The 56,808-nt window shown below is 66.9% G+C and carries 48 protein-coding genes (2 of these 48 cut by a window edge); 23 read left to right on the top strand and 25 right to left on the bottom strand.

Features of this window, described 5'->3' with window-relative positions; all coding sequences use genetic code 11:
• On the bottom strand, positions 1-1,164 hold the start of the coding sequence (gene fdhF / locus AC1DYU_RS11440; RefSeq protein WP_476791701.1) for a formate dehydrogenase subunit alpha. The gene continues 1,611 nt to the left of window position 1, outside the view; 1,164 of the gene's 2,775 nt are visible here — the first part of the coding sequence; it begins with the start codon at positions 1,162-1,164; its stop codon lies off the left edge, out of view.
• Positions 1,161-2,879, bottom strand: coding sequence for an NADH-ubiquinone oxidoreductase-F iron-sulfur binding region domain-containing protein (locus AC1DYU_RS11435; protein ID WP_476791700.1), 1,719 nt, complete (start codon positions 2,877-2,879; stop codon positions 1,161-1,163). Before AC1DYU_RS11435 ends, fdhF begins: the two co-directional genes overlap by 4 nt.
• Positions 2,880-3,226: 347 nt before the next feature.
• On the opposite strand from AC1DYU_RS11435, the gene AC1DYU_RS11430 reads away from it, so the two are divergent.
• The 3 genes from AC1DYU_RS11430 to AC1DYU_RS11420 all read left to right on the top strand — a co-directional run bounded on the left by AC1DYU_RS11430 (position 3,227) and on the right by AC1DYU_RS11420 (position 4,284).
• Positions 3,227-3,442: a hypothetical protein gene (locus tag AC1DYU_RS11430; RefSeq protein ID WP_476791699.1), complete on the top strand. Its 216-nt coding sequence runs from the start codon at positions 3,227-3,229 to the stop codon at positions 3,440-3,442.
• A gap of 94 nt (positions 3,443-3,536) precedes the next feature.
• Entirely contained in the window at positions 3,537-3,776 is a 240-nt protein-coding gene (locus AC1DYU_RS11425) for a DUF2171 domain-containing protein (RefSeq protein WP_158486462.1), read from the top strand.
• Between the two features lie 55 nt (positions 3,777-3,831).
• Positions 3,832-4,284, top strand: coding sequence for a DUF1810 domain-containing protein (locus tag AC1DYU_RS11420; RefSeq protein ID WP_476791755.1), 453 nt, complete (start codon positions 3,832-3,834; stop codon positions 4,282-4,284).
• A gap of 22 nt (positions 4,285-4,306) precedes the next feature.
• Here AC1DYU_RS11420 and AC1DYU_RS11415 read toward each other — a convergent pair whose 3' ends face one another.
• From AC1DYU_RS11415 to AC1DYU_RS11390, 6 genes are all read right to left on the bottom strand, one after another.
• Entirely contained in the window at positions 4,307-4,810 is a 504-nt protein-coding gene (locus AC1DYU_RS11415; protein ID WP_476791698.1) for an MgtC/SapB family protein, read from the bottom strand.
• Positions 4,777-6,117: a flavin monoamine oxidase family protein gene (locus AC1DYU_RS11410; RefSeq protein ID WP_476791697.1), complete on the bottom strand. Its 1,341-nt coding sequence runs from the start codon at positions 6,115-6,117 to the stop codon at positions 4,777-4,779. Before AC1DYU_RS11410 ends, AC1DYU_RS11415 begins: the two co-directional genes overlap by 34 nt.
• The gene (locus AC1DYU_RS11405; protein WP_476791696.1) at positions 6,114-7,658 is read right to left on the bottom strand and encodes a cation:proton antiporter; all 1,545 of its coding nucleotides are present in this window, start codon (positions 7,656-7,658) and stop codon (positions 6,114-6,116) included. Before AC1DYU_RS11405 ends, AC1DYU_RS11410 begins: the two co-directional genes overlap by 4 nt.
• Before the next feature lie 74 nt (positions 7,659-7,732).
• A complete protein-coding gene (locus AC1DYU_RS11400; RefSeq protein ID WP_476791695.1) occupies positions 7,733-9,247 on the bottom strand; it encodes a M81 family metallopeptidase in 1,515 nt (504 codons plus the stop codon).
• Positions 9,248-9,258: 11 nt separating this feature from the next.
• Positions 9,259-10,839, bottom strand: coding sequence for an ABC transporter substrate-binding protein (locus AC1DYU_RS11395; protein WP_476791694.1), 1,581 nt, complete (start codon positions 10,837-10,839; stop codon positions 9,259-9,261).
• A 244-nt stretch (positions 10,840-11,083) separates the two neighbouring features.
• Complete coding sequence (locus AC1DYU_RS11390; protein WP_476791693.1) at positions 11,084-13,768, bottom strand: ATP-binding protein; 2,685 nt, start codon at positions 13,766-13,768, stop codon at positions 11,084-11,086.
• A gap of 145 nt (positions 13,769-13,913) precedes the next feature.
• Here AC1DYU_RS11390 and AC1DYU_RS11385 point away from each other — a divergent pair, with 145 nt between their 5' ends.
• Both AC1DYU_RS11385 and AC1DYU_RS11380 read left to right on the top strand, forming a co-directional pair.
• Positions 13,914-14,345 (top strand): response regulator, encoded by a 432-nt coding sequence (locus tag AC1DYU_RS11385; RefSeq protein WP_158486487.1) that lies wholly within the window; start codon positions 13,914-13,916, stop codon positions 14,343-14,345.
• A 31-nt stretch (positions 14,346-14,376) separates the two neighbouring features.
• On the top strand, positions 14,377-15,606 hold the full coding sequence (locus AC1DYU_RS11380) for a pilus assembly protein TadG-related protein (RefSeq protein ID WP_476791692.1): 1,230 nt from the start codon (positions 14,377-14,379) through the stop codon (positions 15,604-15,606).
• A 21-nt stretch (positions 15,607-15,627) separates the two neighbouring features.
• Here AC1DYU_RS11380 and AC1DYU_RS11375 read toward each other — a convergent pair whose 3' ends face one another.
• Together AC1DYU_RS11375 and AC1DYU_RS11370 are read right to left on the bottom strand one after the other, a co-directional pair.
• Entirely contained in the window at positions 15,628-16,377 is a 750-nt protein-coding gene (locus AC1DYU_RS11375; RefSeq protein WP_158486470.1) for an EAL domain-containing protein, read from the bottom strand.
• 180 nt (positions 16,378-16,557) lie between these two features.
• A complete protein-coding gene (locus AC1DYU_RS11370; RefSeq protein ID WP_476791691.1) occupies positions 16,558-17,433 on the bottom strand; it encodes a GntR family transcriptional regulator in 876 nt (291 codons plus the stop codon).
• An 82-nt stretch (positions 17,434-17,515) separates the two neighbouring features.
• On the opposite strand from AC1DYU_RS11370, the gene AC1DYU_RS11365 reads away from it, so the two are divergent.
• Together AC1DYU_RS11365 and AC1DYU_RS11360 are read left to right on the top strand one after the other, a co-directional pair.
• Positions 17,516-18,658, top strand: coding sequence for a C45 family autoproteolytic acyltransferase/hydolase (locus AC1DYU_RS11365; RefSeq protein ID WP_476791690.1), 1,143 nt, complete (start codon positions 17,516-17,518; stop codon positions 18,656-18,658).
• Positions 18,659-18,735: 77 nt separating this feature from the next.
• Positions 18,736-20,268: an ABC transporter substrate-binding protein gene (locus AC1DYU_RS11360; RefSeq protein ID WP_476791689.1), complete on the top strand. Its 1,533-nt coding sequence runs from the start codon at positions 18,736-18,738 to the stop codon at positions 20,266-20,268.
• 22 nt (positions 20,269-20,290) lie between these two features.
• Here the strand turns inward: AC1DYU_RS11360 and AC1DYU_RS11355 are convergent, their stop codons facing one another.
• Positions 20,291-20,923, bottom strand: a complete 633-nt coding sequence (locus AC1DYU_RS11355; protein WP_476791688.1) for a GntR family transcriptional regulator — start codon at positions 20,921-20,923, stop codon at positions 20,291-20,293.
• Between the two features lie 110 nt (positions 20,924-21,033).
• Between AC1DYU_RS11355 and AC1DYU_RS11350 the strand changes: the two genes are divergently transcribed.
• From AC1DYU_RS11350 to ggt, 7 genes are read left to right on the top strand one after another with little or no spacing between them, the layout of a single operon-like run.
• Entirely contained in the window at positions 21,034-21,918 is an 885-nt protein-coding gene (locus AC1DYU_RS11350) for an alpha/beta hydrolase (RefSeq protein WP_476791687.1), read from the top strand.
• Between the two features lie 49 nt (positions 21,919-21,967).
• Complete coding sequence (locus AC1DYU_RS11345; RefSeq protein WP_476791686.1) at positions 21,968-23,512, top strand: ABC transporter substrate-binding protein; 1,545 nt, start codon at positions 21,968-21,970, stop codon at positions 23,510-23,512.
• 42 nt (positions 23,513-23,554) lie between these two features.
• Positions 23,555-24,499: an ABC transporter permease gene (locus AC1DYU_RS11340; RefSeq protein WP_158486477.1), complete on the top strand. Its 945-nt coding sequence runs from the start codon at positions 23,555-23,557 to the stop codon at positions 24,497-24,499.
• Between the two features lie 11 nt (positions 24,500-24,510).
• Positions 24,511-25,329, top strand: a complete 819-nt coding sequence (locus AC1DYU_RS11335) for an ABC transporter permease (protein ID WP_158486478.1) — start codon at positions 24,511-24,513, stop codon at positions 25,327-25,329.
• Entirely contained in the window at positions 25,326-26,993 is a 1,668-nt protein-coding gene (locus tag AC1DYU_RS11330) for an ABC transporter ATP-binding protein (protein WP_476791685.1), read from the top strand. Before AC1DYU_RS11335 ends, AC1DYU_RS11330 begins: the two co-directional genes overlap by 4 nt.
• A 6-nt stretch (positions 26,994-26,999) precedes the next feature.
• Complete coding sequence (locus AC1DYU_RS11325; RefSeq protein WP_476791684.1) at positions 27,000-28,034, top strand: CapA family protein; 1,035 nt, start codon at positions 27,000-27,002, stop codon at positions 28,032-28,034.
• A gap of 30 nt (positions 28,035-28,064) precedes the next feature.
• Entirely contained in the window at positions 28,065-29,678 is a 1,614-nt protein-coding gene (ggt, locus tag AC1DYU_RS11320; protein WP_158486481.1) for a gamma-glutamyltransferase, read from the top strand.
• Positions 29,679-29,699: 21 nt separating this feature from the next.
• On the opposite strand, the gene AC1DYU_RS11315 is transcribed toward ggt, so the two are convergent.
• From AC1DYU_RS11315 to AC1DYU_RS11305, 3 genes are all read right to left on the bottom strand, one after another.
• Positions 29,700-30,467 carry a short-chain dehydrogenase/reductase gene (locus AC1DYU_RS11315; RefSeq protein ID WP_476791683.1) on the bottom strand — a complete coding sequence of 256 codons (768 nt, stop codon included), beginning with the start codon at positions 30,465-30,467 and terminating at the stop codon, positions 29,700-29,702.
• A gap of 360 nt (positions 30,468-30,827) precedes the next feature.
• On the bottom strand, positions 30,828-31,970 hold the full coding sequence (locus AC1DYU_RS11310; RefSeq protein ID WP_476791682.1) for a helix-turn-helix transcriptional regulator: 1,143 nt from the start codon (positions 31,968-31,970) through the stop codon (positions 30,828-30,830).
• A gap of 110 nt (positions 31,971-32,080) precedes the next feature.
• Entirely contained in the window at positions 32,081-33,025 is a 945-nt protein-coding gene (locus AC1DYU_RS11305) for a PfkB family carbohydrate kinase (RefSeq protein ID WP_158487249.1), read from the bottom strand.
• Between the two features lie 53 nt (positions 33,026-33,078).
• Here AC1DYU_RS11305 and AC1DYU_RS11300 point away from each other — a divergent pair, with 53 nt between their 5' ends.
• Positions 33,079-33,861, top strand: coding sequence for a GntR family transcriptional regulator (locus AC1DYU_RS11300; protein WP_158487248.1), 783 nt, complete (start codon positions 33,079-33,081; stop codon positions 33,859-33,861).
• A 238-nt stretch (positions 33,862-34,099) separates the two neighbouring features.
• On the top strand, positions 34,100-34,711 hold the full coding sequence (locus tag AC1DYU_RS11295; protein ID WP_476791681.1) for a helix-turn-helix transcriptional regulator: 612 nt from the start codon (positions 34,100-34,102) through the stop codon (positions 34,709-34,711).
• 19 nt (positions 34,712-34,730) lie between these two features.
• Here the strand turns inward: AC1DYU_RS11295 and AC1DYU_RS11290 are convergent, their stop codons facing one another.
• From AC1DYU_RS11290 to AC1DYU_RS11255, 8 genes are all read right to left on the bottom strand, one after another.
• Positions 34,731-35,753: a 5-oxoprolinase subunit C family protein gene (locus AC1DYU_RS11290; RefSeq protein WP_158487246.1), complete on the bottom strand. Its 1,023-nt coding sequence runs from the start codon at positions 35,751-35,753 to the stop codon at positions 34,731-34,733.
• On the bottom strand, positions 35,750-36,484 hold the full coding sequence (locus AC1DYU_RS11285; protein WP_476791680.1) for a 5-oxoprolinase subunit B family protein: 735 nt from the start codon (positions 36,482-36,484) through the stop codon (positions 35,750-35,752). Before AC1DYU_RS11285 ends, AC1DYU_RS11290 begins: the two co-directional genes overlap by 4 nt.
• Positions 36,481-37,239 carry a LamB/YcsF family protein gene (locus tag AC1DYU_RS11280; protein ID WP_476791679.1) on the bottom strand — a complete coding sequence of 253 codons (759 nt, stop codon included), beginning with the start codon at positions 37,237-37,239 and terminating at the stop codon, positions 36,481-36,483. Before AC1DYU_RS11280 ends, AC1DYU_RS11285 begins: the two co-directional genes overlap by 4 nt.
• Positions 37,240-37,344: 105 nt before the next feature.
• Positions 37,345-39,621, bottom strand: coding sequence for a TIM-barrel domain-containing protein (locus tag AC1DYU_RS11275; protein WP_476791678.1), 2,277 nt, complete (start codon positions 39,619-39,621; stop codon positions 37,345-37,347).
• Between the two features lie 19 nt (positions 39,622-39,640).
• Entirely contained in the window at positions 39,641-40,705 is a 1,065-nt protein-coding gene (locus tag AC1DYU_RS11270; protein WP_476791677.1) for an ABC transporter ATP-binding protein, read from the bottom strand.
• A gap of 28 nt (positions 40,706-40,733) precedes the next feature.
• Positions 40,734-41,786 (bottom strand): carbohydrate ABC transporter permease, encoded by a 1,053-nt coding sequence (locus AC1DYU_RS11265; protein WP_476791676.1) that lies wholly within the window; start codon positions 41,784-41,786, stop codon positions 40,734-40,736.
• Positions 41,783-42,808 carry a carbohydrate ABC transporter permease gene (locus tag AC1DYU_RS11260; RefSeq protein WP_476791675.1) on the bottom strand — a complete coding sequence of 342 codons (1,026 nt, stop codon included), beginning with the start codon at positions 42,806-42,808 and terminating at the stop codon, positions 41,783-41,785. The genes AC1DYU_RS11265 and AC1DYU_RS11260 overlap by 4 nt, the downstream gene beginning before the upstream one ends.
• Positions 42,809-42,812: 4 nt before the next feature.
• Complete coding sequence (locus AC1DYU_RS11255; protein ID WP_476791674.1) at positions 42,813-44,093, bottom strand: ABC transporter substrate-binding protein; 1,281 nt, start codon at positions 44,091-44,093, stop codon at positions 42,813-42,815.
• Positions 44,094-44,255: 162 nt separating this feature from the next.
• Between AC1DYU_RS11255 and AC1DYU_RS11250 the strand changes: the two genes are divergently transcribed.
• The 5 genes from AC1DYU_RS11250 to AC1DYU_RS11230 all read left to right on the top strand — a co-directional run bounded on the left by AC1DYU_RS11250 (position 44,256) and on the right by AC1DYU_RS11230 (position 49,669).
• A complete protein-coding gene (locus AC1DYU_RS11250; RefSeq protein ID WP_476791673.1) occupies positions 44,256-45,374 on the top strand; it encodes a LacI family DNA-binding transcriptional regulator in 1,119 nt (372 codons plus the stop codon).
• Positions 45,375-45,442: 68 nt separating this feature from the next.
• A complete protein-coding gene (locus AC1DYU_RS11245) occupies positions 45,443-46,384 on the top strand; it encodes an ABC transporter permease (protein ID WP_476791672.1) in 942 nt (313 codons plus the stop codon).
• A complete protein-coding gene (locus AC1DYU_RS11240; RefSeq protein WP_476791671.1) occupies positions 46,384-47,265 on the top strand; it encodes an ABC transporter permease in 882 nt (293 codons plus the stop codon). Before AC1DYU_RS11245 ends, AC1DYU_RS11240 begins: the two co-directional genes overlap by 1 nt.
• Positions 47,266-47,269: 4 nt before the next feature.
• Positions 47,270-48,040 carry a glycerophosphodiester phosphodiesterase gene (locus AC1DYU_RS11235; protein WP_476791670.1) on the top strand — a complete coding sequence of 257 codons (771 nt, stop codon included), beginning with the start codon at positions 47,270-47,272 and terminating at the stop codon, positions 48,038-48,040.
• Positions 48,041-48,109: 69 nt separating this feature from the next.
• The gene (locus tag AC1DYU_RS11230; RefSeq protein ID WP_476791669.1) at positions 48,110-49,669 is read left to right on the top strand and encodes an ABC transporter substrate-binding protein; all 1,560 of its coding nucleotides are present in this window, start codon (positions 48,110-48,112) and stop codon (positions 49,667-49,669) included.
• 721 nt (positions 49,670-50,390) lie between these two features.
• Here the strand turns inward: AC1DYU_RS11230 and AC1DYU_RS11225 are convergent.
• The 3 genes from AC1DYU_RS11225 to AC1DYU_RS11215 are packed head-to-tail and all read right to left on the bottom strand — an operon-like array spanning position 50,391 to position 53,938.
• Positions 50,391-51,866, bottom strand: a complete 1,476-nt coding sequence (locus tag AC1DYU_RS11225) for an alkaline phosphatase family protein (RefSeq protein WP_476791668.1) — start codon at positions 51,864-51,866, stop codon at positions 50,391-50,393.
• A gap of 30 nt (positions 51,867-51,896) precedes the next feature.
• Positions 51,897-52,886 (bottom strand): ABC transporter ATP-binding protein, encoded by a 990-nt coding sequence (locus AC1DYU_RS11220; protein WP_476791667.1) that lies wholly within the window; start codon positions 52,884-52,886, stop codon positions 51,897-51,899.
• Positions 52,883-53,938 carry an ABC transporter ATP-binding protein gene (locus AC1DYU_RS11215; protein WP_476791754.1) on the bottom strand — a complete coding sequence of 352 codons (1,056 nt, stop codon included), beginning with the start codon at positions 53,936-53,938 and terminating at the stop codon, positions 52,883-52,885. The genes AC1DYU_RS11220 and AC1DYU_RS11215 overlap by 4 nt, the downstream gene beginning before the upstream one ends.
• A 449-nt stretch (positions 53,939-54,387) precedes the next feature.
• Here AC1DYU_RS11215 and AC1DYU_RS11210 point away from each other — a divergent pair, with 449 nt between their 5' ends.
• On the top strand, positions 54,388-54,855 hold the full coding sequence (locus AC1DYU_RS11210; RefSeq protein ID WP_158485567.1) for a (2Fe-2S)-binding protein: 468 nt from the start codon (positions 54,388-54,390) through the stop codon (positions 54,853-54,855).
• 13 nt (positions 54,856-54,868) lie between these two features.
• On the top strand, positions 54,869-56,808 hold the 5' portion of the coding sequence (locus AC1DYU_RS11205; protein ID WP_476791666.1) for a xanthine dehydrogenase family protein molybdopterin-binding subunit. It continues 259 nt past the right edge of the window; only the first 1,940 of its 2,199 coding nucleotides appear in the window; the start codon lies at positions 54,869-54,871; its stop codon lies beyond the right edge, outside the window.

The following is a 56,808-nucleotide window of genomic DNA, read 5'->3' as shown; positions in this document are numbered from 1 at the left end:
AACAGCACCGGAATTGACGCCCTCCATCAGCGCCGCGACGGAGGAGGCGTGGCAGAGCCTGGTGCAATGGTCGACATTGTTCGAGCCGAAGCCGGTGCGCACCAGCTTCTGGAACAGATAGGCCTCCTCGTTCGAGCCCTTGGCCGAGCCGAAGCCGGCGAGCGCCTTGCGGCCCTTCTCGTCGCGGATCCGGGTCAGGCCCTTCGCTGCGACGTCGAGCGCCTCTTCCCACGAAGCCTCGCGGAAATGCGTCCAGGGGTTGGCGGGATCGACTTGGTCGCGAGCGTCCTTCGGCATGTTCGGCAGACGCACCAGCGGCTTGGTCAGCCGGTGTGGATGGTGGATGTAGTCGAAGCCGAAGCGGCCCTTGACGCAGAGCCGGTTGTGGTTGGCCGGCCCGTCGCGGCCCTCGGCATAGATGATCGCCTCGTCCTTGACGTTGTAGGTGACCTGGCAGCCGACCCCGCAATAGGGGCAGAGCGAATCAACCTTCTTGTCGGCCCAGACCGTGCGGGTCTGGTCGGCATCGAGGAAGGCGGATGGCATCAGGGCTCCGGTCGGGCAGGCCTGGACGCATTCGCCGCAGGCCACGCAACTCGAATTGCCCATCGGATCGTCAAAATCGAACACGACTTTGGAGCCGGCGCTGCGATACGCCATGCCGATGACGTCGTTGACCTGGACCTCGCGGCAGGCGCGAACGCACAGGCCGCACTGGATGCAGGCGTCGAGATTGACGCTCATCGCGGTGTGGCTGACATCGGAATGCCAGCGCTGGGCCGCCGGGAAGCGGCTCTCGCTGATCCCGGATTTTTCGGCCCAACCCCAGAACTTCGATGTCGGATCATGCGATGTCGCGCGCGCCGGCTGGTCGGCGACGAGCAGTTCCATCACCATCTTGCGGGCCTTGTCGGCCCGTTCGGTCTCGGTATGTACCTTCATGCCGACCGTCGGCTTGCGCATGCAGGAGGCGGCGAGAACGCGCTCGCCTTCGATCTCGACCATGCAGGCACGGCAATTGCCGTCGGCGCGATAATCGGGCTCGGGCGAGTAGCACAAATGCGGAATGGTCGTTCCCATCCGCTGCGCCACCTGCCAGATCGTCTCGCCATGGCTGGCTTCAACGCGCTCGCCATTCAGTTCGAAGCTGATGCCCAGGGTCATTCCGCGGCTTCCTTCGTCATGAATTCCTCGGGGAAGTAACGCATCACGCAGGTCAGCGGGTTGGCTGCAGCCTGGCCGAGGCCACAGATGGAGGCATCGCGCATCGCCTGCGACAGCTCGCCGAGCAGCTCCTGGTTCCAGATCGGGCGCTGCATCAGCATCACCGCCTTCTGCGTGCCGACACGGCAGGGCGTGCATTGCCCGCAGCTCTCGTCCTCGAAGAAGCGCATCAGGTTCAGTGCCGCGCCGCGCATGTCGTCATGATCGGAGAGGACGACGACCGCAGCCGAGCCGATGAAGCAGCCATGCTTTTCGAGCGTGCCGAAATCGAGCGGAATGTCGTCCATCGACGCAGGCAGAATGCCGCCCGAAGCGCCGCCCGGCAGATAGGCGTGGAAGCGGTGGCCGTCCTGCATGCCGCCGCAGAATTCTTCGATCAGCTCGCGAATGGTGACGCCGGCCGGCGCCAGCTTCACGCCGGGATTCTTGACGCGGCCGGAAACCGAATAGCTGCGCAGGCCGATACGGCCGTTGCGGCCATGCGAATTCCACCAGCCATTGCCCTTCTCGACGATGTCGCGGATCCAGTAGACCGTCTCGACATTGTTGATCAGCGTGGGCAGGCCGAACAGGCCGACCTGGAACGGATAGGGCGGCTTGTGGCGCGGCAGCCCGCGCTTGCCTTCGAGGCTTTCCAGCAGTGAGGATTCCTCGCCGCAGATATAGGCGCCGGCGCCGCGGCGCATATGGATCGTCGGGCCGCCCGGCGGCAGCTTGGCGATCTCGCGCGTCAGGATTTCGCGCGCCAGCGGATATTCGTCGCGCAGATAAATATAGACGTCGCTGGCCTCGACGACATGGGCGCCGATCAGCGTACCCTCGAGGAAGCGGTGCGGATCGGTATTGAGGTAATGCCGGTCCTTGAAGGTGCCGGGCTCGCCTTCGTCACCGTTGATCGCCATCATGCGCGGCCCGGGCTCGCCACGTACCGCGCGCCATTTGCGACCCGTGGGGAAGCCGGCGCCGCCCAGTCCGCGAAGGCCGGAATCGTCGAGCACGGCCAGGATCGATTCGACGCTGCGCTCTCCGGAACGCAGGCTCTCCAGCAGCGCATAGCCGCCACCGGCGCGGTAGGCGTCGTAATCGACATAGTCGGTCATGTGGACATGGGTGTCGTCGGCCGTGATCGCAGCCAGAACCTTGTCCGGCGTCGCCTCATGCAAGAAATGATGGCCGACTTCCGCGACGGGGGCGCGGTCGCAGAGGCCGACGCACGGCGCCCTGACCACGCGTACGCCGGGCCCGACCTTCGACACCAGGCTGTCATGCAGTTCCTGCGAACGGTGCATCGCGCAGGTCAGGCTGTCGCAGACGCGCACGGTCAGAGGCGGAATCGACGGCTCGCCCTCCTTCACGATGTCGAAATGGGCGTAGAAGGTCGCGGTCTCGAAGACTTCGGCGAAGGACAGCTTCATCACATCGGCCAGCGCCGCCAGATGCGCGGCCGAGATCTGGTGATAGCGATCCTGGATCAAGTGAAGATGCTCGATCAGGAGGTCGCGCTGGCGCGAGCGTTCGCCCAGCAGGGCCTCGATCTCGAACAGGGCGTGAGGATCGACCTGCCGGCCCTTCGGCGTGGATTTGGCGCGCTTGCGGCCCAGTCCCGGATGCTCGAAGGCCTGGACATTATGGTTGTGATGCTCGTGCGCACTCATAGGCCGGCCAATCCCTCCGCTGTCGAAGCCATGCGGCTCCTTCGCCCGCGCCGTTGATCCGGTCGCTTGTGGAAGCAGACGTTATCGAAAAGATTCTAAGCTGCCAACCTCTGGTATGCATAATACCAGTATAGAGACGGAGGGCCGGCGGAGCAGCTCGATCAACTCCGGGCAGAGGTGCGACACCGGTTCGCCAGCACGTCGCCCGTCCCCCGCACGCTTTCCATCCAAGCCGCCACCTCCACATCAAATGACATTGAAGCCAGCCTCTCCTGAATCGATCGTATCTGTTCATCGTCGTCGGTGGACGAGCGGCAGGGGTTCGATACGAGGAAGGAGCGCTGGTGATGCGCGTGATGATGAATCCCTTGAATGCCCAAAAGACCGCGCTGGAACGTGCCTTCGAGATTGCCCGGGAAGGCCGCTGCGCCGGCATCGAAGACATCCGGCGTCAGCTCGGACGCGAAGGCTACAATCAAAGACAGCTGATCGGGCGGGCGCTGGCCCGGCAGCTCTGTGCTATCGCGCGGGAGGCCCGGGCCGTGTCGCGCGAAGACGCATGAATTCTCCAGCCGCAACATGCACGGGCCGTTCGGAACCAACCGGCGGCGGCGGTCGTTCCGATTGTGACTGCGATCGCATCCAAGGGAGGGCAACATGATGTTCGTCGAGCAGATCCGCGAGGGCATGACGGTGGTCGGCTCGGATGGGGAACATGTCGGGACGGTCGATGCGCTGGCAGGCCAGTTGCTCAAGCTGAAGAAGGATGATCCCGCCTCCGGCGGTGAGCATCACTTCCTGGACATCGCCCTCGTGGTGGGAATCGAAGGCGAGACGATCAAGCTTCTGGTTCCGGCAGCTGAAGCGCGGGAACGCTGGTCCGACGAGAGCGACTAAGCCCCTCATGCCAGGCCGAAACGATGCGCAGGAGCAGGCTGGAGCGTCGCAGATGATTGGCGCAGACCCATTCGACCTGAACCGGTTCGTGCAGGCCCAGGCCGGGGTCTACGACATCGCCATGGCGGAGCTTCGGGCCGGCAGGAAACAGACCCACTGGATGTGGTTCATCTTTCCGCAATTGCGGGGTCTCGGGCACTCGCCGACGGCACACCATTTCGGCATCGCCTCGATCGGGGAAGCGCAAGCCTATCTCGCCCATCCCTTGCTCGGCACTCGCCTCGAAAGCGCGACGCAGGCGGTTCTGGACATACCGGGGCGTTCGCTCGCGGCCATCTTCGGCTCGCCCGACGACCTGAAATTCCGCTCGTCCATGACGCTTTTCGCAACGGCTTCGCCCGATGCCGCAGCATTTTGCGCGAATGCGTTGGAGCGGTTCTGTGGAGGCGAGCGCGACGGCGCCACGCTGGCACTGCTGCGCGAGAACGATGCAGGCGTCACCGGATGACCGGGGCGCTCGGTTGGCGCTCTCAATCAGCGCGGACATCGGTCGGATCGGATACGCGCCTGGCCGCGTTTGCAGCCGCGTCGCGCCGCCCGGCCCACCGCTCGAAGGAATGATCGATCGCGAGCAGCACGACCACAAGCGCCGTCGCCGTCAGCACGATCGGCCAGTCGCCGCGCCCGGCGGCGCAGCCCAGGGCGGCCGTGACCCAGATGGCCGTAGCCGTGGTCAGGCCGCGCGGCGTGTGCCCCGACTGGGTCCGCTCCGACTTGGAAAGCGTGATGACGCCAGCGCCTAAAAAACCGATGCCGGTGAGAACGCCCTGTACGACACGGCTGGCCGCATCGGTCTCGCCTTCGCCGGTGAAGATGGCCGTGGCCGTCGCCGTGCCCAATCCGACGAGCCCGAAGGTGCGGATGCCGGCGGTCTGTTGCTTGAGGGTTCGTTCCCATCCCACGGCGACGCCCGCAGCCATGCCGGCGAACAGGCGCAGGATCAGGTCGAGTTCGTCCCAGACGGATATGTCCACGGCTTTGCGCCTCTCGCGCCCCTCGGTCTCGGTGCTTCAACGAGCGGGAGACCCGTTGGTTGCGTGCGCCCGCCAAGGCGAAACCGGCGCTCGAGGACCGCCTCGGCCGCCGCAAGCCCGGTGGTATAGGCGCCATGCGCGGTCGAGAAATCCTGCGGCGAGCAGGCTTCGCCCCCAAAGAACAGGCGATCGTCGAAGGGCGCGGCAAGGACGATCCGGGCCGCCGCATGGCCGGGCAGGGCGTGGCTGTATGAGCCCCGCACGAAGGGTTGGCGGCCCCAACGCGACTGCGCGATCGGCTTCAGCCGTCGTCTGATCCCGGCGCCGAACAATCCGGCAAGCTCATCGAGCGCGAGCGTGGCCATGGCCTGTTCGCCGCCCTGTTCCAGTTCGCGCGCCGTGGCACCGCCGAAAAAGCCCTCGATCAGCGGGCGGCCGAAGGGCCGCAGATGGTAACTGCCCGTCCGCGCCTGTCCGGGGCATCCAAGCACCTGCGTGTCCGGTTCGAAGCCGTCGATGCGGTCGAGCGCGAAGACGATCTTGTCGGCCAGCCCGAGCGGCAGCGTTCCGGCAGCATCGATCCGGTCATGGGCAGGCGCCGGCAGGCGAAGCGCGCCCGACGCCAGGACATCCGTCGGCAGCGTGACGATCGCGGTATGCGCCTCGATCGTGCCGGACGCTGCGAGGATCTTCAGATGGCGAGCATCGGCATCGATCGCCGTGACCGGCGTGTCGAGCCTGATCGGCAAGCCCTCCGCGGCCGCCGCGACCAGCGCGCCATAGCCTTGCACGATCCGCCAGTTCACCCCGGTGTCGGCGTCGGCATAGGCCAGGTAATCGCGCACCGAGAGCTGCTCGAGCTCGGCTCCGTTGATGTATCCGCTCATCGCCTCGAGATAGCCGTTCCAGAGATTGCCGCTCTCGAGCAGGTCGGCAGCGCGATCGGTTTCCGGCGCTATGGAGCGAAGGCGCGCCTCGAACGCCGCATAGGCCGCCTGGGCCTCACGCTGCTCCTGTTGCGGAAAGCGCAGCCCCCGGAACTGATGCCCCCACGGCGGCGGCGTGCGATCGACGGTGAACCCCAGCGATGGTGCGAGCTCGGACCATGGGTTGCGATCGCCCGAATGCAGCCAGCCGCAGCCGAGATCGAGCGGCATTCCGTCATGGTTGAGCGTCCAGGCCCGTCCGCCGATCCGTTCGCTCGCCTCGATCAGCAAGATTGAAAGGCCTGCCGCCATGAGCCGGCGTCCGGCGGCGATGCCGGCCGCGCCGGCCCCGATGATGGCGACATCGATCGGCTCGGTCATCCGAGCTCCCGCGGTGCCGCGCTCAGTTCCAGCCAGTCGAGCTCTTCTTCGAGCCGATGAAAGGCGTCGTCACCGATGATGCCGCGTCTGCGCAGATCGAGCGCCACGGTCCGCGCCGCAGCGACGGCACCGCGCCTGAGTTCGTTGTGCGCGGTATCAAGCCTCGCGTCGCCATCGGCCTGATCGAGCATGTCGTGATATTCCCGCCGGATGGCGTCGGCGACGCTCGACGGCTCGCCATCGATCGAGGCCAATGCCGCTTCGAGGGCGGCCTTGCGCGCGATGGCGAGTTCGCGCTCGACAGGCCGGTCATCCTGCAGGGCGAGGTATTTCAGGAGCGCCGGCAGCGTCAGGCCCTGCACCAGCAGCGTACCCACGACGACGGTGAAGGCGCAGACGAGGATAAGGTCGCGATACGGGAAGTCGGCCGGGAGCGCATAGCCTGCCGCCAGCGTGACGATGCCGCGCATGCCGCACCACGAGATGATCAGGCCGCCCTTGATCGTCGGTGCCAGCCCTTGCTTGCCTGTTTCGGCCTCTCCTCGCGTCCGGTGGTAGCTGCGTGCAACGGCGTTGTAGCCCATGACCCAGACCAGGCGGACGAGGATCACCGTCGCGAGAACGGCGAGCGCGATCCAACCATAGTCGACGCGCTGCGCATTGCTGAGGCCAGCCAGAATCGGTCGAAGCTGAAGGCCGACCAGCACGAAGGCCAGCACCTGGAGGACGAAGACGGTGGTTTCCCAGACGGCATAGGATGGGATGCGCAGCCGCGCGCTTGTCCGTGCAGGTGCCCAACGCGCAATCACGATGCCATAGACCACGATCGTGATGATGCCCGACAGATGCAGTGCTTCGGCCAGGATCCAGACGCCGAATGTCGTGATGAACTGGAGGATGATGGCGCTCGACTGGTCACGGAACAGGCCGAGCAGCCGGACGCCCAGCCAGGCCAGGGTGCCGCCAAGGACGACGCTTCCGACGACCACCAGTGCAAAGACCGGCAGCACATCGGCGGCGCTGAAGGTTCCGGCCGCCACAGCCCCGACCGCGAGCCGGTAGATCAGCAGTGCGGTTGCGTCGTTGAGCAGGCTCTCGCCTTCGAGGATGACCAGCAGGCGGTGCGGTGGGCGCAGGCGCCGCAGGATCGCGGTCGCGGCCACGGCGTCAGGCGGCGCCACGATCGCTCCCAGCGCGATCGCTGCCGCCCAGGGCAGGTCCGGCACGAACCAGCGTGTGACGACCGCGACGCTTACCGTCGTCGCGACGACGGCGACGAAGACCAGCCCGCCGACGGGCAGCCAGTTCTTCCGCAGATCCCGCGGCGAGGTGTCGAAGGCCGCGTCGAGCAGGATCGGCGCCACGAACAACGCCAGAACGAGTTCGGGGTCGAGCGAGAGCTGCGGCGCGTCGGGAACAAAGGCCAGGGCGGTCCCGCCGACGGCGAGCACCACGGGGTAGGGAATGCCCGCGCGCCGCGACGCCGCGGCGAGCATGACGGCTCCCAGCATGATGACGAGGATGGACTCGAAGAAAATCATCGAGCCGAATTTTGCGCCACGAAACAAGACATGTCGACCGCCCTGCCAGCAGCGCCCGTCATCGTCCGGCGGTGTCAGCCACCCTGGGTTCGCTTCCACGCCGCCGGCGGAAAACTCGGATCGCCGTAGGGGTAGTAGTCTGTCAGCGTCAGGTTCTCGTAGGGCAGCGCTTCGAGATGGACCGTGCCCATGAAGGGCTGCGGCGGCTCGACCAGCAGGATCGTCGGCGCAAAGCCGCTGTCGTCGAAGCCGCGGCGGAAATGGGCGCGCGACTTGATGGCGATCACATCGAACTCGTCGGGCTTGAGGCCGACCTGCCAGAGTTCCGAGGGCTCGATGATCTGGACGAGATTGGGACTGAGCACCAGCACATTACCCTGGCCGAAGCTCACGCAGATCCATTCGCTGCTCGTGCCATGGGTCGTCCTGGCGCCGCTGACCGAGCGGATCGTGCCGGAGATGCGGACGGCGTCGCCGGCGGATTCATCGAACAGGCCGCCGATCGCGGCATCGAAGCCATCGCCCGCTTTGGCGCCGGCCGCCAGAAGCGAGCGAATGATATCGGGCGAGGCGATGGTGGCGATCAGGGTGCGTTCGAGCTTCTGCGCGATGATCTCCTGCAGCAGCCAGGTCGCGTAGCCCGAGCGGTCGCTGTAGTCGGCGAGCAGCACCGGCGCCTTGCCGGCGCTCACGGCCTCGCGCGCCAGCGCGACGCCATCTTTCATCGGATGGATCTTGACGGTGTTGAGCAGCGCTTCGCGCCGCCGCCAGACCCATTCCGCCATGTCGCGCATCACCCGGTCGGCAAGATCCGGATCGTTGTTGGTGATCACCTGGAGGCCCATGCCGGCATCCGGCACGTCCGACCAGGGAAAGCCGAAGAAGACATTGACGAAGACGTCGGGCTCGCGGGCCTCCCAGACCAGCGCCCGCTGGATCAGGTCGGACCAGGGCGAGGCGCCTGTCCACATCACCACCGTCGGCGCGATAATCGGAATGCGCAGCGTCCGGTGCACCGGCTTGAAGCTGCCGCGGATCGCCCGGACCAGCATGCGCGCCGCGCGTTCGCCCTGCAGATGCATGTCGTAATGCGGGAAATACTTCACGCAGAACGCCATCTCGGCCTGGCCAAGGAAGGCTTCGTCCTCGTTGCCATGCGGATCGAAAGTTGCCGAGAGGACGACATCCTTGCCGACGACCTCGCGGACGCGCCGCGCGATATCGGCCTCGGGGCGCGCCACGCCGCGCACCGCCAGTGCCCCATGAAGCGCGAGATAGACGCCGTCGAGCTTCGGTTGTGCCTTCAGCTCCGCAATAATGATCCCGAGGAAATGCTCATAGGCATCCTCGGTGATCCAGCCCGATCCCGTGCCGGTCTTGGGCCAGAGCGGCGAGGTGATGCCAATCAGCTCGACATCGTCATATTCGCGCGCAACCTGCACGAAGCCGCCCATATAGCCCTTCGGGTCGGTCGCCAGCAGCGCCTCGCCGCTGGCCGGCGAGCCCGGATAGATGAAGTCCTCCCGCGTGGTGTCGTTGGGCAGGAAGGTGACGGTCTCGTGAGCGAATTGAAGAACAGCGATACGCATGGTCTGGCGCATCATGCGGGCTTGACGTCGTAGAACTGCGCGAAGCCGTTGCGCAGGCCGGTGAGCCCGCGATAGGCCGTCTTCTCGTAATAGGCGCCAAGCGGAATATAGGGCACCTCGACGAAGAACTGCTTCTGGACCTCGGCGCAGATCGCCTTCTGTGCGGCGACATCCTTGGCGGCGAACCAGTCGAGCCGCAGCTCTTCCAGGCGCGGCGATGTCGGCCAGCCGAACCAGGCCTGGTCGCCATTGCCGCGGATGCCGAGCTGGCTGGCCGGATCGAAATTGTTGGTGCCGTTCAGATAGGTGAAGAAGATGTTCCAGCCGCCCTTGTCGTTGGGCTGCCGGCTGGCGCGGCGCTGAACCACGGTGCCCCAGTCGGTCGAGACCAGGTCGACATTCATGCCGCATTTCTTGAGCGCATCCGCCGCCACCATCGCCAGCGCATGAGTCGAGGGGTAGTCGGTCGGGTCGAGCATCACCACGCGCTCGCCCTTGTAGCCGGCCGCCGCGAGCTCGCGCTTGACCTTCTCGAAATCCCGCTTGCCGACCAGGACATCGGTCCCGACTGTGGTTGCCAGCGGCGTGTCGGGGCTGAACACGCCGACATGGTCCTTCCACATCGAGCGCTCGTCGCCGGCCACCGCGGTCATGTATTCGGTCTGGTCGATGGCGCCGAGCAGGGCCCGGCGGATGGCCGCATTGTCGAAAGGCGGATGCAGGCAGTTGAAGCGCAGGCAGCCGATGCCGCCGGCCGGGTCGAGGCCCTCGATCTTAAGTCCGGCCTTGGTCTTCAGGACACCCAGCAGGTCCGGCGTCGGATTTTGCCACCAGTCCACTTCGCCGTTGCTGAGCGCGTTCGCTGCCGTCGACGGGTCGGGCATGATGCGCCATTCGACGCGGTCGAAATGAACGTGTTTGGGGCCGGCCGTGAAGGTGGCGGAGCCATTGGGACGCGGAACGTAGCCGGCGAATTTCTCATAGACCGTCAGCGCGCCGGGAATGCGCTCGGCAGCCTTGAAGCGGAACGGCCCGCTTCCGACCATCTCCGTCACCTGCTTGTTGGCGTCGGTCACCGCGAAGCGTTCCGGCATGATGCAGGGCATCGAGGTTCCGGTCTTGCCGAGCGCCGCCGGCAGCAGCGAGAACGGTCGTTTCAGGCGGAATTTCACGACGCGGTCGGATTCCGCCGAGAGCTCGTCGGTTGCATCCATCAGCGCGCGGCCGAAGGCATCGCGGGCGGCGAAGCGCTTGACGCTCGGCACGACGTCCTGCGCCCGCACCGGCTCGCCGTCATGGAAGCGCAAGCCCTCGCGCAGCGTCAGCCGCCAGAGCTTGCCGTCATCCTCGACGGTGTGGCCGGCCACCATCTGCGGTTCGAAATGATAGTCGCTGGTCTGGCCGTAAAGCGTATCGAAGACGAGATAGCCGTGGTTGCGCGTCACAGTCGCCGTTGTCCAGACCGGATCGACGATCGCGACATCCGCCTCGGGCACGAATTTCAGCACCTTCGCCGGCTGCGCGACGCTGGGCTTTGCGAGGGTGGAGACGGCGGCACCCGCCGCGACGCCAAGAAATGTTCGACGCTTCATGCCCTGGAACCTTCCGTTCGAACCGATGGAATGGTCGCGGATGGAGCGTCGCCGCGATGTCTATCGGCTGATCCTAGAGCGGCGGAATTGACGGGCGCAAGCCATGGGGCAGCCGACAAGGACGCCTCGTCGAACGGCACGGCATCCAGCGGTTGCAGATGTCGGCACACCCCCCGCAACAGGACATGCCCGTCGGCGTCGCTGGCCTGTCAGGTCGCGCCTTGCGCTGGACGTCGTCCAGAGATCAGGCCGCTTTCGCCATGGCGTCATTCAGCCGCGAATGCGTCTGCTGGAGGATGTCGTGGAGGTTCCTGAAGGCATCTTCGCCGACCGGCGCGACACCGTCGCGGGCGGCGCGCTCCATCTCGGCTGCGGCAGAGGCGACGCGGGTTGCGCCGAGATTGGCGCTCATCGATTTCAGCGCATGGGCGCATTTCGCGATCAGGTCGCTGTCGCCCGATTGCGTCGCCGATCCCAGGCGTTCGACCTCCTTGAGCGATGTCACCTTGTAGAGGTCGGTGATCCGGCGGACCGTCTCCAGCGATCCGTTGGTCATCTCGATCAGGTCGCGCAGCACTGCTTCGTCGAGATAGCTCTCCTCCGTCGGCGAGTCCGGTACCGCTGGCGCAACCGTCCGCGCCGTCGAATCCGGTGCGAAGCTCGCGATCGTGCTGCCGAGCTGGGCCAGCGTGAAGGGCTTGTAGACCACACCGTCCATACCCGCCTCGCGCCAGGCATTGGCGGCCGAACCAACGACATGGGCGGTCAGGGCGACGATCGGGACGCGCGGCCGGCCGGTTTCGGCCTCGCGCGCCCTGATGGCGCGCGCAGCGTCGAAGCCATCAAGCACGGGCATGCTGCCATCCATCAGGATGAGATCGAAGGGCTCGCGCTCCGCCGCCGCGACGGCCTGGACGCCGTCATTGACGAAGCGCGCGACGATGCCGAACCGGCGCAGCGCGGCATCGGCGACCTCGCGGTTGACCTCGCTGTCATCGGCGACGAGGACACGCATCTGCGGGAACTGCGCAGTCGGGGCGATCTCGGCCTGGCCGGCATCGGCGCGGCGCAACGATTGTCCCGAAGGTCGATCCGTCTGCAGCGACTGGATAAGCGTGGCGACGTCGCGACGCTGCACGGGCCAAGGCAGGACATCGTCCGCGCCGGCCTCGATCAACCCATCGACATCCTCGCCGGCGCCGGCCAGCACGATGACGGCGTGACCGTATTCCCTGAAGGCAGCCAGGCGATCGGGCGAGGCGATGACGAGATCGGCCTTGGCTGCGCCCATTGGCGGGGAAGCGTCGAGCACCTCGACCGTGAAGCCGGTGGCGGTCAGTTCATGCTTGAGCATTGCCGCGGTCTGGCGCTGGGGCAGGGCGATGACAGCGGTCTTGCCGGAGTTGGCGACAGCGGGCTCAGCCACCATCGCCGGGGACGAGACCGCAAGCGGAAGGGCAAAGAAGAAGCTGCTGCCGCGGCCGATCTCGCTTTCGACGCTCAGCGTCCCGCCCATCGCGGCGACCAGTTGCCGCGCGATCGAGAGGCCCAGACCGGTGCCGCCATGGGTGCGTGTCGTCGACTGGTCAGCCTGCGAAAAGGACTCGAAAATCGTGTCGACCTTGTCGGCTGCGATGCCGATCCCGGTGTCGGAGACCGAAAAGCGCAGGTGGTCCTGTCCTTCCCGCGCGACACGAACAGTGACACCTCCGGCCTCGGTGAACTTCAGCGCATTGTTGACGAGGTTGCCCAGCACCTGTCCGAGGCGGACCGGATCGGCCCGGACGTTCAGGCCCGGCGGGGTTTCGATCGCGCCGCAGAGATCCAGCGCCTTGGAGCGAGCCCGGTCGCTGAACAATTGCAGGACGGCCTCGACCGAATCCTCCGGGTCTATATCGAGGGCTTCGACCTCGAGCTTGCCCGCCTCGATCTTCGAGATGTCCAAGATGTCGTTGATGATGGCGAGCAGGCTGGTGCCGGAACGCGCGATGACCTCGGCCTGCCGGCGCGCGCGCTTCGGCAGTTCGGCGGCGGCCAGAAGCTCCGCCATGACCAGGATGCCGTTCATCGGCGTCCTGATCTCATGGCTCATCGTGGCCAGGAAATCCGACTTCGCCTGGTTTGCCTTGTCGGCCGAAAGCGCGGCGCGCTGATAGTCGGCCGTTCGGTCCGAGACCTCGCGCTCCAGCCGGTCACGATGGTCGGCGAGCCTGCGGTCGCGCTCGCGGATGTCGCCGATCATCCCGTTGAAGCTGTTGACCAGCACGCCGATCTCGTCGCGGGACTCGGCCTTGAGCGTGATGGCGTAGTCGTGCTCTCGGCGCACGCGCGACATGGTCTGCGTCAGCGCGCCCAGCGGCCCGGTGATCCGTCGCTGCAGGCGAAGCGCCAGTGCCACCGCGAAGAGGGTCGCGATGGCGCCGGTCAGCAAAGTACTTTCCACCGCGCTCCTGATCAGCGCCGGCAGGTCCTGCGTGTCGGCGATGACGCGGAGGCTGCCGACCTGCACGCCGCCATGGATAATGGGTACGATCGCCTCCATCGATCGGCTTCGCAGGATCGCCGGCAGGGACCAGCGCGTATCCGGCCCCAGGACGACAAGATCGCCGGCGAGTTGTTCGGTCGCGCCGATGTCGGCCAACGACTTTCCGTCGCTCGTTTCGATGCCGGCGAAGGTGATGCCCTTCATCCGGCCGATCGCAGTGATCGCCTCATAGGCGGCGATGGAGTCGGTGTCGGCGACAGGGCGGGACGCGGCCGCCGAGATCGCTTGCGCCGTACTGAGCAGGGCGTCGCGCCGTGACTGGCCGTAGCGTTCCGTCTCGCGCCAGACGGACACGCCGACCAGGATTCCGCTTGCCAGCAAAGTCGATGCGACGACGAGCAGGATCAACCGGACGCGAATCGAGAGGTGAGGACGCAACGACATGACGCCACGATAGGCGGTCTATGCTTTCTCAAACGCAAACAACCTCGCCATTTTTTTGAAGGATGCGGAACCGTTTATTTGCATCTTTGGTGAAAGGTCATCCGACTGGGCACCAGAACAGTGCCTTGGGAGTGATGCGATGACGATGACGGGCGAGAACTGCATCCCATTCAGTTACGTGCTCTGCGATCAACTGGCGATCCTGGCCGTCGATGACGATCCCATCCAGCGGGAATTCTGCGCCGTTTATCTGGCGACGCCCCAGGCTGAGATCACAACGGCCGGCTCGGCAGAGGAAGGTCTTGCCCTTCTAGACCAAGCCAGCTTCGACGTTGCGCTGATCGATGTCGACATGCCCGGCATGAATGGCATCGAGATGGTGCGCCGGATTCGTGCCGACCGCCGCTTCGACGACTTGCCCCTGATGGTCATCACCGGGCGCGAGGATATCGTCTCGATCGACCAGGCCTATGCGGCCGGTGCCACATCGTTCATGTGCAAGCCCGTCAACTGGCGGCTCCTGGGCCATCAGATCCGTTTCCTCATCCGGGCGCACCGCGCCCTCGCGGCAGCCTGATATGGTCGCGGCGTTCATCCAGCGAGCACTGATGCGTCTTCGCGGCGATGAACGCGGCGGCGTGCTGATCATGGCCGGGGTCGCGTTGCCGGCTCTGCTGGTGGGCGCAGGCGTGGTCATCGACTTCGGCATCCTCTCCGAACAGCGGACCGCCTTCCAGGCGGCTGCCGATGCCTCCGCGCTGGCCGCTGCGCGGGAGTTCCGGCTGGCCAATGCCAACCCGACGACGGTGCAGTCGGTTGCGGAGAAGTTCGCCGCGACGTCGCTGAAGGCGGTCAACCATTCCGGCACGATCGCAGCCTCGGTCGACCTCAAGAAGATGACCGTCACGGTCGAGATCAACACGATCGCGAAGACGAACATCATGCACATGTTCGGAACGGAGATGGTGCATGTGGGGGCCAGGGCCACGGCGCGCGTTCTCGGCAGTGCATCGATCTGCGTCATCGGGCTCGAGAAGAACAAGAACGAGACCATCTACCTGGAAAAGGACGCGAAGCTCGAGGCGCCGGAATGCGCCGTGTACTCGAATTCGAGCAAGTCCCAGGGCCTGAAGGCGATGCAGAACTCGTCGATCAAGGCGCGCTTCATCTGCTCGGCCGGCGGCAGCTACAAGGACAAGTACGACAGCTACAGCCCCAGCCCGACGCTCGACTGTCCGGTTCTGGCCGATCCGCTGGCGTCGCGCCCGCCGCCGCCGACCGGAGGCTGCAGCGCCACCGACCTGAAGGTCACCACCAGCATGACGCTGAGCCCCGGCACCTATTGCGGCGGCATCCGGATCAGCAAGATGGCCGTGGTCAGCATGAATCCGGGCATCTACGTTTTCAAGGATGGCCCCCTCGACGTGTCGGGAGGCGCTTCGCTGAAGGGCGCGAATGTCGGGATCTACCTGAACGGCAAGGGCGCGGTGATCCGCTTCGACGCCGACACGAAGATCGACCTGACCGCGCCCAGGGACGGCGTGCTGGCGGGCATCCTGTTCTATGAGGACCGGAACTCGCCGATCAACCAGAAGCACGAAATCCTGAGCAACGACGCGAAGGTGCTGCTGGGCACGCTCTATCTACCGCAGGGCGAACTCAACATCGCCGCCAACAAGCCGGTGGCGGCTGAATCCGCCTATACGATCGTGGTGGCGCGGCGCTTCACGCTCTCGGCCGGGCCGACCATGGTCCTCAACGCGAAATACGGGTCGACGAACATTCCTGTTCCCGATGGTGTCGGCCCGGGCTCGACGGCCGCCCATCTCGCTCGCTGACCATCAGAAGGCGCGCCGCGCTCACCGATTGGCGGGCCAGCCATCGCGGAGGAAAGCGTCGATCTCGTCTGCGGTCACCGCAGGCGAGAACAGGTAGCCCTGCAGAAGATGGCAGCCGGCCACGCGCAGGAACTGCTGCTGGGCCTGCGTTTCCACGCCTTCCGCCACGACCTTCATTCCCAGCGCCCGCGACAGGGCAGTGACGGCCTGGACGATCGCGGCCGCCTTGAGTTCGCCAGTCCCGTCGATCAGTGATTTGTCGAGCTTCAGCTTGTCGATCGGAAGCTTCTGCAGATAGGCGAGGCTGGAATAGCCCGTGCCGAAATCATCCAGAGCGATCCCGATCCCGCTCTGTCGCAGGACATTCATCGTCTCGATCGCGCGCTCGAAATTCTCGATGATGCCGCCTTCGAGCAATTCCAGCTCGATCTGGGCCGGCGTGTTGCCGATCTCGCTCACCAGCGAGAGCAGCTGCCGGGCGAAATCCGGCGATTGAAACTGCCTTGCGCTGATATTGATGGATATCGTCAGTTTCGGCCAGCGCAGCCCGTCCGTGCAGGCCTGGCGGATGACCCACCAATCGACCGCATCGGCCTGCTCGTCGTCGTCGACGCTGTCCAGAATGGCTTGCGGGCCCGATACCCGGCCATCCCTATCGACGGAGCGCAGCAGGCATTCCACGCCGACGAAGGTTTTACCGTCGGAGCTGACCTGGGGTTGGTAATAAAGGTGCGCGCCCGTGAGAATGGCGTGATCCAGACTTTGTGTCATCGGCGAGCTGTTCAATCACAACGCTGATGCGGGCTCGACACTCACAGCCATAACCGCTTCCTTGGGCGGGAACAACGTCGCATAGGCAAGGGCTTCGGCAACAGCGCTGGAAGGCGTCGGCCCAGATGACCAAGGCCGGATATGCATTTTATCCGTCAAAAGACAACATCTTGCGAAGGCTTAGCCTGCCTCATCGACGCGCCGCAACTGGCTCGCGCGCTGCAGGTGACTGCGCATCAGGGCGCTCGCGAGCTCGCGGTCCCCGGCCTCGATGGCATCGAGGATCTGCAGATGCTCCCGGCAATTCACGACGACGCGCTCGAAGCCGAAGATCCAGTCGTAATTGGAGAGCCGCCGCAGCTCGTTCTGGCGTTTCACGGCGGAGTGGATGAAGCGGTTGCCCGATGCCGCCGCCAGGCCCTCGTGATAGGCCGCGTTCATCTCATAGAAGCCGATGCTGGAGGATTCCTGCCAGGGTCGTTCGAGGGTCTCGCGGTGGCGTGCTCGCATCTCGGCGATCCAGCCTGCCTCGAGCGCAAAGCCGGGCTCCAGCAGCGCCATCGGCTCGATCAGCAGGCGGAAGCGATAGCGCTCGTCATGGGCCTGAGGATCGCGCGGCTTTTGCAGGAAGCGCCAGCCATAGCCCGGCTTGCGCTCGATCATGTCGAGATCGGCCAGCCGTGCCAGCAATCGCTGGACCTCAGGCCGGGTCAGTCCATAGCGTCGCATCACATCGACCTCGGAAATCCCATCGCCAAGCTGGCCGCTTTCGCGGTCATGGGCGAGGCGGGCCAAAGCGAGTTCCGTGCTGTCGCTTCCGGTCGCCATCGTCGCGGCCGGGGCGCCGAGGAATTCCACGCCCTTGTTGGGGTGGCGCCGGACGACGCCCTGCTGCGCCAGATGGTCGAGGGCGGCCCGCACCGGGGTCCGCGACACGTTCAGGCGACGGGCAGCGTTGTTCTCGTTGACGAAGCTGCCTGCGACGAGGCCGTCCTCGCGAACCATCTGCAGGATGGCCTCGGCGATATCCTGCTGCAGCTTGGTCGGGGCGGCCATGGCATAACTCTTGATTGTCTTAGTTCACGATGAAATACATGTGACGTGAGGCGAATGCCAGCGTGCCCTGCGGAGCTTGAAGATGGTTCAACCCTGTCCTTTCGTCGATGTCTCGGGCAGCGCTTACGAGCGCGGCCGCCAGCATGGCTCCAGCGTGCCTCAGCGCGTCAAGCGCTCGATTGAGCTCTATGGCGGGCAGCTCGGCGATCTCGGCTACGACGCTGCGGCGAAATCCGCGCTGATCGCAGAGTTCGCCGGCGAGATCGAAGCCTTCGGCAGCCACTACATCGAGGAGATGCGCGGCATTGCCGACGGCGCCGGCGTGCCGCTCGAAGACATCGTCATGATCAATGCCCGCACCGAGGTCATCGCCAAGGCGCGGCTGGTCAGGAACAAGCCGGTCGAGGCGACCGAGGAACTCGACGACGGTTGTACCGGCGCGATCATCCTGCCCGAGCGCAGTGCCGGTGGTGCGCTGATCCACGGCCAGAACTGGGACTGGAAAGCCGAATGCGCCGAGACCGCGATCGTCCTGCGCGTCCGCCGCGACGACGGCCCCGATTTTCTCACCTTCGTGGAGGCCGGCGGCCTCGCCCGCTGCGGCATGAACGAAGCCGGCATCTGCATCACCGCCAACTACCTCGAATCCGAGCGCGACTTCACGCAACCCGGCGTGCCGCTCGCGCTGATCCGCCGCAAGGTCCTGGAGCAGGAGCATTTCGCCTTCGCCATCAAGGCGGTCGCGACGACGCCGAAGGCCTGCTCCAACAACATGATGCTCTCGACCGTCGCGGGCTTCGGCATCGATTTCGAATGCGCGCCGGACGAGGCCTTCCCGCTCTATCCGAGCAACGGGCTGATCGTTCATGCCAATCACTGGGTTGGACAGGTCGCGCTGACCAAGCTGCGCGACACCGGCACGCCGCGCGTGCCCGAGAGCTTCTACCGCGACTGGCGCGTGAAGAAGCTGCTCGACGAGGCCGGCGATAAGCTCACCATCGACGATCTGAAACACGCCCTGTTCGACGATTTCCTCACCCCGCATTCGGTCTGCCGTCCGCCGCGCCCCAACGACACCGGCAATCTTTCGGCGACGGTCGCCATGGTGGTGATGCAGCCGGCGCAGGGAATCATGGAGGTCTGCCCGCTGCCCGCGCTGAACCGGACCTTCACGCGCTACAGCCTGACGGAAGAGCCGCGGACCCTGGCCCAGGCCGCCGAGTAAGCCAGCCTCGACGCAGCATGCCGACAGAAAACAAGGGGACCATGCCGATGCTTCGACAGATCACGAAAAAAATGGCCATGGCCGCAGGGCTGGCGCTCGCCGTCTCTGGCGCAGGCGCTCAAGCTGCCACGGTGCTGCGCGTCCAGATTCCAGCCGACATCCGCTCGATCGATCCCGGCGTCAACCGGGACCATCCGACGGACGGCGTGGTTCTTCACATGGTCGAGGGGCTTGTCGCCTATGGCGAGGACGGGACGCCAAAACCGCTGCTCGCCGAGACCGTCGGCATCTCGCCCGACGGCAAGACCTACAGCTTCCGCCTGCGCGGCGGCGTCAAATTCCACAATGGCGTCGAGATGACGTCGGCCGACGTGCTGTGGAGCTGGAACCGCTACATGAACCCGAAGACGGACTGGCGCTGCCTGTCGGAATTCGACGGACGCGGGACCGTCAAGGTCGAGAGCGTGACCGCGCCCGATGCGCGCACCGTCGTCTTCACCCTCGACAAGCCGAGCGCGCTGTTCCTGACCTCGCTCGCCCGCACCGACTGCGCCATGACGGCGATCCTGCACAAGGACTCCGTCAGGGCGGACGGCTCATTCGACAAGCCGATCGGTACTGGCCCGTTCAAATTCGCCGAGTGGAAGCGCGGTGAGTTCGTGCGGGTCGAGCGCTTTGCCGATTATGCCGCGCTTCCGGGCAAGATCGACGGGCTGGGCGGTGCCAAGCGCCCGCTCGTGGACGAGGTCCGCTTCGTCGTCATCCCCGATAGCGCCACCGCCAAGGCGGCTCTGGTCAGCGGCGATATAGACGTCGTGCCCGATGTCGCCAATGCCGACGTCGGCGAACTCAAATCGGTCGACAAGGTCAAGCTCTCGGTCGTCTCGCATATGGGGCTGGTCGGGCTGATCATCCAGACACGCGATCCGGTCATGGCCAATGCAAAGCTGCGGCGTGCCATGGCGGCTGCGATCGACAAGCCGGAACTGGTCGCCGCGGTGACCGACGGACTGGGCAAGCCCAACGGCTCGATCGTGCCGACGCTGTCGGCCTATCACGGCAAGGTCCAGGACGAAGACATCGCCTACGATCCCGCCGCCGCCAAAAAGCTCATCGTCGAATCCGGCTACAAGGGCGAGAAGATCGTGATGATGGCCAATAAGCGCTATCCGCAGAGCTTCAACGCTGCGGTCATCGCCCAGCAGATGCTCAAGGCCGTCGGCCTCAATGTCGAGATCGAGGTGCTGGAATGGGCGACGCAGCTCGACCGCTACAACAAGGGCAACTACCAGATCCAGGCCTTCCCCTATTCCGGCCGGATGGACCCCGCGCTGTCCTTTGAGTCGATGACGGGTCCGAAGGACAAGCAGCCGCGCAAGCTCTGGGACAATCCCGATGTTCAGGCCTTGCTCGAGAAGTCGATGATCGTCGCCGATCCAGCGCAGCGTCAGGCGATCTTCGACGATCTGCACCGGCGCTTCCTCGCCGATATGCCCATGGTGATGCTCTACAACGGTATCGCCGGCGGCGCGGTCGGCAAGCGGGTCAATGGCTACGTCTCGTCGCTGACCTCGCTGCCGCGGCTCTGGGAAGTGTCGCTGGCGCCGTGAGCCGGTCCCTGCGGCCTTCGTGTCAGCCCATGTCCTTCTGGATATGGCGGGTGATCAGGGCCGCAAGCTCCGCCGCATCACGCCGCTTCAGCGCCTCGACCATGGCGTGATGGTCACGTGCGCTGGCCAGCAGCGCTTCATGCGAGGCCCAGACCGTGACGGTCGAACCGCGCGAGCGGTCGCGCAGGGCCCAGATCGTCTCTTCCAGCACGGGGTTGCCGCAGGAGGCATAGATCAGATGGTGGAAGGCGCTGTTGATCTCGCTCTGCTCGATGCGCGTGCCGGTCGTGGCGGCGGCGCTGAAGGCGGTCGCGAGATCGTCGAGACGGGCGATGGCGGCCGCGTCGATATGCGCCACGACGCCGGCCATCGCGCCTGTCTCAAGCAGGATGCGTGTCTCGCGGATGGCGCGATAGGTCGCCAGGTCGATCTCCATGACCCGGTAGCCGCGATTGGGCACATGCTCGATCGTCTTGCGGATGGCGAGCTCTTCCAGGGCACTGCGCACGTCGAACCGCGTCGCCTGGAATTTCTCCTCGAGATCGATCTGCCGCAGCCATTCGCCGGGGCGATACATCCGCAGCCGGATCGCCTGGGCGATCTCGCTGGCGAGCGCGCGCTTGGCGACACGATTCGGTTTGCGTTGCGGTTGCATGGCGGCGTTCTAGCCCATTGGACGAGGCGGTGCACAAGCCTATTGCGGGACGCAGATCGTTATGCAACTAAATTGGCGCCAATTATATCGCCAGATCAAGAGGTGCCGGCATGACCACTCCCGACGCACAAACGGCGCCAGCCGAGGACGCCGCCGCCATCGCCCGCGCGCTCTACGACATGGGCCCGACGCCGGTGATCGCCTGCAAGGCCGATCCGCGCTTCAGCTATTGCCTCTATGTCCCCAAGACGCTCGGCAAGACGGCACAGCCGCCCGAGCTGATCGTCGCGATGCACGGCACGGGCAGAGGCTTCACCGGCTATCGCGACGCCTTCCAGGAATTCGGCCGCTGGAACAATTGCGTCATCCTGGCGCCGCTCTTCCCGATCGGCGTGCTCGGCGACGACAACCGCGACGGCTTCAAATACATGCGCGAGGGCATGATCCGCTACGATCAGGTGCTGCTCGCCATGGTCGCCGAGGTCGAGGCGCGCTACGGCGTCAGCTTCCCGCGCTTCGGCCTGTTCGGCTATTCCGGCGGTGGCCATTTCGCCCACCGCTTCCTGATGCTGCAGCCGCGGCGGCTGTTTGCCTGCTCGATCGGCGCGCCGGGCTCGGTGACGCTGCTTGATCCGACGCGCGACTGGTGGGTCGGCACCCGCAACATGGCCGAGCTCTTCGGCACGACCCCCGACATCCCTGCGATGAAGCAGGTCGCCGTGCAGATGATCGTCGGCGCGGCCGATCTGGAGACCTGGGAAATCACCCACAAGCCGGGCGGCCGCAACTTCATGCCTGACGCCAACCATGCCGGCGCGACGCGGCCTGAAAGGCTCGCCCGCCTGAAGGCCTCCTTCGAACAGGCCGGCATTGGCGTGCGCTTCGATCTCGTGCCGAACATGGCTCATGACGGCCTTCGGGCGGTGCCGACGGTCGAGGATTTCTTTGCCGAGGCACTGATCAGGCATCGCGCTGCGAGCGCCAAGGCGGCCTGAGACCGCCGGCGCCGCACGTTAACGAGACAACGACAACAGGGGATACACCATGAACCGGCTTCTCGCCTCTGCCTGCCTCCTGCCGCTGCTGGCCGGCCCGGTGCTGGCCCAGTCGCTCACCGTTGCGGTCCAGGCCGACGTCCGCAGCATCAATCCGGGCGTCAACCGCGACGACGGCACAGACGATTTCGCCCTGCAGATGGTCGAGGGTCTCGTCGGCTATGACGAGGGTGGCACGCCGCAGCCCCTGCTCGCGGAAAAGGTCGCACTTTCCGCCGACGGCAAGACCTACACCTTCACCTTGCGCAAGGGCGTCAAGTTTCACAACGGCGCCGAGCTAAGCTCGGCCGACGTGTTGTGGAGCTGGAACCGCTACATGGACGCGAAGACCGAGTGGCGCTGCACCTCGGATTTCGACGGCCGCTCCGGCCTTAAGGTCGAATCGGTCGAGGCGCCCGACGCGCAGACCATCGTCATGAAGCTCGACAAGCCGAACGCGCTCTTTCTCGACAGCCTGGCGCGCACCGACTGTGCGATGACCGCGATCCTGCACAAGGATTCCGTCAAGCCGGATGGCACTTTCGACAAGCCGATCGGCACAGGCCCCTACAAGTTCGGTGAGTGGAAGCGCAGCGAGTACTTCACCATGACCGCCTTCGAGGGCTATGCCTCGCCGAAGACCGACGGCAAGGCCGACGGCTATGTCGGCTCCAAGCGCCCGCTGCTCAAGGAGGTGAAGTTCCTCGTCGTCAAGGACCCCGCGACGGTGAAGGCTGGGCTGACCTCGGGCGCGCTCGATCTGAGCGAGATCCTGCCGAGCGACGTCGCCGAGATCCGCAAGCTGCCCACGCTCGAGGTCGTTACCGCCGCCACCGCCGTGCGCCAGGTCCTGCTGATCCAGACCCGCGACGCCGTGATGGGCAACCAGAAGCTGCGCCAGGCGATCGCCGCCGCGCTCGACATGGACGAGGTTGTCGCTGCTGCCTCCGACAATCTCGGCCAGACCAACACCTCTCCGATCTATCCCGGCTCGTCCTATTTCGGCGCGGTCGAAAAGCAGGGCCACAAATACGACCCGGCCCGGGCCAAGAAGCTGCTCGTGGAGGCCGGCTACAAGGGCGAGAAGATCGTCATCCTCGCGAACAAACGCCCGCGCGTGCCGAGTTTCCCGGCCGCGGTCGTCGTGCAGTCCATGCTGCAGGCGGCTGGAATCAACGCAGACATCGAAGTGCTGGACTGGGCGACCCAGCTCGACCGCTACAACAAGGGCAACTACCAGATGCAGTCCTTCTCGTTCTCGGCGCGCTTCGACCCTGCGCTGGCCTTCGAGCAGTTCGCCGGCCCGAAGGACAAGCAGCCGCGCAAGGTCTGGGACAATCCGCAGGCACAGGAGAAGATCGAGCGGCTGATGTCGCTTTCCGACCGTGCCGAGCGTAAGAAGCTCGTCGACGAGCTGCACAAGGCCGTCATCGACGAGGTGCCGCTGATCTTCATGTTCAACGGCGTCGACGCCATCGCCCACAGCAAGCGCATCACCGGCTTCAAGCCCTGGCAGTCGAAGCTTCGGATGTGGGAAGTCACCGCCGCGAAGTGACGCAGAACCCGCTCCGCTAACGCACGAGCCCGAAAGCCGCCAATGCTGCGCTTCGCCCTGACCCGGGTCGCCATGGCCCTGCCGACGCTGCTGATCGTGGCGGTCTCGGTCTTCGTTCTGATCCGGCTGATCCCGGGAGACCCGGCCTCGCTGATGCTGGGCGATCTCGCGACGCCGGCCTCGATCGCCGATCTGCGGGCGCGGCTCGGCCTCGACCAGAGCCTGTTCGTCCAGTTCGGCATCTGGTTCGGCAACCTGCTCAAGGGCGATCTCGGCATCTCCATCAACACGCAGGAGCCGATCCTGCCGCTGATCCTCTCGCGTTTCTGGATCAGCGCCCAGATCGTGCTGATCGCGGTCTTCTGCGCCAGCCTGGTCGCGGTGCCGGCCGGCGTCATCGCGGCCTGGAAGCAGGATTCGGGGCTCGATCTCGGGCTCGTCACGGTGGCGACGCTGCTGCTCTCGATCCCAACCTTCTGGCTTGGCCTGCTGCTATTGCTGTTCTTCGGCCTCAAGCTCGGCTGGCTGCCCGTCGTGGGCTACGTCTCGATCGGCGACGATCCCTGGCGCGGCGTGCTTTATCTGGTCATGCCGATCCTGACGCTGTTCTTGCACGAGATTGGCGTGCTGCTGCGCATGGCGCGGGCCTCGACGCTGGAGGTGTTGCGACTCGACTACGTCACCCACGCCCGCGCCAAGGGCCTGTCGGAGATGGCCGTGCTCTGGCGCCACGCCTTCAAGAACGCCTTCGGGCCGACCTGGACGCTGATCGGCCTCGTGCTCGGCAACCTGCTCGGCGGCATCGCGGTGGTCGAGACGGTCTTCACCATCCCCGGTCTCGGCCGGCTGCTCGTCGATGCGATCTTCGCGCGCGACTACCCGGTCATCCAGGGCTGCATGCTCTTCGTCGCCTTCACCTATGTGCTGGTCAACGTCGTGATCGACCTTTGCTATCCGATCTTCGATCCAAGGGTGACGGCAGAATGAGTGGCCGCGCAATGAAGCTCCCTCCGCTCAATGCCCTGATCGGCGGCGGCCTGATCGGTACGCTCGTTATCGTCGCCAGCATCGGTGCGCTCTGGACGCCCTATGACCCCTTGCGCCTCTCCTTCCGCTACAAGCTCGCGCCGCCATCGCCGATGTACTGGCTCGGCACCGACGAGTTCGGCCGCGATGTGCTCTCGCGATTGATGGCAGGCGCCGCGACCTCGGTCTGGATCAGCATCCTGACGGTGACGCTGGCGGTGGTGCTTGGCACGCTGATCGGCGTGTTCTCGGGCTATGTCCGGGGCTGGGTCGATCGCGTCATCATGGCGTTCAACGACGCGCTGCTGGCCTTCCCCGGCATCCTGCTGGCGCTCGGCCTGCTCGCCGTGGTCGGCGCCAACAAATACGGCATCATCCTGGCACTTGGCATCGCCTATACGCCCTCGGTCGCGCGCGTCGTGCGCGGCACGGTCTTGTCGCTGCGCGAGAAGGAGTTCATCTCGGCCTCGCGCGTCATGGGCAATTCCGAGGCCTTCACCATGGCGCGCCACATCCTGCCCAACTGCATCGCGCCGCTGACGGTGCTGGCGACCTCGATGTTCGGCTATGTGCTGCTGGCGGAGAGCGCGCTCTCCTTCCTCGGGCTGGGCGTGCCGCCGCCGGCTCCGACCTGGGGCAACATGCTGGCGGGGTCCAGGCCCTATATCGGCCAGGCGGTCTGGCTCGGCATCTTTCCCGGCCTGTGCATCTCGCTGACCCTGCTCGGCATCAATCTCCTGGGTGACGCGGTTCGCGACAAGCTCGATCCGCGCATGCGAGGCACGCGATGACCGAATCCTCGCTGCTGCAAGTCGAGGCCCTCACCCTCGCGATCAAGTCGTCGGGGCGGGCGGTCGTGGATCAGGTCGGCTTCTCCGTTGCACGGGGCGAGATCGTCGGCATCGTCGGCGAATCCGGCTCGGGCAAGACGCTCGCTGCCCGCGCCATCATGGGCTTCGTCCCGCCGGCCGTGAAGCTTGTGTCGGGTTCGATCCGCTTCGACGGAGAAGAGATCACCACCATGGCGCCAAAGCGCCTGCGGGCGGTGCGCGGCTCCAAGGTCGGCATGGTCTTCCAGGAGCCGATGACCTCGCTCAACCCGTCGATGATGATCGGCCGGCAGCTCGAGGAAGGGCTCGCGCTCCATCGCAAGCTCGACGCTGAAGGCCGCCGCGCGCTGATCCTCGACATGCTCCGGCGCGTCGGCCTGTCCGATCCGCAGGGCGCGCTCGAGGCCTTCCCGCACCAGTTCTCCGGCGGCATGCGCCAGCGCATCATGCTGGCCTCCGTCATGCTGCTCAAACCCGCGCTGCTGCTCGCCGACGAGCCGACGACGGCGCTCGACGCAGTCGTGCAGCGCGACGTCATGGAGCTGATGGTTGGGCTGACCCAGGAGAACGGCACTGCCGTGCTGCTGATCTCGCATGATCTCGGCATGGTCGCGCGCTATTGCAGCCGCATCGTCGTGATGTCCCAGGGCCAGGTCGTCGAACAGGGTCCGAGCGCCGACATCCTGGCGCGCCCGCAGCATCCCTATACCCGCAAGCTGCTCGCTGCGATGCCGCAGCGCGGCGAGCCGCGCGACCTGCCCCAAGTGAAGACGCCGATCGTTGCGGTGCGCGACCTCGTCGTCGACTATCCCGGCCGCCAGCGCTTCTTCCGCAAGAGCGCGCCCAAGCGCGCCTTGCACGGCATCTCGCTCGATGTGCAGCCGGGCGAGGTCGTCGCTGTCGTCGGCGGCTCGGGCTCGGGCAAGACCACGCTCGGCCAGGCGATCGCGGGCCTCGTCAAGGCGAGCGGCGGCGACATCCTGTTCGACGGCAAGCCGATCTTCAAAAGCGAGGCGGCCTATTGGGACTACCGTCTGAACTGCCAGATGGTCTTCCAGGACCCTTACTCGTCGCTTGATCCGCGCATGACGATCGGCAGGCTGGTGGCCGAGCCGCTGCGCCTCGTGCCGGGCATGGCGGCGCAGGACAAGACCGCGCGCGTCGCCGAAGTGCTGACTGAGGTCGGCTTGGCCAACGGTTTCGCTGACCGCTATCCGCACGAGCTCTCCGGCGGCCAGCGCCAGCGCGTCGCGATCGCGCGTGCCGTGGTGCGCCGGCCGAGCTTCGTCATTGCCGACGAGCCGGTCTCGGCGCTCGACGTCACGGTGCGGGCGCAGGTGCTGGAACTCTTCGCCGAGCTGCAGCGCAAGCACGGCTTCTCCTGTCTGTTCATCAGCCATGATCTCGGCGTGGTCGAGCAGGTCGCAGACCGCGTCATCGTCATGAACGAGGGCCGCATTGTCGAGCAGGGCTTGCGCGACCAGATCTTCGACGACCCGCAACACGCTTATACCCGCAAGCTGCTCTCCGCCGTCCCGGGCCTGGAAAGTACGGATGATGGTGGCGTGCGGCTGTTCTGGCGGCTGGGCGATGCCCGGCAAGACGCGCCGACGCCCCGTGCCTGACCCACGATGACGCACACGCTCTGCCTGCTCGGCGACATCAATCTGAAGGGAGCCGACGATCCCGACAAGGTGTTCGATCTCGTCCGGCCGCTTCTGGCCGAGGCCGACATGGTCTTTGCCAATCTCGAATGCTGCCTGTTCGACGATGCCGCGACCGCCGGGGAGAAACGCGGCTTCTACGTGCCGGTCCGCTTCGCTTCCGCGCTCAAGGCAGCAGGCCTGCACGCGGTCGGCCAGGCCAACAACGTCAATATCGGCAAGGACGCGGTTGCCTCCTCGCTGGCGGCGCTGGGCCGGGCCGGCATCGCGGCGGTCGGTGCCGGGCTCGACGCAACCACCGCCTACGCGACGCGCGTCATCGAGCGCGGCGGGCTTCGTTACGGCATCCTGCAACGCACCGCGGTCTACTGGCCCGATGGACACGAAGCCGGGCCCGGCCAGCCCGGCGTCGCGATCATCAAGGCGCACACCGCCTATCGACCGTTGCTCGAATTGCAGGCGGCGCGGACCCGCCCCGGCGTGCCGCCGGAGGTCGTGACCTGGGCAGACGCGGCCTCGCTGGGGGAATGCTCGGCCGCTATCACAGCGCTGCGTCAGCAAGCCGACATCGTCATCGCCTCCTTCCATTGGGGCTACCGCGCCGAGGTTCTGAGCTACCAGCGCGAGTATGCGCATGCGGCGATCACGGCGGGTGCCGATCTCGTCTTCGGCCACGGCCCGCACATGATCCTGCCGATCGAGCTCCATGCCGGGCGTCCGATCATCTACGGAAGCGGCAACTTCTCGTTCCAGTTCGCGCATGACAGCGTGCTGCACGACGATTGGACCGGCCTGCTTCTGCGCGCTCCGATCAGCGACGGCGCGCTGGACGCGATCGAGATCGCCTTCGTCACGCGCAATGCCGAAAACCAGACCGTTCCGCGCTCCGTCAATGACCTGCCGCAGGAGCGCGACCGGCTGATCGCCGCTTCGGCGAAGCTCGGCGCCCATCTTCAGGTGGATGGCGAAATCCTGCGCCTGCCGCTGAAGACTTGCCGCTGAAGACCTGACCGCAACGAACGAGATGCTGCCATGAAAAACGGAATGGTCGTCTGCCCGCAGCCGGAAGCCGCGGAAGCCGGTGCTGCGGTGCTGGAGCGCGGCGGCAATGCCGTCGATGCCGCGATTGCCTGCGCCTTCATGCAGGGCGTGGTCGATCCGCTGATGTCGGGCATCGGCGGCTTCGGCTCGATGCAGCTCTACATGCCCAGACGCGGCGTCCATGAGATCGTCGAGTTCTATGCCAAGGCCGCTTTGGCCGCGACGCCGGACATGTGGGTGGACAAGCTTCTCGGCCAATCGCGCGACGGCTTCGCCTTCCTGCTCGAAGGCGGCATCAGCGAATTTGGCCATCTCGCCGTCTGCACGCCCGGCAGCGTCAAGGGCTACGACCATGCCCTGTCGCGCTACGGCACGATGGACTGGGCCGACATCATCGCACCCGCCATCAAACAGGCGCGCGAGGGCGTGCTGGTGCGCCCGCACATGCACTGGTTCTGGTCGCAGGATCAGAAGGGCACAGGCCAGGTCAACACCGGCGACAAGCTGCGCTACAGCGAGACCGGACAGAAGCTCTATTTCCGGGAAGACGGCAGCGTGAAGCGGCCGGGCGATCTCGTCGTCAACCGCGATATGGCCAACACGCTGGAGCGTCTGGCGAAGGGGGGCGCCGACCTGTTCTACACGGGCGAGCTGGCGCAGGAGATCGCGGCCGATTTCGCCGCCCATGGCGGCCTGATCTCGCAAGCCGATCTCGCCGCCTACGAGCTCTCGGTCTCGCAGCCGATCTGGGGCTCCTATCGCGGCAAGCGCATCTCTACGAGCCCGCCGCCGGCCAGCGGCATGCTGATGCTGCAGATCCTCAATATGCTCGAGAATTTCGACATCGGTGCGCTGGCGCATGGCAGCGCCGAGCATGTCCGGCTGCTAGCCGAGGCGATGAAGCGCATGACGATCGACAAGGACGCCCATATGGGCGACCCGGCTTATGTCGATGTCCCGGTCGAGCGCCTGATCTCGAAGGAGCACGCAGCCGAGCAGGCGGACGGCATCCGCCGTGGCGAGCGCGCCGACGTGAAGCGGCTGGAGCGCTCCTCCTCGCGCGAGACCACCCATGTCTCGGTCGTCGACCGCCATGGCAACGCGGTCGCCCTGACGCATACGCTGGGCTCACCTTCAGGCGCCATCACCGAAGGCCTCGGTTTCATCTATAACGGCACGATGAGCCGCTTCGACCCGCGTCCCGGCCGGGCCGGCTCGATCGCGCCGGGCAAGCGCCGCTCGTCCTCGGCCGCGCCGACCATCGTCTTCGAGGAGGACAAGCCCTTCATCGTCATGGGCGCGCCGGGCGGCAGCTACATCGCGCCGGCGATGGCACAGGGCATCAGCAACGTCGTCGATTTCGGCATGGGCATGTTGGAGGCGGTCGCGGCTCCCCGCATCGTGGCGGTCTCCAACAGCATCGACATCTCCAATCGCATCCGCCGCAGCGTCAGCGAGGAACTCGTCGCGATGGGCTACGACGTGAAGCGCTCGCCGCAGAGCTATCCCTTCGCGGCTCTGCACGGCATCCGCATCGAGGATGGGCTGTGCACCGGCGGCGCCGATCCGCAGCGCGACGGCATGGCGATCTCGGTTCCGGCATAGCAGGGCAGGGCGCGGGCGGGACTATCCCCTGAACGCCCCGCCGCCATCGACGTCGAGCACCGTGCCGCTGACATAGCCGCAGGCCGGCGAGGCCAGGAAGGCCGCGGCATTGGCGATCTCCTCGGGCTCGATCAGCCGGTTCAGCGGCAGGCCGGTCAGCATCTCCTCCCAGCGCGTCTCGTCGCCGAACTTCAGTTTCGCCCGCGTCTTGCTCAACGAGATGATGCGGTCGGTGCGGGTCTGCGCCGGGTTGATCCCGAAGACGCGCACACCCCATTCGACCGACCGTCCGCCGACCGCGCCGGTGAAGGCCATCAGCGCAGCATTGCCGGTTCCGCCACAGACATAGTCGTAGCGCGGGCTGCGCCCGGCACCGCCGATGACGTTGACGATGGCGCCGGTGCCGCGCTCCTTCATGGCCGCCAGATAGAGCTTGGTCAGGTGGATATAGCCCATCACCTTGAGCGCCCAGGCCTGCTCCCAGGTTTCCATCGAAAGGTCGAGCAGCCCGCCGGCCGGAATGGCGCCGGCATTGTTGATGAGGATGTCGATATCGGGGAAGGCGGCGGCGAGCGCCCCCCGCTCGCCCGCGACCGACAGATCGGCGGCATGGGTCGCGACGCGATTGGCTTCGCCCAACGTCGCGGCCGTCGCGGCAAGGCGCGAGGCGTCCCGGGCGACGAGCACGACCGAGCAGCCTTCCGCGAGAAAGACGCGGGCGCAGGCCGCGCCGATGCCCTTCGAGCCGCCTGTGATCAGGACGCGGCATCCACTGAGTTTCAGATCCATCACGGTCTCCCTGGGGGTCGGTCTTGCGCTGACTCAGTGCAGGCTAGCCGATTTGCCGGGGTCCGAGGTCGCGGCGGACGCGCAGGCCGCCGCCGCGGCACGCATGGGCACGGCTCCCTCGGGGCTCTCCGTCATTTGGATGACGATGGGCGCAGGGCAGCGGCGCTAGCATCGCCTCGATCGGCTTGGGGGAGAAGATCGGTGGTTGGATGCGCAGGGGGCGCCATGGTTGCGGCTGGATCTACCCGCTCAGCCGCGCGGATTGGCCCCTGTGCGGCCGCGGCGCCGGCTCGTGTCGAGAACATCAAGCGGGGCTGGATGCCGCCGCGGCAGAACGCTTCGGTCGGATCGGCGCGCGCTTCAGGCGCGTGCGCGCAGTGGCAGCACGGCGCCGCGCAGCAGCGAAACCAGCTGACTCTGCTGGCGCGTATCGGTCTTCTGGAAGATGCGGGCGAGATGGGTCCGCGCGGTCGAGATGCGCACGCCCTGCGCCTCAGCGGCCTGCGTCAGCGAGAGGCCGCTAGCCAGTGCCGAGGCGAAGCGGGCTTCGCTTTCGGTCAGGTTGAAGAGCTGCCGGCTGCTGACCACGAGATCGGTCGCCATGCCCAGCGGCCGCAGCGCCATCATCACCTTGGCGGGGGGCGTCGTGCCGGGGCGGGTGGGAGCGGCCGGCATGACGCAGGCCGAGAGTGCCTGAGCGCCGTCGCCGCCCTGGACGATCATGCTGCTGCGGTGCTCCTCCAGCGGATCGGTGGCACTACGCAGCGCGGCGTCGACCAGCCGCTTGAGCTGGCGCTGATCGTTGGGCTGGCGGGCGAACAGGCGGCCCTGGCGCAGGCCGACGGCCCCTTCGGGATCGGCCAGGATCTCATCGGCGCCTTCATTCGCGTAGGAGACCTGCAGATCGCGATCGACGATGACGATTGCCATGGCGAGCGCGTCGAGGGCGCCGCGCGCCTCGTCGCGCTGCAGCTTCAGATGCCCGACCTGCCGGCTCAGTTCCGTGACCTTGCGCAGCAGCGGCGACAATCGCCCGAGCAGAGCGGCTTCGGCTTCGTCGAAGGCCTCCTGGTTCTTGCCGCGCTGCACGTCGAAGAACCAGTAGGAGGAATTGGTCTCCGCGAGGCGGCAGGCGATGCCGCCATACATGTCCTGCGGCGCCATCCATTCGCGCCAGGGCCGGCTGGCCCGAAGGGTCTCCTCACCGAACAGCTCGCTGTCGCGGTAGATCGAGCCGATCGGGACGCTGCGCAATGTCTCGCCCATCCGGATGAAATCCTCGGCGAGGTCCTCGTAACAGCGGCGCTGCATGGCTGCGTCGCTGTTCGTGCTGACAGAATCGGCCGCCGTCATGTCGGGACCGATTCGCGAGAGGCAGGCCTTCGAGCCGTTGAAGAGCTGGCGCAACTGCTCGACTGCCGACGGCATTCGGTCGGCGTCGAGCGCGCCTGCAAGCAGATTGTCGACGGCAGAAATTACGGCATCGACGCTGGGACCCGACATGACCGCTCCTCGCCCTCATGGTGCCTGCCACAGCACACTCGCGAGGGAGAGGTTAGCAATATGGACTGCTTACGGAAAGTCCAAAAACGATCCATAAAACGAAACGCCGATTACGGCTGCGTGCCGAGCAATTGGTCGATATCCGCCTGCGTGCCCAGAGCATCGAAAACTCCGGTTTTCCGCGTTGCGATTGCGCCGGCTGCGGCAGCCTGCCGCAGCGCCTCGACCGTGGCGGAACCGCGCGACAGCGCGACGCCGAGCGTCGCGGCGAAGGCATCGCCGGCCCCCAGCGCATCGATCGCCTCAACGGGAAACGCCACCTGTCCGATCGCGCCCTCGGCGGTAACTGCGACCGCACCAGCCGCGCCCAGCGTCAGCACGACGAGACTCGGCCCCCGCGCCAGCAGGGCGGGACCCAGCTCTGCGACGAAGCGGCTGGGTTCGGCCGGCTCGCTGGCGTCGGGCATGATCTCGGCCGCCAGCGCCTGCGCCTCGGTCTGGTTGATGACGAGGATCTGCGCATTCGCCAGAATATCCGGCGGGATCGGGCGGAACGGCGAGGGGTTGAGCAGCGTCGGTACGCGGGCCCGCCGTGCCAGCGCGAAGGCTTCGCGAATCGGTTCGTCGCCGATCTCGAACTGCGCCATCACCATCGCGCAGGCGGCGATCGCCTCCGTGCGAGCGCGCACATGCGTTGCCGAGAGCGCGCGATTGACGCCGGCATCGACGGCAAGGCAGGTCTCGCCGTGCGCATCGGTGAAGCCGACGCCACTGCCGGTCTTGCCGGGCAAATGGACCAGCATCGTCGCGGGCAGGCGGGCCTTCGCCAGCGCCGGTGCCGCGAAGGCGGCGGCGATGTCGTCTCCGACCGCCAGCAACCCATCGACCTCGGCGCCAAGGCGTCTCGATGCCATAGCGAGGTTCAGTCCCTTGCCTCCGGGCTCGATTGTCACAATATCGGCGGCAAGCGATTCTCCGGGGCGCGGGAAACGCGAGACCTTTGCCGAGCACGACACGACGAAGCTACCCAGCACGAAAATCGATCCCTCGGCCATTGCGTTCGATCCCTCAGATGTTTCCGGCAGGTGGACAGCCGCTGCGCACCCTCATGTACCCAACCACGCCAGTATCGAACGTTCCGTCGAAGCCGCCGTTCCAGGACCTGCTGGAACTGCGCGACGACACCGCCAAGCCGCTATACCAGCAGCTTGAAGATCAGTTGACGCGGCTGATCGGCGACGGAACCCTGCCTCCGGGTACCACACTGCCGGCCGAGCGCCAGCTCGCCGAACGGCTGAAGATCAGCCGCGCGACGGTGCAGCGTTCCTACAACGCGCTACGCGAGCGCAAATTGCTCAGCGCACAGGGGCGTCTGGGTTCGATCGTGCAGGGGCCGGGCTCGCGCCTGCATTCGGGCATGGACCGGCTCAAGGGCTTCACGGAGGAGATGCGGGAGCTCGGCCGCGTGCCGTCCTCGCGAATCCTGGAGCAGACCGTCGTCACCGACCGCTCGATCGCCTCGATCTTCGGCCGCTCTTCCAATGCCCGCTTCCTCAAACTGGTTCGTGTGCGCAGTGGCGACGGCATGCCGCTGTCGCGCGAGGTCGCCTGGTACAATCTCGAACGCGTCCCGGAGCTCGAGCACGCCGACCTGACCCGGTCCGTCTATGCCGAGCTGGCGCGGCTCGGCACCCCGCTGGAGCGCTGCGAGCAGACCATCGAGGCGGCCGCCCCGACCCCTGAGGAATGCGCCATCTTCGGCTTCGCGATGCCGTTGCCCTGCTTGCTGATCAAGCGCCGCAGCTACGGCCGCGACGGCGACATGCTCGAATATGTCGAGGGCCTGTTTCGCGGCGACGCCTACACCTACAAGCTGTCACTGCGCATCTGACGGCAGCACCCTGACACGTGGTCACGGCTATCGGCTTCGGCGGCCCGCGCCGGGGCTCGTAGCCAACCTGTCTGCTCGCCAGCGGCGAGCGCTCCACAATTACATGAACCGACGATGAACCATTCGCGGGCGCAGCGCGACGAAAGGGGGACAGGACATCTCAGTCTGTCACGGCCGGTTCCGGCAGACTGTTACATAGGGGACAGCGAAGATGCTCGAGCTTGTTGACACTTCTCGCATGACAATGTTCTCGCTCCCACCCGCCTCCGGCTATGCCGCCCCGCTGCCGCCCCGCACTTCCGATGCGGAGGACGCGGGCCGCGGCGCCAAGCCCCTCTTCATCATCGACGCCGATCTGCGCGTCCATTTCAGCAACCAGGGCGCCGCCGCCCTGTCGCACGAAGGGATCGGCGCGGCAGGCCGCCTCGTCTGCGCCGACAAGCTCTTTGCGGCAAAGCTCCAGACCTGGCTCAAGCGCCGCTGCGCCGGCTCGGCGCCGGAAGAGATCCGCCTGTCGCTCGCGATGCGCTGCGGCCGCCAGATCGTGGTCGATGCGGTTCATCTCGGCGGGGCCGGCATGGACCTGTTCGTCCTGACGGTCGATGATCCGCAGCGCGCGATCGACCGCAATGTCGACGAGGTCGCCGAGGCCTGCGGGCTGACGCCGACGGAAGCGCGCATGCTCGGCCTGATCGTCAAGGGGCTCGACACCGTCGTCGCGGCCAAGAAGCTCGGCATCGCCCGCACCACGGCGCGCACCCATCTGCAGCGCCTCTTCGCCAAGACCGGCACGGCCCGCCAGAGCGAACTCGTCCGCTTCGTCGCGACCTTCATCGAGGAGGCGGCCTGACTCAGATTCTCTGCGGCGATCAGGCTGGCGCTCGCGCATCGACCCAGCCATCGACCAGGTTGAGGCCGAGCAGGAATTCCGGGCTGAACAGGCTGCGAACCAGGGGCTCGATGGGAATCGCGCCGGAGAGGAAGGATTGCTCCTCTGCCCGGGCCAGCACGGCCTCGGCATGCGACACGGCGCGAAAGGCAATCGGCGTTCCCGGCCTCGCCTGGGCGAGGCGGCCGAGATCGGCGCCGATCACGGTCGCGATCTTGGGATAGCCGCCGGTCGACTGACGGTCGGCCATCAGCACGATGGGCAGGCCTTCGCCCGGGACCTGGATCGCACCCATCGCGACGCCGTCGGAGGGGATGTTGAAGCCGAGATTGTGGCTGAGCTTCGGGCCTTCGAGGAAGCAGGCCATCCGGTCGCCCCGCGCCGCGATCGTCCAGGGACCGGCCAGGAAGGCCGCGATCTGGTCCGGCGCGAAATAGTCGTCCTGCGGCCCGAGCAGCACGCGGATGCTCTCAGCCGGCCGTTCGAGCAGGGGCGCGACGATGCGCCCGGTCGCGATCTCGCTTGTCGCCATGCCGACCGGCAGGATGTCGCCGACCTGCAGCATGCGCCCTTTGAGCCCGCCCATGCCGGTGCGCGTATGGGTTGCGCGCGAGCCGAGCACGTAAGGCAAATCGAGCCCGCCCGCGACAGCGAGATAGCTCCAGACGCCGGCGAGACCTGCCCGCACCTTCAGGCTCGCGCCGGGCTCCAGCCGCGCGACGACCGCCGGGGGCAGCGCCTGGCCGTCCAGCATCACCTGGAAGTCGCCGCCGGCGAGCGCGATGGTGACGGGCGCGCCCTCGCTCGTCAGTTCGAGGCCGCCGAGCGAGATTTCGATCGCCGCCGCTTCCGCGGGATTGCCGAGCGCCCGGTTCGCGAGCGCATGCGCGAACGGGTCCATTGGCCCGGCGCCGGTGACGCCATAACGCAGGAAACCGTGCCGGCCGCGATCCTGGACGGTGATGCCGGGGCCGGCCGAAAGCAGGCGCAGCACCGCGCTCATGCCGCTTGCCGCCGTGCCACGATTTCGCCGGCCTCAGCGCGTGCATCGAGCGCCGCAAAGGTCGCGGGGTCGATCGGCTCGAAGCGCAGGCTGTCGCCGGGCTCGAACAGGAAGGCATTGGGCCGGTCCGGCGCGTAGAGCCGTTCAGGCGTGCGGCCGACGACATACCAGCCGGTCGGCATCGAAAAGCTGGCGATGGCACTCAAGCCCCCGCCGACCAGGACCGCCTTGCTCTCATGCGGCGGGCGTGGCTTGGTTCGGCGTGAGATCGCGATCTGTTCGGGCAGGCCGCCGAGATAGGTGAAGCCCGGCGAGAACCCGTACATATAGACCCGGTAAAGCGCCGCAGCGTGGATGGCCGCTGCTTCGACAGCAGTAAGCCCCAACAGTGCGGCCATCTCGGCCAGATCCTCGCCATGCGGCGGCTCATAGCAGCACGGCAGCGTCCAGAGGGTTGCCGCCCGGTTGCGCGTCGCCGGCACCGCCAGCCGCTCCTCGACCAGCGCGACCAGCGTAGCCCGGTCGAGCTGCAGCGGATCGTAATGGATCATCAGCGAGCGATAGGTCGGCACGAGTTCGCGCAGTCCCTCGGGCGGGGCTGCGGCCAGGGCCGCGTCGAGCGCCAGCACCCGGTCGCTGATCGCGGGATCGACGATGCGGCCGAACTCGACCACCAGTGCGGTCTCTCCGGCGTCCAGGAAGAGCGGGCGCGCGCCTTGGTCGAGGCTCATGCGAAGGCTGCGAGCCTGACGCCGGCCTCTTCCAGAGCCGCACGCACCTGTCGCGCGGTGGCAACCGCATGGCTCGAATCGCCATGCACGCAGACCGAATGGATCGCGGTCGGCAGGCGCGCGCCCGACAGGGTGATGATGGCGCCCTCACGGACCATGGCGACGACGCGGTCCGCTGCCTCCTGCGCGTCGGTGATCATCGCGCCGGGCAGGCTGCGCGACACCAGCAGGCCCTGCTCGGTATAGCCGCGATCGGCGAAGATCTCCTGATGCACCTTGAGGCCGGCCGCCTCGCCCGCCGCGACCTGGGCGGTCAGCGCCGTCGCCAGGAAGGAGAGACCGGGATCGACCGCCTTGATCGCGCGCGCGATCGCATCCGCGACGGGGCGCTCCTCGCAGGAGATGTTGCCGAGTGCGCCATGGGGTTTGACATAAGTGATGCGGTGGCCGGCATAGGCGGCAAGCGCTGCCGCCGCGCCGATCTGATAGGCGACGAGACGCTCGATCTCGCCGGTCGAGAACGGAATCCGCCGCCGGCCGAAGCCCCAGAGATCAGGGAAGCCCGGATGCGCGCCGACCGCGACGCCGCGCTCGCGCGCCACGGCGAAGGCATTCGCCATGATCTCGGGGTCGCCGGCATGCAGGCCGCAGGCGACATTCGCCGAGGTGACGATGGCGAGCATTGCCTCGTCGTCGCCGCAGCGATAGGCGCCGAAGCCCTCGGCCAAGTCCGAGTTCAGATCGATCGTCGTCATGCAGCGTTCCCCTGAAGCCCCGCGTCGGCGCGGCCTCGCAATCCGCAGACCATAGGACGATCAGTGGAGGCCGAGGAAGACTCTTCGCTGGCGGAGGCAGCGCCGTCAGTCGCCGATCTGCCGGATCGCGATCCGGCCAAAGGGTAGGGGAGCGCTGCCCTCCTGCACCATGTCGATCTCGCCGTCGCGGACCTGGAAGCGGATCACGGACGCCCCCGCGCCGCGCCAGTCGGCGGTGTCGCCGTCATCCTCGTAAAGCTCGCCACTGGCGCCCTCGACCAGCCCACAGACCAGGACCTCGCGCAATTCGCTGATGCCGGCCGGATCGCCGAGCGGGATCAGTGCGCCCGCCCTGACGAAGAGCGGCAGGCGCCCGAGCGGGGCCGCGACGGTCGCGACCGCGCCGCCGGGATGATGCTTCTTTTCGTGCCAGTCGTACCAGCCGCCGGGATGGACCGGCAGGTAGACGCTGCGCTCGGTCGCGCCCTCTTCCAGCACCGGCGCGACCAGCACGTCGGGGCCGAGCATGAAGGCGTCATCGACGGTCACCGCGATGGCGTCCTGCGGGAAATCGTAGAGGAGCGGCCGCACGGCCGGGGTGCCGTCGCGGCTGGCGCGCCACATCAGAGTGTAGAGATAAGGCATCAGCCGATAGCGCAGCGAAATCGCCTCGCGCACCTGCGGCACCATCTCCGGATACATCCAGGGCAGGTTGACGACGCCGTCATCGTTCCACGAGTTCATCACCATGCGCGGCCAGAGCGCGCAGAACTCGTTGAAGCGGACGAAGAGTTCCGGTCCGGGCGTCGGCCCATGGAAGCCGCCGACATCGTGGCCGATGCTGAACATTCCCGAGAGGCTCATGTTGAGGCCTTGCGTCAGGTTGTAGCGGAGCGTCTTCCAGGCGGTCTCGTTGTCGCCCGACCAGGTCTGGGCATAGCGCGAAATGCCGCCGCCGCCGCCGCGGGTGACGGAATATTGCCGCTTGCCGGGCTGACGCGCCGCCTGCGCTTCATAGGACAGTTTGGTCATCAGGAGCGGCTGCGCCGGCCGCCCCAGCGCCTGCCGGAAGGGACGGCCGTCGCCGTCGCAGATCGCGTCCTCGTCCCAGATCTCGTATTCGTTGTTGTCGTTCCACACGGTCGTGAAACCGTAATCGAGCAGCGCTGTCTCGATGCCGTCGCGCCACCAGGCCCGGCCCTTTGGGTTCGTATAGTCGAGATGGAAGCCGAGCCCGTCCCAGAACTGCGCGACGGCGGGTTCGCCGGTCTGTCCGTCCTTCACCAGGAAGCCCCCATCCAGCGTCTCCTGCAGGCGGGGGTGGTCGTCGAGCAGGCAGGGCTTGAGGTTGGCGACCGTCTGGATGCCGGCCTCGTTCAGCCGCTTCATCGTTGCCTTGGGGTCCGGGAACTTGTCGCGATTCCAGTTGAAGGCGTAGCGGCGGTGGCCGATCTGCGTGTAGCCCGAGCCGAAATGGAATGAGTCGCAGGGGATGCGATGCGTCGCGAGCTTGCCGATGAAGTCGCTGATGCGCGCATCCGCATCGGGCGCATCGGCGATCGCCATCGAGGTGACGCCGAAGCCGAAGGACCAGAGCGGCGCGAAGGCCTGCCCGCCGGTCAGCCAGGAGAAGCGCTTGACCACGTCCGGCACGCTCGGGCCGGCCATGATGTAATAATCGAGGTCACCATCGTCGCCTTTCCAGGAACGGAACAGGCCGTGATAATTGTCGAGCGTGCAGCCGAAATCGACGCTGCCGGTCGAAAGATTGTCGTAGAACACGCCATGCGCGCCGGCCGGCCCGTCGACGATGAAGAAGGGCAGCATCTTGTAGAGCGGATCGGACAGCTCCGCATCGAAGCCGCAGGGGTCGACGGCGTCGATGGCGAAACGCCGTCCGGTGCGGTCGAGCGGGCCGGCCTTGTCGCCGAGGCCGTAATGCCGCTCGGCATAGTCGCGCGCCATGAAATGCGCGACCGCGCCGGTGCGCGGCGACATCAGATAGGCCTGGGTCGTGCGGTCCTGCAGGAAGGGCTTGTCCTCGCCGGCGCGCCGCCAGGCGATGCCGAAGGGTGACAGCGTGATCTCGGCGGTGAGACCGCCGGCCGAGAGCGCGACCTTGCCGTCCGTCTCCGTCACGGCCGCTTTCGGAACGGCGAAGCCGGAGAGGTCGTCGCGCGGGCGCCCCTCATAGGCCGGCTCCAGCCCGCCGGGTGCGATCGCCCAGCCGCGGTCGAGCCGGTAGCCGTCGCGCGGCTTCAACGTCACCCGGCCGATATCGCCTTCGAGGATGCGGACGGTGATCGTCGTGCCGCCGCCGAGATCGAACAGGGCGGCTTCGCCGTCGCGGCCGAGATAGCGGCCTTGCGTGAGGGCTTTCATAGGATCTCTCTTGGGGGTGTCAGGACCGGATCGCCCGGCCGGTTTCGTCGAACAGGTGAAGCTGCGCCGAGGGCAGCGCGAGGAAGACGGTATCGCCGCGCTGATGTCCGCTCTGGCCGTCGAGCTTGAGCGTGATCTGCGGCAGGCCGGGCGACGAGCCGTAGAGATAGCTTTCGCCGCCGAGCCGCTCGACCAGCTCGACCGCCAGCGGCAGGCCGGTGGTTTCGGACAGCGCGAGATGCTCCGGCCGGACGCCAAGGGTCACAGTCGCGCCGGCGGTCAAAGCGCCGGTTTCGCAGGCGATCTCATGGCCGCCTTCGCCGAGCCTCACGATGCCTGGCCGCGCGACCGTGCCGGGCAGCAGGTTCATCCGCGGCGAGCCGATGAAGCCTGCGACGAAGAGGTTGTCCGGGCGGTTGTAGAGGTCGAGCGGCGTGCCGATCTGCTCGATCCTGCCCGCCTGCAGCACGACGATGCGGTCGGCCAGCGTCATCGCCTCGACCTGGTCGTGGGTGACGTAGATCATCGTGCCGCCGAGTTCGGCATGCAGGCCGGCAAGCTCCTTGCGGGTCGCGACGCGCAGCTCCGCGTCGAGATTGGAGAGCGGCTCGTCGAACAGGAAGATCTTCGGGTCGCGCACGATGGCGCGGCCGATCGCGACGCGCTGGCGCTGGCCGCCGGAGAGCGCCTTGGGCTTGCGCTCGAGATAGTCGGTCAGGCGCAGCATCCCGGCTGCGCGCCGCACGCGCTGGTCGATGTCGTCGCGCTTGAAGCCCATGTTCTCCAGCGCGAAGGCCATGTTCTTGTAGACGCTCATATGCGGGTAGAGCGCATAGGACTGGAACACCATGGCGAGCCCGCGCTCGGAGGCCGGCAGGCCGGTGACGTCGCTGCCATCGATCGCGATCGACCCGCCCGTCACCTCTTCCAGCCCGGCGATGACGCGCAGCAGGGTGGACTTGCCGCAGCCCGACGGGCCGACGAAGACGATGAATTCGCCATCCGCGACGGCAAGGTCGATGCCATGAAGGACATGCGTCGCGCCGAAGGATTTGCGGACGCCGGAAAGTTCTAGCTGAGCCATAGGGCACCTGTTCGACGCATGCGGTCTCTCATTTCATGCCCGTATTGGCGATGCCTGTGGTGATGAAGCGCTGCAGGAAGACGAAGACCAGCGCGACCGGCAACAGCGTCACCACCGTCATGGCGAGCAGATAGTGCCACTGTGTCTGGAGCTCGCCCTGGAAGGCGTTGAGGCCGATCTGCAGCGTGTAGGATTCGGTCTTGGTCAGCACCGCGAGCGGCCAGAGGAACTCGTTCCAGCGCCACATCACCGAGAAGATCGCCAGCACGGCCAGCGCCGGCATCGCCAGCGGCATGACGATGCGCCAGTAGATCTGCCACTCCGAGGCCTTGTCCATGCGCGCCGCCTCGATCAGGTCGCGGGGAAGCGTCAGCATGTATTGCCTGAGCAGGAAGACGCCTGTCGGCGTCGCCGCACCCGGCAGGATAACCGCCCAGAGCGAGTTCACCAGCCCGAGTTCCGTGACGACCAGATAGACCGGCACCAGGATGATGGTGATCGGGATCATCAGCGTGCCGATCACCATCAGCATCACCGTATTCTTCCCGCGGAACTCGTAGATCGACAGCGCATAGGCGGCCATCGAGTTGATGATCAGCGTGATGATCGTTGCCACCACCGTGACGAAGACCGAGTTCCACAGGAAACGCGTGAAGGCGAAGCGCTCCAGCGGCTCGGTGTAGTTCTCGGTGGCGAGCTTGAATTCGCGAACCGGCACGCGCTTGTCGATCGCCACGCGGAAAGTCTCGGCCGGATTGGCCGGATCGACCATCTGCGCCTGGATGCCGATGCGACGGACCTGCGCCAGCACGCGCGTCGATCCGTCCGGCATCGTCACCGTAAACAGCGGCAGCGGTTGCGGATGGCCCGTTACCACGACCTCCTTCTGCGACATCGGCAGCAGCGAGGGCGGGAATTCGAGCAGCCCGGCCTGCGTCTTGAAGGACGACATCGCCAGCCAGAGCACCGGCCCGAACATCAGGACGACCCCGAGCGCGAGATAGGCATAGGCCGCGATATCGGTCCAATGCCAGCGGCCGGGGGTGCGGCGGGCGGTGGCGAGCTTGGTCACGAGGCTCATGCCGAACCCTTCCGGCTGCTGGCCGCCAGCTGCGCCAGCGTCAGCGCGAAGAGCACGACGCCGAGCACCACGGAGGCCGCCGCCGCCAGCCCAAAATTCTGAACCTGGTTCGAGAACGCGGTCTCGTAGATGTAATGGACGACCATCAGCGTCGCGGTGCCGGGCCCGCCGCCGGTCAGCACGAAGACCTCGTCGAAGGTCTGTACGCCCTTGATCAGCGCCAGCACGATCACGACGATCATGTTGGGCCAGAGCAGCGGCAGCGTGATGCGCCAGAAGGTGCGCCAGCGCGGCGTCGCATCCATCTCGGCCGCCTCGTAGAGGTCGGCGGGGATAGCCTGCAGGCCGGCCAGCAGGATCAGCGTGTAGAAGCCCATATGGGCCCAGATCGAAACGAAGACGATCCAGAACATCGCCCAGCTCGGATCGACCAGGAACAGGATGCGTTCGCCGCCGAGCGAGGTGATCCCGGCATTGAGCAGGCCGTCGCGCTGCAGGATCCATTTCCAGGTCAGCGCCACCACGACGGGAGAGAGCAGCACCGGGAAGAAATAGACCGCGCGGAAGAAGCCACGCGCACGGATCCGCATGTTCAGCACCACCGCCGTCACCAGCGAGAACAGCACCATCGCCGTCACCTGGAAGAGCGTGAAGCGGGCGGTGTTGGAGACGCCGCGCCAGAAATGGTCCTCGCGGCAGGAGTTCGGATCGAGGAAGGAGCCGCAATCGAACAGATAGGCATACTGACCGGCCCCGACATAGGGCCGCTGCGACGGAAACAGCGCCGCCCCGCCCGTCACCGAGAACACCACGTTAATGATCAGCGGCACGAAGACGAACAGGCCGAAGAAGGCGAGGTTCGGCAGCAGGAAGACATAGGCCATCCGCCGCTCGCCGATCACACGCTGGATCGCACGCATCGGCCAGTCGATCAGCCGCGACAGCAAGGCGAGCGGCGCGGCGATGAGGTCGCTGGCGCCCGCGCCATCGCGGCGCGGGGCTGTTGGCGTGGGACCGGTCACGGCGCTACTTCTTGTTGCGCTCGGCGATCTGCTGCTCGACGTCCGAGGCGATCCGCTTATAAGCCTCGTCCAGTGTGGTCTCGCCCGAGATCGCCTGGCCGACCCGGCTGATCACCGCATTGAAAATGATGCGGTTGCTGACAAAGCCCTGCAGCTTGTAGGCGACGGGCGAGAGGCTCGCGACCTGGTCCGAGAAGACCTTGAGGGCGGCCTTGGCCTGGGGGCTGGCATCCTTGTAGTCGAGCCCCTTGGCGGCGATGCCGAGATGGCCCGGCACGAACAGCGAGCGCGCATAGAACTCGCTCAGCACCGGCTCGCTCGCCAGATACTCCATCACCTTGGCGACGGCCTCGGGGTTCTTCGTCGCCTTGATCGCGATGAGGCCGGCGCCGCCCGGCATGCCGGTGCAGGAGGCCGCGCCGCAGGGCGAGGGCACCGCGACCCAGTCGAACGCGTTGCCGACGGTCTTGTCGAACTGCGCGATCTGCCAGGAGCCGGAAACGTACATCACGACCTGGGCGTTCTTGAACTCGTCATTGGCGCCGCGATAGGCCGCGCCCGAGACCGAGCCCCAGAGCTCCTTGGCCATCACGCCTGATTTGTGCCAGTCGAAGACGAGCTGCGCCCCGCGCTTGAAGCCGTCATCGATCACCGCGGGCTCGCCCTTGGCATCGAAGACCTTGGCGCCTTCCGAGATGGCGAGGCCAAAGAACCGGTGGCCGGAGCGGTCCATCGCCAGCGGGAAGGGGGCCTGCACCTTGGTGGCGACCGCCTTCACGGCCTTGGCCCAATCGTCCCAGGTTGCCTTTGCGCCCGGCAGCGCGATGCCGGCCTGCTCGAACAGCGTCTTGTTGACCAGCGGGCCGGTGACGGTGAGCTGCGTCATGAAGCCGGGGATCGAGTTGGTGTCGCCCTGCGGCCGCATCCATTCGAGGAAGGGGCCGAAATTCTTGTCCCAGTAGCCGGCGTCCTTGAGATAGGGTCGCAGGTCGAGCGCATAACGCGCGACGCCACCGATATCGACGACCCGGGCGATGTCGGGGCCCTGGCCGGAGGCGAGTTGCACCGGCAGGGCCTCATTGATCGCCTTGTAGGGCACCTGGTCGAGCACGACCTTGATGTCCTTGTTCTGCGCCTCGAAGCGCTTCAGCAGGTCGGAGACGACCTCGCCCTCGTTTCCGTCGGAATACCAGGCGATGCGGACCGTCGTCTGTGCCTGGGCGATACCCCCGGCGACAAGGCCGGCCGATAGCGCGAGCGCGGAAATCCAGTGTTTCCTCTGCATCTGCGTTCATCCCTGAATTGTTGCCCGGCGTTCATGGACGCCTTGACGGACACTAAGGCAAACGTTTGCCTTGCTTGTCAACGGGGGAATTGGGTTACATTGCTGCGGTATCCGGCTTCGCGCCGGCGGGCCGCATAGCGGCCGTGGGGAATCGAAGAGGCGATGACGGGCAAGCCGGCAAAACCGCTACAGGCAAGACCGCTGCAGGCAAGACCGCCACAGAACGGAGCGCGCAAGCACGCCGCGTCGCTGGCGACCGTTGCCCGCGATGCCGGCGTCTCGGTCGCGACCGTCTCGCGCATCGTCAACGGCAAGACCGGGCGCGCCTCGGCCGAAACGATCGCGCGCGTCGAGGAGGCGATCGCCCGGCTGAGCTACCGGCCCAACTCCGTCGGCCGGGCCTTGCGCCATCGCGCCAGCCGCGTCGTGGCGATGCTGGCGCCCAATCTCGACAACCCCGCCATGGCGGCGATTGCGGTCTCCGTCGAATCGGCGCTGCGCGACGCCGGCTTCGTCATGATCCTCTGCGACACCCATGACCGCGCCGAACTCCAGGACGATTATCTGCGGGCGATGCGCGACCAGCTCGTAGCCGGCTATGTCATGGTCAGCGCGGTCGGCAGCAAGGGGTTGGAGGAGACGCTCAAGCGTGGCGATCCGACCGTCTTCGTCGCCAGGCGCAATCCGCTCGGCGGCGGCGCCTATGTCGGCATCGACAATCGCAGGGCCGGTGCCGATGTCGCCGATTTCCTGCTCGGCTGCGGCATCGATCGGCCCGCCGTGCTGATGGCCCAGCAGAACGCATCCAGCACCTCGGAGCGCGCGGCCGGCTTCATCGAACGGCTGGTGGCGCGCGGCGTACCGGAGGACGCGATCCGGCGGGCGATCGGCCCCGGCCTGTCGCATATCGAGATCGGCTATGCCGCCGCCGGCATGCTGGTGCGTGACGGCGGCTGGCCGCGCGGCGCGCTCTGCGTCAGCGACATGATCGCCTATGGCGCCTATCGCCTGGCCGTCGAGCATGGCGTGCCGATCCCGCAGCGCTGCCGGCTCGTCGGCGTCGACGGCAACGCGATCAACGCCTGGATCGCGCCTTGGCTGACCTCGATCCGCATCCCCTATGAGAGCTTCGGCCGGCATGTCGTCGCGCAGTTGCAATCGCTCTGGAGCGGCGTCGCGACGAGCGAGGTCCATGTTCCCCACGAAGCGCCATCGGCCTGGAGCAAGCCTGGCGCTCCGGTCGGAGCCGCCGCCGGCGCGGCCCAGATCGTCAAGCGCTAGCGGTCATCAACCTGTCATGAATCCGTCCGCAAAAGCGGGCCTCTCACGGCAGCGGGTTCCACCGGTCGATGTTCCAGTTCCTGGCATTACGCTTCGCGCGCGCCCTCGTGACCGTGCTGATCTGCGTCTCGGCCGTCTTCATCGCACTGCGCATGGCGGGTGACCCGGCCGACATCATGCTCCCGATCGACACGCCGCCGGATGTGCGCGCCTATTACCGCGAGCTCTGGGGGCTCGGCCGGCCCCTCATCGAGCAATATTGGCGCTATCTCGCCAGCGTGGCGCGCGGCGATTTCGGGCTGTCCTTCGGCGATGACCGGCCGGCCTTCGAGGCGGTCCGCGAGGCGCTGCCCAAGACCTTCCTGCTTGGCGGATCGGCGCTGATGCTGGCGCTGCTGATCGGCATGCCGCTCGGCGTGCTGGCGGCCTTGCGCCACAACAGCGCGATCGACCGGCTCGCCATGGCCTCGGCGGTCTTCGGCTACGCGATCCCGATCTTCTTCCTCGGCATCCTGCTGATCCTGCTCTTCGCGCTGCAGCTGCGCGTGCTGCCCTCGGCCGGCTCCGAGACACCGTGGCACCTCATCCTACCGACGGTGACGCTCGGCCTGCCTCTCGCGGGGCGGCTGGCGCGCTTTGCACGCACCTCGACGCTGGAGGTGCTGGGCAAGCCCTTCATCCGCGCCGCGCGCGGCCGGGGCGTGCTGCCCCTCGGCATCATCCTGCGCCATGCTTTGCCCAATGCCTCGGTGCCGCTGCTGATGTTCCTCGGCATCGAGATCGGCGGCATCCTCGCCGGCAGCGCTGTGGTCGAGACGATCTTCGCTTGGCCGGGCGTCGGGCGGCTGTTGGTCGATTCGGTCTCGACGCGCGATCTCGCCGTCGTCCAGGCGGTGATCCTGACGATCACCGTCATCATGGTCTGCGCCAACCTCTTGGTCGACATGCTGCACATCCTGATCGACCCCCGCCTGGGCGGTTTCGCGCGCGCCTCGGGAAAGCCGGCGTGATGGCGAGCCTCGACGCGCTCACCGTGCCGGCTCCCCAAGCCCGCAGCCGTGGCCGGGCGATGTCGCCCGTGGTCAAGCTCTCGGCCGGCTTCCTCATCTTCGTCGTGCTCGTCGCGCTGCTCGCCGACTGGCTCGCCCCGATCCACTACACCACGCAGAACCTCGCAGCCCGGCTGAAGCCGCCGCTGTTCGAGAGCCGCGGCACGACCTATTGGCTCGGCACCGACCAGTTCGGCCGTGACATCCTCAGCCGGCTGATTTTCGCGATCCGGACCTCGATCCTGATCGCGGTGATGGGCACGCTGATCGGCGCCGTCTTCGGCACGCTGCTCGGCTTCATCGCGGCGCGCTGCCGCGGCATGGTCGATCAGGCCATTATGATGACGGTCGATGCGCAGGCGGCGATTCCCGCCCTGTTCCTGGCGCTGACCATGCTGGCCTTCTTCGGCAACAACATCGTGCTCTTCATCATTCTCGTCAGCATCGACGGCTGGGACCGCTATACAAGGCTGGCGCGCGGGCTCGTCGTCTCCGAGCAGGAAAGCGACTACATCAACGCGGTCGAGGCCCTTGGCGCGCCGGCATCGCGCGTCATCTTCCGCCATCTCCTGCCCAATATCGTGGCCGCGCTGGTGGTGCAGGCGACGCTGAACTTTCCCGGCACCATCCTGCTGGAAACCTCGCTCTCCTTCCTCGGCCTCGGCGTGCAGCCGCCCGGCACCTCACTCGGCCTGATGCTCGGCGAGGGGCGGCGCTACCTGCTCAACGCCTGGTGGATCGCCGTCTTTCCCGGCCTGGCGATCTTCCTGACGACGCTGTCGATGAGCCTGTTCGGTGACTGGCTGCGCGACCGCTTCGACCCGACCAGCGAGCGGAGCTGACGCCATGGCATTCGATCCGCTGAGCCCGACCGGCGCCAGGCCGTTCGCCATCGCCCATCGCGGCGGCGCGCTGCTGGCACCCGAGAACACGGCGGAAGCCTTCCGTGCGGCGGCTGCCATCGGGGCGGACATCGTCGAGACCGATCTGCGCCTGAGCGCGGACGGCGCGCTGGTCTGCCTGCATGATGCCGATCTCGCCCGCATCGCCGGTGACCCGCGCCTCGTTGCCGATACCGACCTTGTCACCCTGCGAAGCCTCCTGCCGGCGATGATGACGCTCGACGAGGCGATCGCCGCCTCGGCGCCGCTCGGTCTGCTGCTCGACGTCAAGTTGACCGACCCGGCCATCCTGCCGCGTCTGCTTGCCGCCTTCGAGGCCGGCGGCGCGATGCGGCGCAGCCTGCTCGGCCTGCGCGAGATAGGGCTGATCGCGGTCGCGCGCGCCCTGAATGCGGACATCGCCATTCTCGCTCTCGTGCCCGACCCCGATTCCGCCGAGGCAGCGCGCGCCGCCGGTGCCGACTGGTTCCGGCTCTGGCAGGGCGCGGCGACGCCCGACCGGATCGCCGCCACACGCGCAACCGGCCTGCAGGTTGCGATCATGGTCGGCCAGCCGCGCTCGGTGGCAGAGCCGGGCTACCCGCCCTTTCCAGTCGGGCGGATCGACGTGGAGGGCGTCGCGCAGGTTCTGGCGCTGCAGCCCGATGCGGTGATGCTCGACGATCCCAGCCTGCTCCTGGCGGCGCGATCTGTCACGGCGCTGTCGTCAAGCTGAGGCAATCCAGCGGGAATTGCGGTTTCGGCCACAGGCCGGCGCCGCTCGACGCCGTTTTCGAGGATCGCTATGCTCACCATTTCCCGCCGCCGCTTCCTGGAGAGCGCCGCCGTCGCCCCGGTCCTGCTGAGCGCTCCGCTGGCCCTTGCCGCCGAGAACCGCCCCAACTTCACCGTCGCGGTCGCCGATCTGCCGGCCACGCTGGAGCCGGCCCGCGAGCTCTCCAATGTCGGCACCCGCGTCACCTATTCGATCTTCGACACGCTGATCCGGCGCGATTTTCTCGGCAGCGCCGATGGCGGCGGCTCGGAGCTGAAACCCCATCTGGCGACGAAATGGGAGCGCGTCTCGCCGCAGGAACTCGTCGTTACGCTGCGCCAGGGCGTCAAGTTCCACAATGGCGACGAGCTGACCTCCGAGGACGTCGCCTACACCTTCCGCGACGGCCGCCTCTGGGGCGACAAGGCGCAGATCCCCGGCGGCAAGCCCTATTTCGGCATCCTCGCCTCAGTCGAGCCGATCGACCGCTACAGCGTCCGCTTCCGGACCAAGGTCGCCGACGTTCTGCTTGAGCAGCGCCTGGCTTCCTGGTGCGCCTGGATCGTCAACAAGCGCGCCTATGAGGCGATGGGCTTCGAGGCCTATTCGCGCAAGCCCGTCGCGACCGGTCCCTACCGCGTCGTCTCCCATTCCGCCGCCGAGGCGACCATGCTGGAGGCCTTCGACGACTACTTCATGGGCAAGCCCACCGCCAGGCGCGTCACCTTCAAGCGTGTGCCGGAACTCGCGGCGCGCGTCGCGGGGCTGGTCGCCGGCGATTACGACCTGATCACCAACATCCCGCCCGACCAGATGAGCGTCGTCGGCGCCTACAAGGACATCGACGTGCGCTCGGTGGTGCTGGCGAACGTCCATGTGCTGGCCTTCAACGAGCAGGACAAGGTGCTGGCCGACAAGCGCGTGCGCCAGGCGCTCGCCTGCTCGATCAACCGCCAGCAACTCGTCGACGCGCTCTGGCAGGGCACCGCGCAGGTGCCGCCAAGCCATAATTTCCCCGAATATGGCCAGATGTTCGTGGAGGGTCGCAAGCTGCCCTTCGACCAGGCCCGCGCGAAGGCGCTGCTCAAGGAAGCCGGCTACAAGGGCGAGCCGATCGTCTACCGCACCATGGCCAACTACTACACCAATGCGCTCGAGGCGGCGCAGGTCCTGGTCGAGCAGTGGAAGGCCGTCGGCATCAACGCCTCGCTGCAGGTGGTCGAGAACTCCGCCCAGATGCGCGGGCCCGGCGTGCAGATCTTCAACTGGTCGAACTCGACGCGCCTGCCCGATCCGCTAGGCGCGATGTGGGTTGCATGGGGCCCGGCCGGCGAGGCGCAGGTCTCGAAGTTCTGGACCTCGACCTCTGCCTTCAACGCGGCGGGCACCGCGCTGGAAGCCGAGACCGACCCTGTGAAGCGCAAGGCGCTGTTCACCCAGATGCTCGACATCATCGAGGACGAGGTGCCGACCACGATCCTCTACCAGCCGAGCGAGGCCTATGCGATCCGCAAGGCGATCGGCTGGCGCCCGACGACCTTCTATTTCATGGATTTGCGCCCGGATAATCTGAGCTTCGCGAAGAGCTGAGACGCCAAGAGTTGAGGCGGCGCAAAACCCGCCCCGTCATGCTCGCCCTCGTGGCGAGCATCCACGTCTTGGTCACAGCGCTCGACGGCGGAAGACGTGGATGGTCGGGACAAGCCCGACCATGACGGATGGGTCGCTCCCGTAAATCCGCACCGAAACCCCCGGCCGGCTGAGCGCCGCGGGGTTTCGGGTTCTGCGAATGCGTATCCAAGGGGATGCGCGGGACGAGGCGGCGCCGCAGTCGACGGCTGCGTGCCGATGTCGAATGTCGTGTCGAAGCAGCGCCAAAAGCCGCCGCCTCGTCCCGCACGCGGTTGTCTGGGGGTCCCTCGTCGTCCCTACGTCCCGGCACGGGCTCGAGCCTGCCCAGTTTCGGCCCTGACGATCGACGGCACCTCCATGGTCGAAAGCGCGCGACAGCTCCCTTCCATGAACACCGCACTCCACCCGGCCGCACGACGCCTCGCGACAGCCCCCTTGGTCGGGCGGAGCGGGGGCAGGATAGGGTTGGGTTGAGCGGGCGGGGATAAGATTCACGGGACGCGCCGACGCCCTCTTCCCTTCTCCCCTTGCGGGAGAAGGTGGCGCGAAGCGCCGGATGAGGGGTCGGGCCGACCTTTATCGGTTTTACAGTGGGCAAAAAGCGGCGAGCGCAGCGCGACCCCTCATCCGTCTCGGCTTCGCCGAGCCACCTTCTCCCCTCGCGGAGGAGGAAAATCCCTCACTGCCCGCCACCCAGGATGAACCGGCGCCCGTCCTGCTCGACCATGTCGACGTGCTGGGTGAAGTTGCCGGCCCCGGCCGAGTGCCGGCTGATGCGTGGCTCCTCGCGGGCCGGGCGGCCGAGATCGCGGCCGACCATGCTCGCAGCCGGCGCCAGCCCGAGAAGCCCGAGCACCGTCGGCGTGATGTCGATGATCCCGGCCGGCTCCTGCGAGACGCTTGCCCCGGCGCTGCCCGCGCCATCGGCGACGATCAGCACGGTGTTGAGCTCGTGGCGGTTGATGCCGCCATGCATGCCGCCGCCAAGCGGCACGTCGCCCGGCGTCATCGCGCCCAGCCCCGGCAGGCCGTAGGGGTCGGCGGCGAGCGAGGATTTGAGGATGAACATCAAATCGGGCTGGCGCTCGGCATGGCCGTTGCCCATCAGGCCAAGCGACAAGGTGCCGGCGACCCCGCCCTCGACGCCGTTGCCGCCGCGCGAGAAGACATGGCCGATCGAAGGCTGCTCCATCAGCCAGGTCGCGATGCGCGCGATATCCGCCTCATCGCCTCGATGCAGGCGGATTTCGCCGCTGATGCCGCCGGTCGCGACGAAAGCCGTGTCGCCGATCGCCTTGCTGGTCCCGACATCGAATCCGCCTTGCCGCGCCGCCTCGAACAGGGGCTCGATTGAGCCCGTCGAGATCTGGCCATGGTCGGAGGCCGCGATCACCGCGATGCGGTCGGCATCGGGCTGGACTTCCACCCAGTCGAGGATCGCTCCGAAGGCGCGGTCCGCCGCCTGCAGCCCGGCCGTCGCCTCGGGGGAGCCGAGCCCCTTGTAGTGGAAGGTCGTGTCGGGCTCGTTGAACCAGATCAGCGCCACGTCCGGAGCGAGCACCGGCAGCACGTGCTCGGTCATCAGCCGGCCGCCATAGGCCACCTCGGCGACGCGCGGCAGTTCGCGCCCCGGCAGCGGGCCGATCAGGGCCAGCGCCGTCTCCACAGCCTCCGGCGTCTGCGTTGCCCCGGCGCCGTGCATCGAGAAGGTCCAGTGGCCATTGGCGCGGGCGCGCGGGCTGATGAAATGCGCCGAGCCGGCGGAACCGGTATGCACGACGGCGAGCCGCTTGCCCGCCTTGGCAAGCACGTCGCCCAGCGTCTCGACCGCGACGAGCCGCCCGTCGTGATGGGTTTCCGCCTGGCGGATGTGGCCGGGGTCGCTGGTGTCGAAGAAGCGGTCGGCCATGGCGGCACGGTGGTAGAAGGCGTTGCCGACGATGCCATGCACGCTGGGCGGCGCCCCGGTCGCGATCGAGGTCGTCGCGACGCGCGTCACGGACGGGAAGACGCTGCGCGCTTCCCGGAACCAAGTGCCGCGCGCAGCCAGCCGCAGGATGTTGGGCGTCAGCTCGGGCGTCACCAGATCGGGCCGCAGCCCGTCGAATACCGCGACGATGACGCGGTCGGCTGAAGTCTGGTCGTCGCGGCTCATGGCAGGCTCTTCCGATAGCGAAGGATTGAATCAGGCCGCGACCGGGACGGAAGCGGCGACGGAGGGCACGAGATGGCAGGCGGCGAGCCGGCCATCGGCCACGCGCCGCAGGGCCGGCGTCTCCTCCCGGCAGTGTGCGATGGCGCGCGGGCAGCGCGGATGGAAAGCGCAGCCGCCGGGTCGCTCTACGGGGTTGGGCGGATCGCCCTGCAGGATGATGCGCTCGCGCGTGCCGCGCAACGGCGTTGGCACGGCCGAGACCAACGCCTCCGTGTAGGGATGGGCCGGGGCATGGAACAGCGCCTCGGGCGGGCCCTGCTCGACGATGCGGCCGAGATACATCACCGCGACCTCGTCGGCGATCTGCCGTACCACCTTGAGATCGTGGCTGATGAAGAGATAGGCCATGCCGAAGCGCGCCTGCAGATCCTGCAGCAGATTGATCACTTGCGCCGCGACCGAGACGTCGAGCGCCGAGATCGGCTCGTCGCAGACGAGCAGGCTTGGCCCGAGCACCAGCGCGCGCGCCAGCACGACGCGCTGGCGCTGGCCGCCCGAGAGCTCATGCGGATAGCGCTGGAACAGGTCGGGCCGCAGGCCTACGGCCTCGAACAAGGCGAGCGCCTTCTGCTGGCGGGCGTCCTGGCCGGCCTCCAGCCCATGGATCGTCAGCGGCTCGACCACCTGCTCGCCGACGGGAAGCCGCCGGTCGAGCGCCGCCAGCGGGTCCTGATGCACCATCTGCATGCGGCGCCGCATGGCCCGCCAGGCCCGGTCGCGCGTCGCGGTCACAGGCTTGCCCTCGAAGGCGATCTGTCCGCGCGTCGCCGGCAGCAGGCCGAGCACGAGCTTGGCGGCGGTCGACTTGCCGCAGCCGGATTCGCCGACGATGCCGAGCGTGCGGCCGGCCGCGAGCGTGAAGCTGACCCCGTCCACCGCATGCAGCAGCCGGCGCTGGCCGCCCGACATCGCGACCGGATATTGCCGTGCGAGATCATCGACGCTGAGCAGGGGGTTCATGCGCTGGCCTCCGCGAGCGCGTTCGCGGCAAGGGCGGCCAATGGCAGATCGGGCGGCGTGACCGTCTCGCCGAGCCGCAGGCAGGCGGCCCGCTGGTCCTGCGCCGCGAGTACGAGCGCCGGAATCTTGGCGCTGCAGGTCTCGATCGCGATTGGGCAGCGCGGCGCGAAGGCGCAGCCGGGCGGCATCGCATCGGGGGAAGGCACGGTGCCGGGGATCGGCGTCAGTCTAACGCGGGGACCGTCGAGCGTGGGCAGGGCCGCGAGCAGGCCGCGCGTATAGGGATGGCGCGGCCGCGTCAGCAGATCCTGCGTCGCGGCGGTCTCGACGATGCGGCCGGCATACATCACCGCGACGCGGTCGCAGAGATCGGCGACGACGCCGATGTCGTGCGAGATCAGCACCAGCCCCATGCCGGTCTCGCGGCGGATGTCGCGGATCAGGTCGAGGATCTGCGCCTGGATCGTCGCGTCGAGTGCCGTGGTCGGCTCGTCGGCGACGAGCACATCGGGTTCGCCGGCGAGCGCCAGCGCGATCATGACGCGTTGGTTCATGCCGCCGGAGAATTCATGCGGATATTGTCCCAGCCGGCGGGCGGCATCGGCGATACCGACGCGGTCGAGCAGGCGCAGTGCTTCAGTGCGCGCAGCCTTGCCCCGCAAGCCACGATGCAGGCGCAGCACCTCGCCGAGCTGCGTCCCGATCCGCTGCACCGGATTGAGCGACGAGGTCGGATCCTGGAAGATCAGGCCGATGCGGCCGCCGCGGATGCCGGCAAGCTCGCGCTCGGATAGCCGGGTGATGTCCTGCCCCGACAGAAGCACTTCCCCGGAGGTCACGGCGCCCCGGCCGAGCAGGCGCAGCGCCGCGAGCCAGGTCACGCTCTTGCCGCAGCCGGATTCGCCGACAATGCCGAGGGCCTCGCCGCGAGCGAGCGTCAAATCGACGCCGCGCACGACCGGCACGGGGCCGCTCTCGCCCCGGAAGGCGACGGTGAAATCCCGCAAGGCAAGCAGCGGCGCGGCGCTCGCGTGAGCCTCGGGCGCGAGCATGCGCGGCAGGAGGCCGCCCTGATGGTGAGCCGGAGAGGATGCCATGAGCAATGCCATACAAGCCGCTCCATGACCGTCTTGTGACGTGCCGTTTGGGCGCGCCGGGACGACGAGGAAAGCGGACGCCGCCGCCGTTGGTGCACCACCCATCACGTTGCTGTGAGTCCGCCCTGCGTCGTGGGTGTTCCCATCCGGAGCGATCGGAATGCGAATGGGTTGATCAACCAGCCAAAATGGCTGCTGCGGGCCGTTCCAGCGGGGAAAATGATCGGTCTCGCGGCCAATCACGCAGCGTGATCGGCTCCTGATGCCCGTTGGCTCCTCGGCGCATCTGAGTTTCAATTGCTTCCAATGAAATTCCACCGGCACGCTGCGCAAGCGGGCCGGGGTTCCGGCGAGGCGCGTTGGCTTTCTCGCTGTCCTTCTTGATCGAAACCGGGAGGTTTACGGTGGCGAAGCTCAATGTGAACGGCAAGATGCTCGATGTCGAAGCGGCCGGCGATACGCCGCTGCTTTGGGTCATCCGGGAACAGATCGGCCTGACCGGCACGAAATATGGCTGTGGCGTCGCGCAATGCGGCGCCTGTACCGTCCATATCGACGGCGTCGCAACGCGCTCCTGCTCGCTGCCGCTCGATGCGGTGACGGCGGAGCAGAAGATCGTCACCATCGAGGGGCTTTCCCCTGACGGCAAGCATCCGGTCCAGCAGGCCTGGATCAAGCACGACGTGCCGCAATGCGGCTTCTGCCAGAGCGGCATGATCATGGCCACGGCCGCGCTGCTGCAGGCCAACCCCAAGGCGACCGAAGCCGACATCGCCGCCGAGATCACCAATATCTGCCGTTGCGGCACCTATGCGCGGGTCAAGACCGCGATCCTCGACGTCGTCGCCGGCGGCACCCTTGGTCGCGGTTGAAGGGAGAACGATCATGACCGTCTCGACCGAAAAGACCTCCGTCCGCCTCTCCCGTCGCGGCCTGCTCGCAGGCTCGGCCGCCGCGGCCGGCGCCTTCAGCTTCGGCTTCACGATCCCCTTCGGCAGCGAAGCCCAGGCCCAGGCGCAAGGCGCCGTCCCCGAGATCAACGCCTGGGTCGTGGTCCATCCCGACGACAAGGTGGTGATCCGCATCGCCCGCTCCGAGATGGGGCAGGGCACGCTGACCGGCCTCGCCCAGCTCGTCGCCGAGGAGTTGAACTGCGACTGGACCAAGGTCACGACCGAATATCCGACGCCGGGCCAGAGCGTCGCGCGCAACCGCGTCTGGGGCAATTTCTCGACCGGCGGCAGCCGCGGCATCCGCGAGTCGCATGAGTATGTCCGCAAGGGCGGCGCGGCGGCGCGGATGATGCTGATTCAGGCGGCTGCGAATGAATGGAAGGTGCCTGCCGCCGAATGCGCGGCCGACAAGAGCGTGATCACGCACAAGGCCTCGGGCCGCTCGCTGCGCTACGGCCAGGTCGCGGCCGCCGCCGCCAAGATCGAGGCGCCCAAGGATGTCCCGCTCAAGGATCCGAAGGACTGGATCATTGCCGGCAAGCCGCTGCCGCGCCTGGACACGGCCGACAAGACCAACGGCAGCAAGATTTACGGCATGGACCTGAAGATGCCGGGCATGCTCAACGCCGCGATCAAGGACTGTCCGGTCTTCGGTGGCAAGGTGAAGAGCTTCGACGCCGCCGCGATCAAGGCCATGCCGGGCGTCAAGCATGTGCTGCCGGTCGGTGACAGCGCCGTCACCGTCGTCGCCGACACCTGGTGGCAGGCCAAGACGGCGCTCGATGCGCTGCCGATCGTCTGGGACGAGGGCGAGCATGCCAAGGTGTCCAGCGAAAGCCTGGCAGCCTGGCTTAAGGAAGGGCTCGACGCCCCGAACGCCGTCGTCGGCAACCAGAATGGCGACGTCAAGGCGGCGATCGCCGGTGCTGCCCGCACCATCGAGGCCGTCTACTCCTATCCGTTCCAGAACCATGCCTGCATGGAGACGATGAACGCGACGGCGCTCTACACGCCGGAGAAATGCGAGGTCTGGACGCCGACGCAGAACGGCGAGGCGGCGCTTGCCGCCGCAGCCGAGGCGTCGGGCCTGCCGATCGCCAAATGCGAGGCTTACAAGATCGACCTCGGCGGCGGCTTCGGCCGGCGCGGCGCGGTGCACGACTGGGTCCGCCAGGTCGTCGTTATCGCCAAGCAGATCCCCGGCACACCGGTCAAGCTGATCTGGTCGCGCGAGGAGGACATGCTGCATGGCCGCTTCCACCCGCTGACGCAGTGCAAGCTGACCGGCGCCCTCGACAAGGATGGCAACCTGACCGGGCTGCACATGCGCATCTCCGGCCAGTCGATCGTCGCGGGCATCTTCCCGCAGAACATCCAGAACGGGCGCGATCCGGTGGTCTTCCAGGGCCTCAACCCGCCGGGACCGGAAGCCTCGATCGGCTATTCGGTGCCCAACCTGCTGATCGACCACGCCATGCGCAATCCGCATGTGCCGCCCGGCTTCTGGCGCGGGGTCAACCTGAACCAGAACGCGATCTATCTCGAATCCTTCATGGACGAACTGGCGCATGCCGCGGGCAAGGACCCGCTGGAGTTCCGCCGTGCCCTGATGAAGAACCATCCCAAGCATCTCGCCGTGCTCAATGCCGCGGCCGAGAAGGCGGAATGGGGCAAGCCGCTGCCGGCCGGCGTCTTCCGCGGCATCTGCCAGACCATGGGGTTCGGCTCCTATGTCGCGGCCGTCGCCGAGGTCTCGGTCAGCGCTGACGGCAAGCTCAAGATTCACCGTATCGTTGCCGCGACCGACCCCGGCCATGCGGTCAACCCGGCGCAGATCGCGCGCCAGGTCGAGGGCTCCTTCGTCTACGGCCT

The organism is Allobosea sp. P2_B12 (genome assembly GCF_056404835.1).
Note: the sequence above shows the minus strand (reverse complement) of the source record. Positions and strands in the feature narration are given on the sequence as shown.

What these genes read in the sequence shown, in the direction of transcription:
- AC1DYU_RS11435 (WP_476791700.1), bottom strand. Translation starts at nt 2,879, where the DNA reads ATGAGTGCGCACGAGCATCACAACCATAATGTCCAGGCCTTCGAGCAT.
- AC1DYU_RS11430 (WP_476791699.1), top strand. Translation starts at nt 3,227, where the DNA reads ATGCGCGTGATGATGAATCCCTTGAATGCCCAAAAGACCGCGCTGGAA.
- AC1DYU_RS11425 (WP_158486462.1), top strand. Translation starts at nt 3,537, where the DNA reads ATGATGTTCGTCGAGCAGATCCGCGAGGGCATGACGGTGGTCGGCTCG.
- AC1DYU_RS11410 (WP_476791697.1), bottom strand. Translation starts at nt 6,117, where the DNA reads ATGACCGAGCCGATCGATGTCGCCATCATCGGGGCCGGCGCGGCCGGC.
- AC1DYU_RS11405 (WP_476791696.1), bottom strand. Translation starts at nt 7,658, where the DNA reads ATGATTTTCTTCGAGTCCATCCTCGTCATCATGCTGGGAGCCGTCATG.
- AC1DYU_RS11400 (WP_476791695.1), bottom strand. Translation starts at nt 9,247, where the DNA reads ATGCGTATCGCTGTTCTTCAATTCGCTCACGAGACCGTCACCTTCCTG.
- AC1DYU_RS11395 (WP_476791694.1), bottom strand. Translation starts at nt 10,839, where the DNA reads ATGAAGCGTCGAACATTTCTTGGCGTCGCGGCGGGTGCCGCCGTCTCC.
- AC1DYU_RS11390 (WP_476791693.1), bottom strand. Translation starts at nt 13,768, where the DNA reads ATGTCGTTGCGTCCTCACCTCTCGATTCGCGTCCGGTTGATCCTGCTC.
- AC1DYU_RS11385 (WP_158486487.1), top strand. Translation starts at nt 13,914, where the DNA reads ATGACGGGCGAGAACTGCATCCCATTCAGTTACGTGCTCTGCGATCAA.
- AC1DYU_RS11380 (WP_476791692.1), top strand. Translation starts at nt 14,377, where the DNA reads ATGCGTCTTCGCGGCGATGAACGCGGCGGCGTGCTGATCATGGCCGGG.
- AC1DYU_RS11375 (WP_158486470.1), bottom strand. Translation starts at nt 16,377, where the DNA reads ATGACACAAAGTCTGGATCACGCCATTCTCACGGGCGCGCACCTTTAT.
- AC1DYU_RS11370 (WP_476791691.1), bottom strand. Translation starts at nt 17,433, where the DNA reads ATGGCCGCCCCGACCAAGCTGCAGCAGGATATCGCCGAGGCCATCCTG.
- AC1DYU_RS11365 (WP_476791690.1), top strand. Translation starts at nt 17,516, where the DNA reads ATGGTTCAACCCTGTCCTTTCGTCGATGTCTCGGGCAGCGCTTACGAG.
- AC1DYU_RS11360 (WP_476791689.1), top strand. Translation starts at nt 18,736, where the DNA reads ATGGCCGCAGGGCTGGCGCTCGCCGTCTCTGGCGCAGGCGCTCAAGCT.
- AC1DYU_RS11355 (WP_476791688.1), bottom strand. Translation starts at nt 20,923, where the DNA reads ATGCAACCGCAACGCAAACCGAATCGTGTCGCCAAGCGCGCGCTCGCC.
- AC1DYU_RS11350 (WP_476791687.1), top strand. Translation starts at nt 21,034, where the DNA reads ATGACCACTCCCGACGCACAAACGGCGCCAGCCGAGGACGCCGCCGCC.
- AC1DYU_RS11345 (WP_476791686.1), top strand. Translation starts at nt 21,968, where the DNA reads ATGAACCGGCTTCTCGCCTCTGCCTGCCTCCTGCCGCTGCTGGCCGGC.
- AC1DYU_RS11340 (WP_158486477.1), top strand. Translation starts at nt 23,555, where the DNA reads ATGCTGCGCTTCGCCCTGACCCGGGTCGCCATGGCCCTGCCGACGCTG.
- AC1DYU_RS11335 (WP_158486478.1), top strand. Translation starts at nt 24,511, where the DNA reads ATGAAGCTCCCTCCGCTCAATGCCCTGATCGGCGGCGGCCTGATCGGT.
- AC1DYU_RS11330 (WP_476791685.1), top strand. Translation starts at nt 25,326, where the DNA reads ATGACCGAATCCTCGCTGCTGCAAGTCGAGGCCCTCACCCTCGCGATC.
- AC1DYU_RS11325 (WP_476791684.1), top strand. Translation starts at nt 27,000, where the DNA reads ATGACGCACACGCTCTGCCTGCTCGGCGACATCAATCTGAAGGGAGCC.
- ggt (WP_158486481.1), top strand. Translation starts at nt 28,065, where the DNA reads ATGAAAAACGGAATGGTCGTCTGCCCGCAGCCGGAAGCCGCGGAAGCC.
- AC1DYU_RS11315 (WP_476791683.1), bottom strand. Translation starts at nt 30,467, where the DNA reads ATGGATCTGAAACTCAGTGGATGCCGCGTCCTGATCACAGGCGGCTCG.
- AC1DYU_RS11310 (WP_476791682.1), bottom strand. Translation starts at nt 31,970, where the DNA reads ATGTCGGGTCCCAGCGTCGATGCCGTAATTTCTGCCGTCGACAATCTG.
- AC1DYU_RS11305 (WP_158487249.1), bottom strand. Translation starts at nt 33,025, where the DNA reads ATGGCCGAGGGATCGATTTTCGTGCTGGGTAGCTTCGTCGTGTCGTGC.
- AC1DYU_RS11300 (WP_158487248.1), top strand. Translation starts at nt 33,079, where the DNA reads ATGTACCCAACCACGCCAGTATCGAACGTTCCGTCGAAGCCGCCGTTC.
- AC1DYU_RS11295 (WP_476791681.1), top strand. Translation starts at nt 34,100, where the DNA reads ATGACAATGTTCTCGCTCCCACCCGCCTCCGGCTATGCCGCCCCGCTG.
- AC1DYU_RS11290 (WP_158487246.1), bottom strand. Translation starts at nt 35,753, where the DNA reads ATGAGCGCGGTGCTGCGCCTGCTTTCGGCCGGCCCCGGCATCACCGTC.
- AC1DYU_RS11285 (WP_476791680.1), bottom strand. Translation starts at nt 36,484, where the DNA reads ATGAGCCTCGACCAAGGCGCGCGCCCGCTCTTCCTGGACGCCGGAGAG.
- AC1DYU_RS11280 (WP_476791679.1), bottom strand. Translation starts at nt 37,239, where the DNA reads ATGACGACGATCGATCTGAACTCGGACTTGGCCGAGGGCTTCGGCGCC.
- AC1DYU_RS11275 (WP_476791678.1), bottom strand. Translation starts at nt 39,621, where the DNA reads ATGAAAGCCCTCACGCAAGGCCGCTATCTCGGCCGCGACGGCGAAGCC.
- AC1DYU_RS11270 (WP_476791677.1), bottom strand. Translation starts at nt 40,705, where the DNA reads ATGGCTCAGCTAGAACTTTCCGGCGTCCGCAAATCCTTCGGCGCGACG.
- AC1DYU_RS11265 (WP_476791676.1), bottom strand. Translation starts at nt 41,786, where the DNA reads ATGAGCCTCGTGACCAAGCTCGCCACCGCCCGCCGCACCCCCGGCCGC.
- AC1DYU_RS11255 (WP_476791674.1), bottom strand. Translation starts at nt 44,093, where the DNA reads ATGCAGAGGAAACACTGGATTTCCGCGCTCGCGCTATCGGCCGGCCTT.
- AC1DYU_RS11250 (WP_476791673.1), top strand. Translation starts at nt 44,256, where the DNA reads ATGACGGGCAAGCCGGCAAAACCGCTACAGGCAAGACCGCTGCAGGCA.
- AC1DYU_RS11245 (WP_476791672.1), top strand. Translation starts at nt 45,443, where the DNA reads ATGTTCCAGTTCCTGGCATTACGCTTCGCGCGCGCCCTCGTGACCGTG.
- AC1DYU_RS11240 (WP_476791671.1), top strand. Translation starts at nt 46,384, where the DNA reads ATGGCGAGCCTCGACGCGCTCACCGTGCCGGCTCCCCAAGCCCGCAGC.
- AC1DYU_RS11235 (WP_476791670.1), top strand. Translation starts at nt 47,270, where the DNA reads ATGGCATTCGATCCGCTGAGCCCGACCGGCGCCAGGCCGTTCGCCATC.
- AC1DYU_RS11230 (WP_476791669.1), top strand. Translation starts at nt 48,110, where the DNA reads ATGCTCACCATTTCCCGCCGCCGCTTCCTGGAGAGCGCCGCCGTCGCC.
- AC1DYU_RS11225 (WP_476791668.1), bottom strand. Translation starts at nt 51,866, where the DNA reads ATGAGCCGCGACGACCAGACTTCAGCCGACCGCGTCATCGTCGCGGTA.
- AC1DYU_RS11220 (WP_476791667.1), bottom strand. Translation starts at nt 52,886, where the DNA reads ATGAACCCCCTGCTCAGCGTCGATGATCTCGCACGGCAATATCCGGTC.
- AC1DYU_RS11215 (WP_476791754.1), bottom strand. Translation starts at nt 53,938, where the DNA reads ATGCTCGCGCCCGAGGCTCACGCGAGCGCCGCGCCGCTGCTTGCCTTG.